37 protein-coding genes, 3 tRNA genes and 1 riboswitch are annotated in these 42,204 nt (G+C 51.1%); of the genes, 22 read left to right on the forward strand and 18 right to left on the reverse strand.

The window, feature by feature from the left end; genetic code table 11:
* A partial coding sequence (locus tag E1H14_RS13450; protein ID WP_407670263.1) for a hypothetical protein occupies window positions 1-237 on the reverse strand: 237 nt, incomplete at its 3' end.
* On the opposite strand from E1H14_RS13450, the gene E1H14_RS12385 reads away from it, so the two are divergent.
* The 3 genes from E1H14_RS12385 (at window position 201) to E1H14_RS12395 (ending at window position 1,055) form a co-directional block, all read left to right on the forward strand.
* Entirely contained in the window at window positions 201-707 is a 507-nt protein-coding gene (locus tag E1H14_RS12385) for a zinc ABC transporter substrate-binding protein (protein WP_407670262.1), read from the forward strand. The two genes, E1H14_RS13450 and E1H14_RS12385, sit on opposite strands and share 37 nt — an antisense overlap.
* 121 nt (window positions 708-828) lie before the next feature.
* Window positions 829-915, forward strand: a tRNA-Leu gene (locus E1H14_RS12390).
* 53 nt (window positions 916-968) lie between these two features.
* Window positions 969-1,055, forward strand: a tRNA-Leu gene (locus tag E1H14_RS12395).
* 580 nt (window positions 1,056-1,635) lie between these two features.
* On the opposite strand, the gene trmL is transcribed toward E1H14_RS12395, so the two are convergent.
* The 5 genes from trmL to E1H14_RS12420 form a co-directional block, all read right to left on the reverse strand.
* Entirely contained in the window at window positions 1,636-2,100 is a 465-nt protein-coding gene (trmL, locus tag E1H14_RS12400; RefSeq protein WP_149391801.1) for a tRNA (uridine(34)/cytosine(34)/5-carboxymethylaminomethyluridine(34)-2'-O)-methyltransferase TrmL, read from the reverse strand.
* Window positions 2,093-3,427 (reverse strand): diguanylate cyclase, encoded by a 1,335-nt coding sequence (locus tag E1H14_RS12405; RefSeq protein WP_149391802.1) that lies wholly within the window; start codon window positions 3,425-3,427, stop codon window positions 2,093-2,095. Before E1H14_RS12405 ends, trmL begins: the two co-directional genes overlap by 8 nt.
* A gap of 48 nt (window positions 3,428-3,475) precedes the next feature.
* A complete protein-coding gene (locus E1H14_RS12410) occupies window positions 3,476-4,144 on the reverse strand; it encodes an alpha/beta hydrolase (protein WP_149391803.1) in 669 nt (222 codons plus the stop codon).
* A gap of 90 nt (window positions 4,145-4,234) precedes the next feature.
* Complete coding sequence (locus E1H14_RS12415; protein WP_149391804.1) at window positions 4,235-5,620, reverse strand: GGDEF domain-containing protein; 1,386 nt, start codon at window positions 5,618-5,620, stop codon at window positions 4,235-4,237.
* Window positions 5,621-5,633: 13 nt separating this feature from the next.
* Window positions 5,634-5,966 (reverse strand): diguanylate cyclase domain-containing protein, encoded by a 333-nt coding sequence (locus tag E1H14_RS12420; protein ID WP_149391805.1) that lies wholly within the window; start codon window positions 5,964-5,966, stop codon window positions 5,634-5,636.
* Window positions 5,967-6,250: 284 nt separating this feature from the next.
* On the opposite strand from E1H14_RS12420, the gene cls reads away from it, so the two are divergent.
* A complete protein-coding gene (gene cls / locus E1H14_RS12425; RefSeq protein ID WP_235017459.1) occupies window positions 6,251-7,708 on the forward strand; it encodes a cardiolipin synthase in 1,458 nt (485 codons plus the stop codon).
* A gap of 162 nt (window positions 7,709-7,870) precedes the next feature.
* Here cls and E1H14_RS12430 read toward each other — a convergent pair.
* From E1H14_RS12430 to E1H14_RS12445, 4 genes are all read right to left on the reverse strand, one after another.
* Window positions 7,871-7,946, reverse strand: a tRNA-Phe gene (locus E1H14_RS12430).
* Between the two features lie 81 nt (window positions 7,947-8,027).
* Window positions 8,028-9,140: an agmatine deiminase gene (aguA, locus tag E1H14_RS12435; protein WP_149391806.1), complete on the reverse strand. Its 1,113-nt coding sequence runs from the start codon at window positions 9,138-9,140 to the stop codon at window positions 8,028-8,030.
* On the reverse strand, window positions 9,140-10,012 hold the full coding sequence (aguB, locus tag E1H14_RS12440) for an N-carbamoylputrescine amidase (RefSeq protein WP_149391807.1): 873 nt from the start codon (window positions 10,010-10,012) through the stop codon (window positions 9,140-9,142). Before aguB ends, aguA begins: the two co-directional genes overlap by 1 nt.
* Window positions 10,013-10,024: 12 nt before the next feature.
* A complete protein-coding gene (locus E1H14_RS12445) occupies window positions 10,025-11,308 on the reverse strand; it encodes an NAD(P)/FAD-dependent oxidoreductase (protein WP_149391808.1) in 1,284 nt (427 codons plus the stop codon).
* 149 nt (window positions 11,309-11,457) lie between these two features.
* On the opposite strand from E1H14_RS12445, the gene E1H14_RS12450 reads away from it, so the two are divergent.
* Window positions 11,458-12,957, forward strand: a complete 1,500-nt coding sequence (locus tag E1H14_RS12450) for an aldehyde dehydrogenase (RefSeq protein WP_149391809.1) — start codon at window positions 11,458-11,460, stop codon at window positions 12,955-12,957.
* A 30-nt stretch (window positions 12,958-12,987) separates the two neighbouring features.
* On the opposite strand, the gene E1H14_RS12455 is transcribed toward E1H14_RS12450, so the two are convergent.
* Window positions 12,988-14,310, reverse strand: coding sequence for an NAD(P)/FAD-dependent oxidoreductase (locus E1H14_RS12455; protein ID WP_149391810.1), 1,323 nt, complete (start codon window positions 14,308-14,310; stop codon window positions 12,988-12,990).
* A gap of 6 nt (window positions 14,311-14,316) precedes the next feature.
* Window positions 14,317-15,681 (reverse strand): glutamine synthetase family protein, encoded by a 1,365-nt coding sequence (locus tag E1H14_RS12460; protein ID WP_149391811.1) that lies wholly within the window; start codon window positions 15,679-15,681, stop codon window positions 14,317-14,319.
* A gap of 276 nt (window positions 15,682-15,957) precedes the next feature.
* On the opposite strand from E1H14_RS12460, the gene E1H14_RS12465 reads away from it, so the two are divergent.
* From E1H14_RS12465 to E1H14_RS12490, 6 genes are all read left to right on the forward strand, one after another.
* Window positions 15,958-16,776 (forward strand): gamma-glutamyl-gamma-aminobutyrate hydrolase family protein, encoded by an 819-nt coding sequence (locus E1H14_RS12465; protein ID WP_149391812.1) that lies wholly within the window; start codon window positions 15,958-15,960, stop codon window positions 16,774-16,776.
* Between the two features lie 28 nt (window positions 16,777-16,804).
* Window positions 16,805-18,151, forward strand: a complete 1,347-nt coding sequence (locus E1H14_RS12470) for a glutamine synthetase family protein (protein ID WP_149391813.1) — start codon at window positions 16,805-16,807, stop codon at window positions 18,149-18,151.
* Window positions 18,152-18,276: 125 nt separating this feature from the next.
* Complete coding sequence (locus E1H14_RS12475) at window positions 18,277-19,380, forward strand: polyamine ABC transporter substrate-binding protein (RefSeq protein ID WP_149391814.1); 1,104 nt, start codon at window positions 18,277-18,279, stop codon at window positions 19,378-19,380.
* Between the two features lie 80 nt (window positions 19,381-19,460).
* Window positions 19,461-20,600 carry a polyamine ABC transporter ATP-binding protein gene (gene potA / locus E1H14_RS12480; RefSeq protein WP_200834107.1) on the forward strand — a complete coding sequence of 380 codons (1,140 nt, stop codon included), beginning with the start codon at window positions 19,461-19,463 and terminating at the stop codon, window positions 20,598-20,600.
* Window positions 20,601-20,616: 16 nt separating this feature from the next.
* Window positions 20,617-21,531 (forward strand): ABC transporter permease subunit, encoded by a 915-nt coding sequence (locus tag E1H14_RS12485; RefSeq protein ID WP_200834108.1) that lies wholly within the window; start codon window positions 20,617-20,619, stop codon window positions 21,529-21,531.
* Window positions 21,524-22,348, forward strand: a complete 825-nt coding sequence (locus tag E1H14_RS12490) for an ABC transporter permease subunit (RefSeq protein ID WP_149391815.1) — start codon at window positions 21,524-21,526, stop codon at window positions 22,346-22,348. Before E1H14_RS12485 ends, E1H14_RS12490 begins: the two co-directional genes overlap by 8 nt.
* A 5-nt stretch (window positions 22,349-22,353) precedes the next feature.
* On the opposite strand, the gene E1H14_RS12495 is transcribed toward E1H14_RS12490, so the two are convergent.
* From E1H14_RS12495 to E1H14_RS12505, 3 genes are read right to left on the reverse strand one after another with little or no spacing between them, the layout of a single operon-like run.
* Window positions 22,354-22,644, reverse strand: a complete 291-nt coding sequence (locus tag E1H14_RS12495; RefSeq protein ID WP_149391816.1) for an oxidative damage protection protein — start codon at window positions 22,642-22,644, stop codon at window positions 22,354-22,356.
* A complete protein-coding gene (mutY, locus tag E1H14_RS12500) occupies window positions 22,641-23,684 on the reverse strand; it encodes an A/G-specific adenine glycosylase (RefSeq protein WP_149391817.1) in 1,044 nt (347 codons plus the stop codon). The genes E1H14_RS12495 and mutY overlap by 4 nt, the downstream gene beginning before the upstream one ends.
* On the reverse strand, window positions 23,685-25,850 hold the full coding sequence (locus E1H14_RS12505; protein ID WP_149391818.1) for an AsmA family protein: 2,166 nt from the start codon (window positions 25,848-25,850) through the stop codon (window positions 23,685-23,687).
* Window positions 25,851-26,021: 171 nt separating this feature from the next.
* Between E1H14_RS12505 and hisB the strand changes: the two genes are divergently transcribed.
* From hisB to E1H14_RS12535, 6 genes are read left to right on the forward strand one after another with little or no spacing between them, the layout of a single operon-like run.
* A complete protein-coding gene (gene hisB / locus E1H14_RS12510; protein WP_149391819.1) occupies window positions 26,022-26,615 on the forward strand; it encodes an imidazoleglycerol-phosphate dehydratase HisB in 594 nt (197 codons plus the stop codon).
* Between the two features lie 2 nt (window positions 26,616-26,617).
* Window positions 26,618-27,268, forward strand: coding sequence for an imidazole glycerol phosphate synthase subunit HisH (gene hisH, locus E1H14_RS12515; protein WP_149391820.1), 651 nt, complete (start codon window positions 26,618-26,620; stop codon window positions 27,266-27,268).
* A 33-nt stretch (window positions 27,269-27,301) separates the two neighbouring features.
* Window positions 27,302-28,042: a 1-(5-phosphoribosyl)-5-[(5-phosphoribosylamino)methylideneamino]imidazole-4-carboxamide isomerase gene (hisA, locus tag E1H14_RS12520; protein WP_149391821.1), complete on the forward strand. Its 741-nt coding sequence runs from the start codon at window positions 27,302-27,304 to the stop codon at window positions 28,040-28,042.
* 9 nt (window positions 28,043-28,051) lie between these two features.
* On the forward strand, window positions 28,052-28,825 hold the full coding sequence (hisF, locus tag E1H14_RS12525; protein ID WP_149391822.1) for an imidazole glycerol phosphate synthase subunit HisF: 774 nt from the start codon (window positions 28,052-28,054) through the stop codon (window positions 28,823-28,825).
* A 30-nt stretch (window positions 28,826-28,855) separates the two neighbouring features.
* Window positions 28,856-29,608 (forward strand): transporter substrate-binding domain-containing protein, encoded by a 753-nt coding sequence (locus E1H14_RS12530; RefSeq protein WP_149391823.1) that lies wholly within the window; start codon window positions 28,856-28,858, stop codon window positions 29,606-29,608.
* Window positions 29,609-29,652: 44 nt separating this feature from the next.
* Window positions 29,653-31,149 (forward strand): GGDEF domain-containing protein, encoded by a 1,497-nt coding sequence (locus E1H14_RS12535; protein WP_149391824.1) that lies wholly within the window; start codon window positions 29,653-29,655, stop codon window positions 31,147-31,149.
* Window positions 31,150-31,215: 66 nt separating this feature from the next.
* On the opposite strand, the gene thiC is transcribed toward E1H14_RS12535, so the two are convergent.
* Complete coding sequence (gene thiC / locus E1H14_RS12540; protein ID WP_149391825.1) at window positions 31,216-33,084, reverse strand: phosphomethylpyrimidine synthase ThiC; 1,869 nt, start codon at window positions 33,082-33,084, stop codon at window positions 31,216-31,218.
* Window positions 33,081-33,962 carry a bifunctional hydroxymethylpyrimidine kinase/phosphomethylpyrimidine kinase gene (gene thiD / locus E1H14_RS12545; RefSeq protein ID WP_149391826.1) on the reverse strand — a complete coding sequence of 294 codons (882 nt, stop codon included), beginning with the start codon at window positions 33,960-33,962 and terminating at the stop codon, window positions 33,081-33,083. The genes thiC and thiD overlap by 4 nt, the downstream gene beginning before the upstream one ends.
* 81 nt (window positions 33,963-34,043) lie before the next feature.
* Window positions 34,044-34,135, reverse strand: a riboswitch (TPP riboswitch).
* Window positions 34,136-34,251: 116 nt separating this feature from the next.
* On the opposite strand from thiD, the gene E1H14_RS12550 reads away from it, so the two are divergent.
* Window positions 34,252-34,893, forward strand: coding sequence for an MBL fold metallo-hydrolase (locus E1H14_RS12550; protein WP_149391827.1), 642 nt, complete (start codon window positions 34,252-34,254; stop codon window positions 34,891-34,893).
* 24 nt (window positions 34,894-34,917) lie between these two features.
* On the opposite strand, the gene pfkA is transcribed toward E1H14_RS12550, so the two are convergent.
* Window positions 34,918-35,922, reverse strand: coding sequence for a 6-phosphofructokinase (pfkA, locus tag E1H14_RS12555; RefSeq protein WP_235017460.1), 1,005 nt, complete (start codon window positions 35,920-35,922; stop codon window positions 34,918-34,920).
* A 103-nt stretch (window positions 35,923-36,025) separates the two neighbouring features.
* On the opposite strand from pfkA, the gene aceK reads away from it, so the two are divergent.
* The 4 genes from aceK to E1H14_RS12575 all read left to right on the forward strand — a co-directional run bounded on the left by aceK (window position 36,026) and on the right by E1H14_RS12575 (window position 42,006).
* Window positions 36,026-37,753: a bifunctional isocitrate dehydrogenase kinase/phosphatase gene (gene aceK, locus E1H14_RS12560; protein ID WP_149391828.1), complete on the forward strand. Its 1,728-nt coding sequence runs from the start codon at window positions 36,026-36,028 to the stop codon at window positions 37,751-37,753.
* 136 nt (window positions 37,754-37,889) lie between these two features.
* Window positions 37,890-38,873 carry a TAXI family TRAP transporter solute-binding subunit gene (locus E1H14_RS12565; RefSeq protein ID WP_200834109.1) on the forward strand — a complete coding sequence of 328 codons (984 nt, stop codon included), beginning with the start codon at window positions 37,890-37,892 and terminating at the stop codon, window positions 38,871-38,873.
* 112 nt (window positions 38,874-38,985) lie between these two features.
* The gene (locus tag E1H14_RS12570) at window positions 38,986-41,565 is read left to right on the forward strand and encodes a TRAP transporter permease (protein WP_235017461.1); all 2,580 of its coding nucleotides are present in this window, start codon (window positions 38,986-38,988) and stop codon (window positions 41,563-41,565) included.
* Between the two features lie 12 nt (window positions 41,566-41,577).
* Entirely contained in the window at window positions 41,578-42,006 is a 429-nt protein-coding gene (locus tag E1H14_RS12575; RefSeq protein WP_149391830.1) for a universal stress protein, read from the forward strand.
* Window positions 42,007-42,204: the final 198 nt, after the last annotated feature.

Below are 42,204 nucleotides of genomic sequence, written 5' to 3' on the forward strand. Positions count from 1 at the left end.
ATCATAGCGATCATAGCGATCATAGCGATCATAGCGATCATAGCGATCATAGCGATCATAGCGATCATAGCGATCATAGCGATCATAGCGATCATAGCGATCATAGCGATCATAGCGATCATAGCGACCACGACCACGACCACGACCACGACCACGACCACGACCACGACCACGACCACGACCACGACCATGATGCGCATATTTGGCTGGATCCCGTAAATGCGTTAGAGATTGCACGTGTGATGGCGCAGAGTCTAACGGAGATCTATCCACAACATCAGGCTCGTGTACAGGAAAATCTACAAGCCTTCGAAACGCAGATACAGGCTTTGGATCAAAAGATTGCCGAGCAGCTCGCACCGGTGCAGACAAAAGGCTTCTTTGTTTTTCATGACGCTTATGGCCACTTTGTCAGCCATTATGGCTTGAATCAGTTGGGTTACTTTACGCTCGACCCGGCTCGTCAACCGGGTGCGCGTCATCTGGCGGCTATCCGTAAACAGTTGGAAGACGCTCAGGCGGTGTGTGTGTTTTCGGAGCCTCAGTTCACACCGGCTGTGGTTGAATCAGTCAGTCGCGGCACCACGGTGCGTAAAGGCGAGTTAGATCCTCTGGCGCGTGATATCCCCACGCAGCCGGGTGCTTATGCTCTCTTTTTACAGGATCTGTCCCAGCGCTTTTTAGACTGTTTGCAGGATGAAATCTAAACATCGCACGTGACCGAGGCTACCTGCCCTGACATGTCTGGGGCAGATAAAAAATAAAAATAGTCAGCTGCCATACTTCACAAGCGTACAAGGGGTGGATATAATGCGCCCCACTTTTGACGCAGATGTGGTGGAATTGGTAGACACGCTAGCTTCAGGTGCTAGTGCCTTCACGGGCGTGGGAGTTCGAGTCTCCCCATCTGCACCATTCAAACACTACCAGGTTGAATGGTGCCGGAACAAGCCGTTAAAAGTCGTTATGCAGATGTGGTGGAATTGGTAGACACGCTAGCTTCAGGTGCTAGTGCCTTCACGGGCGTGGGAGTTCGAGTCTCCCCATCTGCACCATCTACTTAGATGGTCGCATTTCAGATTACCCTCCTTGCTACTCTCTTTATTCAGACTGTTCTTAGTTCTCAGTCTTTTTCAGAATTATTTCCTATTTCCTTTGCGTCTGTTCTTAGGCTTGAATTTCAGGCAAAAAAATTCCGAAGTCCGTTTAAATGAACTTCGGAGGCTGCAAACTCTTTGCTTTTGGGGACAGCTAATTGGGAGGGTGATAGGAGCAAATCAAGATCAGGAAGCTAAGACGGCCACCTGAACCACAAGCGGTAGAATGGCCACTACAAAACTCACCACAATCAAAAGAGTTGAAGGTAGAACACCGAGGTTTTCATAATCCTGTGCATGGCTCATCTGAGTATCCTCATCTTGGATGATTCGGTTGCTGAAATCGGGTATCAATCCCGATTCAGTCAATAGGCAGACTTTCCTGACTACTCAGATATAGCAAGCACAATGCCAAGATCTATAATTCATCATAACTAACTGATAAATATTGGATTTTTGGCTTCAAAGAGAAATAGGTGGGGGTTGAGGGGAGTTAAGATTGACAAAAATGACAAATCCGTCTGTCATAAATGTCTAGTTACTGTCCGCCTGCAAAACCCAGTTGTCGCCAAGCTTCATAGACGACTATAGCAACAGTGTTAGACAGATTCAGGCTGCGGCTTTTGGCCTGCATCGGCAGTCTAAGCTTGTATTGCGCTTCCAGGCTCTCCAGTAGCGAGCTGGGTAAACCACGAGTTTCCGGGCCGAATAAACAATAATCCCCTGTTTGAAATTCGATCTCTGTGTAGGGCTTCTGAGCCTTAGTGGTTAACGCAAACAGGCGCTGAGGCTGGGCTTCTTGCAGAAAGGTCGCAAAGTCAGGCCAGACTTTCACTGCGGCAAACTCATGATAATCCAGTCCGGCTCGACGTAAGGCTTTTTCCTCCATCTTAAAACCTAGAGGCTCGATCAGATGCAGTTGGCAGCCTGTGTTGGCACATAAGCGGATGATATTACCGGTATTGGGTGGGATTTCAGGCTCAAACAGAACAACATTAAGCATGGGTATCTTCGTCCTCGTCACTCTCTTCCCAGAGAATAGAAAGGTTGCGTCCGGCATGTTTGGCTCGGTATAGAGCTTGATCGGCACGGCCAATCAGTTCTTCCGGGGTTGTTTCATTTGATTGGGTGCTGGCGACTCCAATGCTGACCGTGACCCAGATGGAGTCTTTGTGCAATGTGTAGGGATGGTCACTAGAGCTTTTGCGTAAGCGTTCAGCGATCTCCATGGCATCCTGAGCATCGGTGGCGGGTAACAAAATCAGAAACTCTTCACCGCCATATCGACCTAAACAGTCACTCTGGCGCAGGCTCTGCTGCATACGGGCAACAAATTGCATCAGAATGCTATCCCCTGCTTCATGGCCGTAACGGTCATTGATCTTTTTGAAGTGGTCGATATCGAGCATGAGCAAGGCAAATTGTGATTCGCCCTCGGCACTGAGTTGTTTCAGTTGTTGCAGAATCCAGCGACGGTTTTTAGTGCGCGTTAACTCATCGTGATGGGCTAAATAATGCAGCTTGTCTTGAGATTTCTTGCGTCGATCGATTTCTTGATGCAGATCGGCTGTGCGCTCCTCAATAATCGTCTCACGCTCAATTCTCTCCTGCTGTAGGCTGCGAATCAGGCGCTGCAGACCGATCAGAGAAAGCATGCCGGTTAGGCTCAAGGCGATATAAACAATAAAATGAGTGAAAAAACTCTGTCGGTACAGATGTGTTGTAATCTCATCAATCTGATCCACCGGGAAGCTGACGCTTAACCCGCCTCGGAAATCGCCAATCTCATAGCTGGTATGGCACTTTTGACATCCGGGTTCGATAAACAAGGGGGCCATGTAACGAAAGCGTTCGCCGACCACCTGGACAAACTCTGCTTTGCCTTCATCACGTAATTGACGAATCGCCTCCTCTTCCCACGCATCGGGGCGATTTTTCGGATTCATGAGACGATCACTGGTTAGATGGATTTCCAGCTTGCCACCACGCAATAACTCCGCCAGTTGGCGCGTCATATAGGCGGGGTTCAGCATGGTCATGGCGCGTCCACTAGGCGTGATAAAGTCCTTTTCCTCCACCTGTAGATAGGGGTTAGAAGGCGTTTCTGGGGTTTCAGCGGCATAGACCCCGCCATGGCGAGTATTCCAGTAGCGCATGGTTTGCACCAGGTGAAAAACCACTTCACCACGCTGGCGCGCCATTTCATAACTGGCTTCTTGCAGGGTTTTTGTATTGGCGAAATACACCAAGCCAATCACCAGTGCCCAAAATGGAAAGGGCAACCAGGGAGTCCAGGGCGATGCCAGGCATTTAAGAAGGGCTTGGTGCACAGTCAGAGTGCCTCACATGTAAAATATAGCCAGTTCGATGATTCTACCTTAAGGAGTACAGGAATCGAGCTTTTTCATCAGCCAGTGTCCGATGGCTTTCACCTGTGCTAAACACAGGCTGTGCTCCATCGCATAGGTTTGATACTCGGGGGTCAATCCCTGGGCTTGCAGGACGCTGAGCGCCTTTTGTCCGAGCTGCTCGGGTACCACATCATCCTGTAAACCGTGTTGAATCAGAATGTTGAGTGCTTGATTCGCGGGGTGAAAGGCTTGTTGTTCTGCGCTGGCAAAATAGGTTGAGAGGGCTAACAGACCGCCCAGAGGGTGTGGATAACTCAGTGCCGCTTGATAGGCTACGGCCCCCCCTTGTGAAAAACCGGCCAAAAAAATATGTTCGCTGTGGATACCCTGCTGAATCTGATCATCGATTAAGCGTTGCACATAATCTGCAGATTCCTGTAGCTCGGCCAGATCGATTTTGCGTTCAAGATTCATCTCTAAGATGTCATACCAGGCCGGCATCGCATATCCCGCATTGATGGTCACCGGGCGAATCGGCGCATGTGGAAAAATACAGCGCAGGGGCAAGTCGACTGGTAGGCCGAGTTCTGGAATGACCGGCTCAAAATCATAACCATCCGCGCCCAGACCATGTAACCAGATCAGGCAAGCTTTTGCGGGGGTTTTGGGTTCTAAGATCAAAGGATCGGCAAACATGGCGTGCCTCATGCTCAGGAAGGAAAAAGGCTACCAATATACGGTCTTCAGTCAACGAGCGCCATGCATAACCCTCGCAGCATCAGCGGATCAGCTGAAAGCTGGAATTAAGTGTGGAAGGCTGCTTTGGCAGTTGTTACGCCCTTTTGATTTCGCTTCATAGAGCGCCCGATCAGCTTCTTTCAGTAGGTGCTCTATATCGTCTTCTGGCATCATCAGGTGACTGAGGCCGATACTCGTGGTGATGTGTTCACGGCTCATCGGAATCATCACCTCTTCAATCGATAAGCGCAGACGTTCGGCCACAATCATCGCCTGTTCGGGTGTGGCATCGTCTAATAATAAGACGAACTCTTCGCCGCCCAAGCGCCCTTGAATATCGGTTTGACGACAGACTTTGCGGCAGCACTCCGCCACTTTCATTAAGACTTGATCTCCAGCATGGTGACCAAAGGTATCGTTGATGCGCTTAAAATGATCAAGATCGATCATTAACAGTGCTAAATCACGTTGCTGGCGTTTACAGCGTTCCAACAACTCCTTGGCTTGCTGAAAGAAAGCACGACGGTTGAGCATCTGTGTTAAAGGATCGTGTGCCGCATCGAATAACGCCAGCTTACGCTCCTCTAACGAGGCGCCCAGGAGCATTGCCATCGCCAGTGTGACGGTGAACAGGGTTTGCAACTCCAGCGCTGGGTAGCTGCTCAGTTCCATCAGGATATAGGTACCGACTGCAGAAAAATTCACACTGATGGCGGCTAAAAGCGCAAAACGCATACCATAAAAACCAGCGGCCCAGGCAACCGGCAGCAGGATCAGGTAACCAAAACGGCTGACATCATCTTCCAAGCCGGTTAAGACAAAAAACACAGAGGTAACAAACACTAATAGACAGAGAAGCAATATTGGGCGAGCGAAGCCGTTATCAAAAACATCGTCATCATAGCTTTTCTTTTCATCGTAAAAATCGACAAAGAGGCTGGCGGCGGCCATAAACATGAGTACTCCGGCCAGATCCCCTATCCAGAAGGACAGAAAGGTTTCTTGCATGACAGCGGTGGGAAGATTGGCGAAGTGTCGTAATAAAAACAGGGCGATTGCAGCGGAAATCAGGGTGGCGATAAGCGTGCTGAGCAGCAAAATACCAACATCACGCAGCCGCAAAATGGGCAGATTGAAGTTGGACACTCGTCTCAAGAACAGGCCACATAGGCTGTAAATCGCTAACTGCCTGAGTGACATGCTGATTTGTGTGGCTTCCCAGTACCAAAATGTATCGATGGGCAGGGAGCCAAGTAGGATGGCTAAGGCTGCCGCAGGAATATAAGCCGCACCATAACGATAGATAAAAAAGAGGATGACACCCGCTGCCGGATAAAAGGCACTGACAAGCGGTGTCAAAGCAAAGAGGCTGGCGAAGTGCCAAAAAACAAAGTAAAGCAGAATCAGAACTAGGGAGCGCGAGAAGTATTCCATACAAAAGCCCTAGCTAACTGCAATTGAATGCGGTATGACCCTTCGACACGGCATAAAATGCGTAACGATTTTTGCCCGACGTTTTGGCAGTATACATGGCTAGATCGACTTGTCTAAGGAGTTCATGATCCGTGGCATGAGAGGTCGGCATATTAAAGCTGATGCTGATACTGGCAGAAGCCTGTACCTGGATGCCATTCAAGCGATAGGGCGATGCAGCAACCGCTAGGAGGCGTTGAATAATCGAACAAAGGCATTGTTTAGTCTCGATCTCTTCTAGCAGCACCACAAATTCATCACCGCCAATACGGGCCAGGGTATCGTGCTCACGCAGTTCGGATTTCATCTGAGTGCCAAAGCATAACCTGAGGTCAGGAAAAAGAGCGTCGCACACAGCTGTTTCGTGAACCTCTGAAATCCTTGCGTTGTGCCTTCCGTTCCATCGAGTCGGGGCATAGTCAGCGATCTATTTATAGCGATCTATTTATAATAATACTTTGAATCTAATACGTCGGTGTGAAAAAAACAATCAATCCACCAAGGCGCGATCAACGCGCCTTGTGTGTCAGATTTGAGTTTCCCAGGCGATTGGGCCTATAACTGGACATGGGCAGAAAGAAAGGATCTAGGATGGTGTTCCGATACGGTGGTCAAAAGGTATCGCGTGTCTTACCACGTTGGTGGTTATGGGTCGTGTTTGCGCATGCTTTGGGTCTCATGTCTTCCTTCGATGCCATGATGTCGACTCGGACGGCTCCCGGTGCGGTGGCTTGGATCGTCTCTCTGAATGCGGTGCCCTATGCCGCTGTCCCTGCTTACTGGGTGTTTGGGCGCACTCGCTTCCAAGGCTATGTGCTGTCACGACGTGATGATGACACGATGCTTGCGGAAAAGCTCTCCAGCAAGTTGGCCGAGTTGCATTCACGGCGTTACAGCCGAGATCCCAGTGATCGTCATCTATCAGGCATTGAGAAGTTGGCGAAATTACCCATTCTGGCCGGTAATCATGTGCAGCTGTTGGTGGATGGTGAAGAGGCCTTTGGCAGTATCTTTGCCGGTATCGACGCCGCAAAACGTTACGTTTTAGTACAGAGTTATATCATCGTATCCGACATGATAGGTCTGAAATTACAAGAAGCATTAACGCGTAAGGTGGCAGAAGGGGTCGAGGTCTATCTTCTGTATGACGAGATCGGTAGCTATGAACTGAGTGCCCAGTATTTGGATCACTTGCGTGCTGCCGGTGTCAAAGTGCACCACTTCCATTCTAACCGAGGCCCGGGAAATCGCTTCCAATTGAACTTTCGCAATCATCGTAAAATAGTGGTAGTCGATGGCCAATATGGCTGGGTGGGTGGCTTTAATATGGGTGAAGAATATCTGAATGGACATCCCAGTTTAGGCCATTGGCGTGATACCCATATGGCCTTAGAGGGCCCTGCGGCGTTAGCGCTTCAATTAGTATTTGCGGAGGATTGGCATTGGGCTACTGAAGAGGTGCTGGATCTACCCTGGTATCCGAGTGCCCACAGTGGACATGCGGCACCGGTCTTGATTCTACCTTCTGGGCCTGCGGATCGTTTTGAGACGGCCAGCCTGATGATACAGCAGGCCATTCATTCCGCACATCAGCGGATCTGGATCTCCAGTCCCTACTTTGTGCCTGATGAAGGGGTGCAAACCATGCTGAAGTTGGCCGCGCTCAATGGAGTGGATGTCAGAGTGCTGATTCCAGAGCGGCCAGATAATGTTCTGACTTACTGGGCCGCCTATGCCTTTTTAGGTACCTTGCTGGAAGCGGGGGTTAAGGTCTATCGCTATCAGGACGGTTTTCTACATGGGAAAACCTTTTTGGTGGATAACAGCATGGCGGCTGTTGGCACCGTCAACTTGGATAATCGTTCTTTCCGTTTAAATTTTGAAGTCACAGCCTTAGTCTTGGATGAGGCCTTTGCAAACGCTGTTGAAGCGATGTTTGAAGAAGATTTTACGCGCTCCAGAGCCATGCACTTGGATGAACTTAATCAACTTTCTTTCTGGCATAAGGCGCGATCACGGGCGGCCTATTTATTTGCGCCGGTATTATGATGCAGGTTAGCCAATTCAAATAAGAGATTAGAGTTGTTCAGAAAATCAATGGATTAAGATATGAAGTTGCACTGGCACTAAGTAGTGCTTGAACGAAGGATTTTGGAATTTTTTGCGAGGTGTGTAGGTTAGCGCCATCACTTGTGAATCTTGGTCAAGAGATGGTGCCCGGAGGCGGAATCGAACCACCGACACGAGGATTTTCAATCCTCTGCTCTACCGACTGAGCTATCCGGGCTAACCGAGGCGCGTATTAAATAAAATCTGAGCCTTGTCGTCAACACCTTTTTTCAAAAAAATCTATTTTTTTATCAAGCGGTTATTTTTTGATCGGTTGTTGTTGGGTGATGCAGTGAATGTTGCCCCCTCCTAGAAGAATTTCACGTCCAGGGACCTGGATGACTTCACGATCAGGACAGAGTTGGCGCAAGTGTTCGACGGCAACGGCATCCATCGGATCATCAAAGCTGGGCAAGATCAAAGCGCCATTACAGAACACAAAGTTGATATAGCTGGCAGCGAGGCGTTGTCCCGCTTGGCGCGGCTGAGTGCCAGGCAGTGCCACAACACCTGCCGCCTCCTCTTCACGAATATACTGAGGTTGTGGCAAGGGCAGTTTATGAATCTTGAGTTGACGACCCTGTGCATCGGTCGCGGTGGATAAGTAGGTATAAGCCGCTTGTGAATAGGCATATTGGGGGTCCTGGGGATTGTCTGTCCAGGCGAGCAACACTTCACCCGGACGGATAAAACAGGCCATATTGTCGATGTGCTCATCCGTTTCATCTTCATAGATGCCATTGGGCAACCACAGCACCTTCTGGATGCCTAAATACTGTCGCAAGTTCTCTTCAATTTCGGCCCGTGTCAGATGAGGGTTGCGATTTGGATTCAGTAAACAGGCTTCTGTGGTTAACAAGGTACCTTCGCCATCGACATGAATCGCACCACCTTCCAGAACAAAATCTGCAACATAGCGACTCACACCTTCAATTTGTAATACTTTTCGAGCGACTTGATTGTCGAGATCCCAGGGAGAATATAAGCCTCCCTGCTCACCGCCCCAGGCGTTAAAGATCCAGTCGATGCCGCGCACCTCACCGGCGGCATTGCGGACAAAGGTCGGGCCGGTGTCGCGCATCCAGGCATCGTTGTTGGCGATTTCGACCAGGCGTACGCCATAACCGGGGGTGTCTGCTAAGCGGGCGTAAGCCTCTAGATAGGCATCTGCGGATACTCCCACCGTCACCGGTTGAAAACGTGCGATAGCCTGAATCACCGCACAAAACGCGGTGTGCGCGGGCTGGGCATTTAACCGCCAGTTATCCGGCCTTTCGGGCCAAATCATCCACATCTGTTGTTGCGGCTCCCACTCGGCCGGCATATAAAAACCGTCAGCCAGGGGGGTGCTGGAAAGGGTTAAGCTGGCCATTAACGCGTGGCTCCATCTTTAGTCAGTAAGGGGGAATAGAGATCAGGACGACGGTCACGGAATATCCCCCAGTTGCGCCTTTGTTGTGCCAGAGCATCGAGATCAAAGGTGTGGGTGCAAACGCCTTCGTTTTGACGATCCAATTCAGCGACCTTGGCACCCGTAGCATCGGTGATAAACGAGGAGCCATAAAATAGGATGCTGGAGTGGTCCTGAATTTCCCGGCCAATCCGGTTACTGGCAATGACGGGGATCAGGTTAGCGGCAGCATGCCCTGCCTGGGCTCTTTGCCAATGGTCTTTCGAGTCTAACTGCTCATCTTGAGGCTCGCTGCCAATTGCGGTGGGATAAAACAGAAGTTCCGCGCCCATCAGCGCCATCGCCCGAGCGGTTTCCGGGAACCACTGATCCCAACAAATGCCTACACCGATGCGGCCATAAGCCGTATCCCAGACTTTAAAACCTGTATCGCCAGGGCTGAAATAAAACTTCTCGGCATAACCCGGTCCATCGGGGATGTGGCTTTTACGATAGAGGCCTAGACAGTGGCCATCCGCATCCAGCAGGGCGACAGAGTTATAAGTGACTTGATGGCAGCGCTCATAAAAGCTAATGGGTAAAACCACCTTGAGTTCAGCGGCTAGAGTACGGAAATGCTGAATAGCCGGATTTTCTAACCAGGAAGTGGCACGATTCAGGTGGGCATAATCTTGGGTTTGGCAAAAATAAGGGGTTTCAAATAACTCTTGCAGAAGAATAATCTGAGCACCTTGAGCATGGGCTTGGCGTACTAACTTTTCCGCCCTGATCAAGTTTTCGCTGACGCAGTGACCTGAGGCCATTTGTGTGGCGGCAACTGTTACCCAACGCATCTTTGTTTCCTCCTAGATCCCGAGTTGATCACGTAGGTTGTAATACCAAGCCCCCAGTGCGCTGAAAGGCACTTGCAACAGACGTCCACCAGGGAAGGGGTAATGCGGCAGACTAGCAAAGGCATCAAAACGTTCAGCCTGACCCTGAATGGCCAAAGCGAGGGCTTTGCCCGCAACATGAGTGAAGGTCACACCGTGCCCTGAACATCCTTGGGAGTAGAGAATGGTCCCTGAGAGGCGGCCCACCTGGGGCAGGCGTGAAAGGGTCAGGAGGAAATTGCCGGTCCAGGTGTAATCGATCTTAATCTGGGCCAGTTCGGGAAAGGTTTTCAGCATTTTGGGACGAATCAGGCGTTCGATATTCTCAGGATCACGCGCTCCATAGACCACACCGCCACCATAGATCAGGCGCTTGTCGGCAGACAGGCGATAATAATCCAACAGGTAATTACAGTCCTCGACACACTGGTCTCCTGGTAACAGACGGGCAGCCAGTGCTTCGGAGAGGGGTTCAGTGGCCAGCACCTGTGTACCGCAAGGCATAGATTTCGAACTGAGCTCAGGCACGAGATTGCCTAGATAAGCATTGCCTGCCACCACCACATACTGTGCTTTGACCTCTCCCCGAGCGGTTTGTACCCGGTTAGGTGTGCCGGGGAGCAGGTGTGTGACGGCAGAGTGTTCAAAAATCTGACCGCCCAAAGACTCGAACGCGGCCGCTTCACCTAAAGCCAAATTTAAGGGGTGGATATGCCCCCCGGTATGATCCAAGGCACCGCCTAGATAACGTTCTGATCCGACATAACGGCGGATGCCGTCGTGATCCAAGAGCTCCAGCTGTTCATATCCATGAGCGCGCCACAATGCCTGTTGTGCCTCTAGGTGATGCAGATGCTTGCGGGTGATTGCGGCAAAAATGCCACCTTCTTTGAGATCGCAGGGAATTTGATACTGAGCAACACGCTGGCGAATAATCTGCGCACCTTCAAACGCCATGCGTGACAATAAAGCGAGATGGGGTGCTGAGGTTTGTTTGGCAATGCTGTCGAGATCGCGGCTAAAGCTGTTTACGATCTGGCCGCCGTTACGTCCCGAGGCCCCCCAGCCGACACTGGCGGCTTCCAGAACCGCGACTCGATAGCCCGCCTCGGCCAAAAACAAAGCCGTCGATAGCCCGGTATACCCTGCACCAATGACACAAACATCCACTTCCAAATCCTGTTCAAGGCTGGGGCGAGTCGGGCAAGGTGTGGCAGAGGCAGCATAATAAGATGGCACAGGTGCAAATTGGCTCATGGCGATCCTCACTTGGCGCATTAGTCCTTCAGTCTAAGTCAGCCCTGTCAGGGATGAAAGAGCTGGGCGCAGGAATCCCTGCTTGATTCCCTGGCGAGGCTCGGTAAGTATTAGAAGCAGATGAATTCTTGCCTGTCAAAGGAGGCCCTATGTCGATACCCTCAAGTCGTGAAGCCTGGGAGGCGCTGGCCGCTGATTTGGTTTTGGAAGGCCGTGCTTATATAAATGGCCAGTACCAAGCGGCGCAGTCGGGCAATACTTTTGCCAACATCAGTCCGATCGATGGACGTGTGCTTAACCAGGTGGCCAGTTGTGATGCGGCGGATGCCGATTTAGCCGTGGCCGCGGCACAACGTAGCTTTCAACAGGGTGTCTGGCGTGATTTGGCCCCTGTGGCACGTAAAGCAGTGTTGCTCAAGTTTGCACAGCTGATCGAAGCCCATCAGCAGGAGTTGGCGCTGTTGGAAACCCTGGATATGGGTAAACCTATCAAGCTTTCCCTGAAAGGCGATCTCCCGGCGACGGTACGCGCTATCCAATGGACAGCGGAAGCGATCGATAAGGTCTATGACGAAGTGGCGCCCACACCGGCTCATGAACTGGGCTTGGTCACGCGTGAGCCCATCGGTGTGGTCGCAGCCATTGTGCCCTGGAATTTCCCTTTGATTATGGCGGCTTGGAAATTGGCACCGGCCTTGGCCACGGGCAACTCGGTGATTTTAAAGCCATCGGAGAAATCGCCTCTGACGGCGATACGTTTAGCCGCTTTGGCGACTGCAGCGGGCATTCCTCCTGGCGTGTTTAATGTGTTACCGGGTTATGGGCATCGCGTAGGTCAGGCTTTAGCGCTGCATCCAGGTGTCGAGTGCTTAGTGTTTACCGGCTCAACCGGTGTGGCCAAGCAGCTGATGATCTATGCTGGGCAGTCCAATATGAAACGGGTTTGGCTGGAGGCAGGCGGAAAAAGTCCGAATATCGTCTTTGCGGATGCCCCCGATTTGCAGCAGGCGGCGGTTGAGGCGGCTTCAGCCATTGCCTATAACCAAGGCGAAGTATGTACCGCCGGAACACGCTTGCTGCTTGAGGAGTCGATAGCGGAAACTTTTGTGGCGGCTGTGGTGCAAGAGTTGGCGAAATGGCAGCCGGGCCACCCCCTTGATCCGAAAACACGTTTTGGCGCGATGGTGGATCAAGTCCAGATGGAACGCGTGTTGGGTTATATCGAATCCGGCCAAGCTGAGGGTGCCAAGCTGGTCTGCGGTGGCGCACGCTGCTTAGAGGAGACCGGAGGTTTTTATCTAGAGCCCACGGTGTTTACTCAGGTGCAAAATCGTATGTGTATTGCCCAAGAGGAGATCTTTGGTCCAGTCCTGTCGGTGCTGACCTTCCGTAGCGAAGAGGAAGCGCTGGCGCTGGCGAATGATAGTGAGTTTGGCTTAGCGGCCGCCGTTTGGACTGCCAATCTTGGGCGGGCGCATCGTATGGCAAAGGGTTTGCGTGCTGGAAGTGTGTGGATCAATCAGTATGATGGTGGAGATATGACGGCACCTTTTGGCGGCTTTAAACAGTCAGGCAATGGGCGTGATAAATCATTGCATGCCTTTGATAAATACACTGAGTTAAAGGCCACCTGGATACGCCTGAGCTAGATAAAAGTGTTGAGATTGCGCTTTGATCACCTACAGGCTGCGTAAGCGATCGATCAGCTGATACCAGAGCATGCCCCCGGCGAGTAAGGGGGCACGCAGATAACGCCCACCGGGAAAGCGCAGATGCTCGATTTTTGCAAAGAGAGCAAAATCCGTTTCATCACCTCGGATGGCTTGAGCCAGGGTGCGAGCGGCCAGATGGGTGGCGTTTAGACCATGTCCTGCATAGGCCTGTGCGTAATAGATATTCGGGGCATCGGGTAAACGGCCAATTTGTGGTAAGCGATTGGCACCGATACCCAACATGCCGCCCCATTGATACTCAATGGTTAAATCTTGCAGTTGTGGAAACACTTGACGAATATGCGGGCGCAGAGCCGCCGCGATATCCTTCGGATCACGGCCAGAATAAGTACAGAGACCGCCAAAGATCAGGCGATGATCGGCACTGATGCGATAATAGTCTAAGGCGGTACGCATATCCGCAACGGCTTTACGCCCTGGCATTAACTGCTGGCAAAGGGCTTCAGGTAGGGGGGAGCTGGCAATCAGATAGCTGCCCGCTGGCAGAATTCGGCTCCCTAACCAGGGTTCTAACTCCGCATCCAGATAGCCATTGGCGGCGATGACGAGCAGGTCACATTCCAGTTGCCCCTGAGCGGTAAACAGTTTGGGCTTGTCGCCCTTTTCGATGCGCAAGACTTGGGATTGCTCGAAGAGTGTGACACCGAGTTGTTCGGCCAGATCGGCCTCGCCCAGTAGCAAGTTTAAGGGATGCAGATGGCCGCTGCCCTCATCGATTAATGCCGCGGGATAAAAGGCGGAATCGACCACCTGCTCGCGCACTTCAGCCCCGCGAACTAGGCGCATGGCGTGTGGATAACCCAGATCCGCCATCTCCTGTTGCTCGGTCTCTAAATCTTCGATATGGCGGCTGCAGGTCGCCAGATCGGCATAGCCCAGATGCAGATCACAGGGGATTTGATGCGCTTGAATGCGTTTTTTGACCAGATCCACGGCTTCCAGTCCCAGCTGCTTCAGGCGCTTTACCCCTTCATCACCTAGACTGGGCTGAAACTGATCGAGGTGATGCCCGATTCCGCGAATCAGCTCCCCTCCATTGCGTCCCGAAGCCCCCCAGCCGAGACGATGAGCCTCCAGTAAGGTAACTTGATAGCCCTCTTGTGCCAGTTCGATGGCGGTATTGATGCCAGTAAAGCCCCCCCCAATAATCGCGATCTGACATTGGATTTGACCCTCTAGGCGAGGCCAGGTGCGCTGATGCACACGGGTCGCCGCATACCAAGAGGGGGTATGTTCTTGCGCGGGGGTGGGGGCCGCAGCTCGTGTCATGCTTGATTACACCGTATGCAGATACCAGAGGTATTCTAAGTCAGAAATCGTATGCTCAAACTCGTTGAGTTCATGCTCCTTACAGGCCACAAAGATATTCAGGAAGCGATTACCGAGGTATTCCCGCATCACCGGCGAATCTTCAAGCTCGCGCAAGGCATCACGTAAGTTGTTTACTAAAGAGGTTTCATGCTGTTCGTGCGCATTCCCTGTGGTCATCGCTGGGGGTTCGATCTGATGGGTAATGCCAAAATGGATACCGGCCAGAATTGCGGCCATCAACAGATAAGGATTGGCATCGGCGCCAGCGATGCGGTGTTCGATACGCAGGGCATCGGGATCACCACCGGGCAAACGCACGGCGGTGGTACGATTATCCACGCCCCAGGTGGGAGCGCTGGCAACATAGTATTCCGGGCTGAAGCGACGATAGGAGTTAATGTTGGGGCAAAAGAGTGCCATCGCATCATTCAACGTGGTGAGTAGGCCACCGACAGCCCAGCGCAGCAACTCTCCCGGCGCTTCCGGATCACCGCCAAACACATTCACACCGTCCTTGTTGACTAGGCTGACATGCAGATGCATGCCACTGCCGGATTGATCATGATAGGGCTTGGCCATGAAGGTGGTGTCCATTTCATGGTCATAGGCCATATTTTTGATCAAGCGTTTCAGCAAAGTGGCGTGATCACAGGCTTTAACCGGATCATCTACATGATGGAGATTGACCTCAAACTGCCCGGGAGCCGATTCAGCGACGAGCGCATCAGCAGGAATGCCCTGCTCGTGTGCGGCATCCAGAATATCGGCTAGAAAATCGGCGTATTCATCCAGATCATCAATCGAGTAGACCTGTACGCTGGCGGGGCGCTTGCCGGAGATGGGAGATTTCGGTGGCTGAGGACGACCGGAAATATTTTCCTGATCGATCAGGTAGAACTCCAGCTCAAAGGCGGTGACGGGGGTCAGCTCCAATTCTTTAAAGCGTTCTACAACCCGTTGCAGCACCACGCGCGGATCGGCAAAGAAAGGAGTTTGGCGATCCAATTCATACATGCTCATCAGCATCTGAGCGGTGGGGCGCTTTTGCCAAGGCTCCATGCTCAGGGTGTCGGCAATCGGTAAGCAGATGCGATCTGCTTCACCTATATCCAAGCCTAAACCCGTTTCCTCCACGGTAGTGCCTTGAATATTCAGGGCAAAAATAGAGGCTGGCAGGGCGATGCCCTTATCAAACACCTTATGCAGGGCGCTGGGATCAACACGCTTACCGCGCACAATACCATTGATATCTGCAATCAGCAGATCGACAAATTGAAGTTCGGGGTGTGCCTCCAGAAAGGCATCCGCCGTATCGATGAGGGTACTCATGAGGAAACCTTAGGTCGCAGAAAAAGGGCTGAATCCGTGTGGAGTTCAGGTATAAGCCCAGAATCGAGTTAATTCCATAAAATCTTTTCTGTCAACCGCAGGCTTAAACAACGGTTTTTCTTAGCGAAATAAACGCTCTTGTGCGCTACAGCCGATTTGTCATAAAAACTCAGCAGGAAGACACGATAATGCTTGATTCACCCGAGCAGGGCAGCTAAAAGTGACAAGAGCAGCTTTTAACCCACCTAAGATGTATGCCTGAGGTTTGAGACAAGAATGTCAGTCACGACGCCAATTCCAGATACCCTACCCCTTGTGGGCGTGAACGCTTGCAGCCAGCAGTTACCCGGGCGCCACCCTTTTTTTATTGCGGGTGAAAAGTATGTACGTGCGGTGGCCGAGGGTGCCGGTGCCTTGCCCTTGGTGATTCCTGCTTTGGGCGAGCATCTGCCGATGGCGCAGATGCTGCCCTTGCTGGACGGTATTTTGCTGACAGGTTCACCGTCGAATATTGAGCCGCATCACTATCAAGGTGACCCGAGTGATCCAGACTCGGAGCATGATCCTAAGCGTGATGCCACCACCCTGCCCCTTGTCCGTGCAGCGGTGGCAGCGGGTGTCCCGATTTTGGGCATCTGCCGTGGCTTTCAGGAGATGAATGTGGCTTTAGGGGGGCGGTTGTATCAAAAGGTGCATGAAGTGGGACACTTTCTTGATCATCGTGAGGATAAGAATGCCAGTATCGATGTTCAGTACAACACCCTCGCGCACAGGATTCAGATTCAGGCGGGAGGGTGTTTAGCCCAGCTTTGGCCGCAAGATCAGGAGGTGATGGTCAATTCTTTGCATGGGCAAGGTATAGAGACCCTAGCTCCCGGCTTGCGTATTGAAGCGGTTGCGGAAGATGGTTTGATCGAGGCTTTTTCTGTCATGGGAGCCAAAAGCTTTGCCCTGGCTGTTCAGTGGCACCCAGAATGGCAGTGGCATCCCAGCGATCAAGTCGGCGACTTCCCTTTTTATCGCGCTATATTTAAAGCCTTCGGTGATGCTTGCCGTGCGCGTCATGCACAGCGTTTAGCAAGCCTTCATCCTTAATTGACGCAAATAGCCCCATGGGTAATGTATGAAAGATCTCGAAAGCTGGTTAACCGAACATAATATTACCGAAATTGAGTGTGTGGTCAGTGATATCAATGGTATCGCGCGTGGCAAGATTGCCCCAGTATCGAAGTTTATAGCAGAAAAAGGCATGCGTTTGCCGGAAAGTATTCTACTGCAAACGGTGACCGGTGATTATGTCGATGATGACGTGTATTACTCGCTGCTCGACCCCGCCGATATCGATATGATCTGCCACCCCGATCCCGATGCCATTTTCTTGATTCCCTGGGCGCAGGAACCGACCGCGCAGGTGATCCACGATTGTTATGATCGAGTGGGCAACCCGATCGATTTATCGCCACGCAATTTATTGAAAAAAGTGCTGCGCTTGTATGAAGAGCAGGGCTGGCAACCTATTGTTTCGCCGGAAATGGAGTTTTATCTCACGCGCCGTTGTGAAGATCCGGATCTGCCCTTGCAACCGCCGGTGGGGCGTTCGGGCCGCCAAGAGACGGGCCGTCAATCCTTCTCGATTGATGCCGCAAACGAGTTTGATCCTTTGTTTGAGGATATGTATGACTGGTGCGAAGCTCAGGGATTAGACATTGACACCCTGATCCATGAGGAAGGCACGGCGCAGATGGAGATTAACTTCCGGCACGGTGATCCTCTGCATCTGGCCGATCAAGTGTTTCTCTTTAAACGTACCATGCGTGAGGCAGCGCTCAAGCACAATGTAGCAGCGACGTTTATGGCAAAACCTATCACCAATGAACCGGGTAGTGCCATGCATCTGCATCAGAGTGTGGTGGATCGTGTGACTGGCAAGTCGGTGTTTTCCAACCCAGATGGCAGCATGAGCCAACTCTTCCTGCACCATATCGGTGGATTACAAAAGTATATTCCAGAAGTCTTGCCGCTGTTTGCGCCGAATGTGAACTCCTTCCGCCGTTTCTTGCCTGACACCTCAGCGCCGGTAAACGTTGAGTGGGGGTTGGAAAATCGCACCTGTGGTTTACGCGTGCCGGATTCGGATGCACAGAACCGCCGTATTGAAAACCGCCTGCCCGGTGCAGATGCCAATGCCTATCTAGCGATTGCAGCCAGCCTGCTCTGCGGTTATCTCGGAATGATGCGCAAAATTAATCCCTCGGCACCGGTGCAAGGGCGCGCCTATGAACGCCGTAATCTGCGTTTGCCTTTGACATTGGAAGCGGCTCTGGAGCGTATGGAAAGCTGCAAGATCGTTGAAGAGTATCTGGGCAGTTATTTTGTCCAGGGTTATGTGGCCGTTAAGCGTGTGGAGCATGAAAACTTCAAGCAGGTCATTAGCTCCTGGGAACGCGAGTTTTTGTTATTAACTGTTTAAAAATGAAGCGCTCTTTGTGGTTAAAAAATTAACCAATTTTTTAACGCAAACTATTTAAAAACCGCTAAAAAGCGATGAAAATGCGTCGCCTTTTTGGCCTCGATATCACGAATGAGGGGTACTGCATGAAACAGATGTTTAAACCTGCACTTTTGGCAAGTGGTGTTGCCCTGGCGTTAGGTGCGGCTTCGGTTCAGGCGAAGGAAGTTCGCGTTTATAACTGGTCGGACTATATCGCTGAAGATACCATTGCCAAGTTCGAGGCCGAGACCGGAATTAAAGTCATTTATGACGTGTACGACAGCAATGAAGTCTTGGAAAGTAAGCTCCTGTCAGGCCGCTCCGGTTACGACTTGGCGATGCCCTCCAATCATTATGTGACCAAGTATATTAAGGCCGAAGCGATCCAGAAGCTTGATCACGCGCAATTGCCGAACCGTGAGCTGCTCAATCCTGAGTTGATGGAGCAGTTGGAAGCGGTCGATCCTGGTAGCCAGTACTCCATGCCTTATCTCTGGGGTACGAATGGTTATGGCTATAACGTGGATCGTGTGAACGCCATTCTGGGTGAAGACGCGCCGACCGACTCTTGGGCGTTGCTGTTTGATCCTGAGATCACTGCTAAGCTGGCGGCAGGAGGCTGTGGTATTTCACTCATGGATTCCGGTGAAGAGATGTTGCCCGCAGCCTTGTCTTACTTGGGCATAGATCCGAAGAGCAATGATTCGGCGGATATCGCTAAAGCGGCGGAGGTCATCACGGCCGTGCAGCCGCACATCACCTATTTCCATTCATCGCGTTATATCTCCGATCTGGCGAATGGAGAGATTTGTGTTGCGGCGGGGTATTCCGGTGACATTCTGCAGGCCGCTGACCGTGCGGTGGAAGCAGATAATGGTATTGAAATCGCTTATGTGATTCCCAAAGAAGGTGCTGCACTTTGGTTTGATATGATGGTCATCCCCAAGGGTGCGCCTAACTATGACAACGCTCACACTCTAATGAACTTCCTGATGAAGCCGGAAATCATCGCTGATATCACGAACTACGTTTGGTACCCGAATGCAGTGGATGCGGCTGATGAGTTTGTTGATCCTGAAATCCTGGAAGATGAATCCATCTATCCGACAGATGAGATGATGGAGAAGCTGTTTGTTGCTAAAGAGCGTCCTCTGGATGTTCAGCGTGTGATTACGCGTACTTGGAACCGTGTAAAATCCGGTCGTTAAACGCCGCATTTTAGATGGATGAGTGACCGGGCAAAGTGATTTGCCCGGTCTGTTTTCGACCTGGATTTGGGAGAGCGTCTATGTCCGGCCCTGTGGGTGCATACAAAAAAGTAATGACAGGTGCGGATCAGGCGGAAGTGCTGCTGTCGATACAAGGTGTGAGCAAGTATTTTGATGATGTGCTTGCGGTGGATAACGTCAGCGTAGAGATACGCAAAGGCGAAATCTTTGCTCTACTCGGTGGCTCAGGCTCCGGTAAATCAACGCTTCTGCGTATGCTCGCGGGTTTCGAGAAACCAACCGAGGGTCGAATTATTCTGGATGGTAAGGATATTACCGATCTCCCTCCCTATGAGCGTCCTATCAATATGATGTTTCAGTCCTATGCGCTGTTTCCGCATATGACAGTGGAGCAAAATATAGCCTTTGGTTTGAAGCAAGATCGCATCCCGAAAGCGGAAATCCAACAGCGAGTCGCCGAGATGTTGCGGCTGGTAAAAATGGAAAAGTACGCCAAGCGCAAACCTGCTCAGTTGTCGGGTGGACAGCGCCAGCGTGTTGCACTCGCACGCTCTTTGGCCAAGCGTCCTAAGCTGCTGTTGCTGGATGAACCTATGGGGGCTTTGGATAAAAAACTGCGGACCGAAATGCAGTTGGAAGTCGTTGATATTCTTGAGAAAGTGGGTGTAACCTGTGTGTTGGTCACTCATGATCAGGAAGAAGCCATGACGATGGCTAGCCGCATAGCCATCATGTCAGAGGGCTGGATTGCCCAGGTGGGCTCTCCTGTGGATATCTATGAAAGCCCAAACAGTCGCATGATCGCTGAGTTCATCGGCTCGGTGAATATTTTTGAAGCGGCCATCGTTGAAGATGAAGCCGATAGCCTGACACTCGCGTGTGCCGATTTTGATACCCCGGTATTCATCGACCGCGGTGTGACCACACAAGCGGAAAGTATGCAGGCCCTAGTGGCGCTGCGTCCGGAAAAAACCTTGGTGGATTGGGAAAAGCCCGAGCAAACCCATAACTGGGCGGCGGGCACAGTGCATGACATCGCCTATCTGGGGGGAATGTCGGTGTACTATGTCAAACTGCCGAGCGGCAAGATTGTACAGGCGAGCATGACCAACACTGAGCGTCGTGGCGAAAGACCAACTTGGGATGATGCCGTCTACGTGCATTGGGATGCCTCCAGTCCAGTGGTGCTCTGGAACTAAACGCGAGGAGGTGGATATGTCGACTTGGATAAAGCTTCTGCGCGATAAACTGCCGCAGGGTCGCACGCTGGTATTTGGTATCCCTTTTTTCTGGTTGTTACTATTTTTTTTACTGCCGTTTGCCTTGGTCTTGAAGATCAGCTTCTCGGCCGCGATCATTGCCGTCCCCCCTTATCAGCCGGTATTCAGCTATGTAAATGATACCTTCAACATCATACTGAATTTTGGTAACTATCTGTTTTTATTCAGTGATAGCCTCTATGTGGCGGCGTATTGGGGCTCCATCAAAATCGCTTTTATCTCCACCCTAGTCTGTTTATTGATTGGATATCCTATGGCGTACGCCATGGCCAAAGCGCCGTTGCAACTACAGCTCGTGCTGTTATTGCTGATCATGCTGCCTTCTTGGACCTCTTTTTTGATCCGTGTGTATGCTTGGATGGGCATTCTCAGTAACCAAGGCTTACTCAATCAGTTTTTGCTCTGGCTGGGTGTGATTAAAGAGCCTTTGCGCTTGATGAACACCAATTTTGCGGTGGTATTGGGGATTGTTTATGCCTATCTGCCGTTTATGATCCTGCCCTTGTATGCCAATTTGGTAAAGCTGGATCGCACGCTGTTGGAAGCGGCTTCGGATCTGGGTTCGCGCCAGATCAATACCTTCTGGACGGTGACCTTGCCACTGTCGAAAGGCGGCATTATTGCGGGCTCTATGTTGGTGTTTATTCCGGCCGTGGGTGAGTTTGTGATCCCTGAGTTGCTCGGTGGGCCTGATACACTGATGATCGGTAAGGTGCTTTGGGAGGAGTTCTTTAATAACCGTGATTGGCCGGTCGCTTCGGCCCTCGCCATCATCATGCTGGCGCTGTTGATTATTCCGATTACGCTATTCCACCGTTATCAAGCAAAGGAGCTGGAAAAAAATGGCTAGGTTTAAGGTCAGCTTTTCAACTCTGATGCTGATACTGGGGTTGTTGTTTCTCTATATCCCCATGGCGATCCTGATTTTTTACTCCTTTAACGCTTCGCGCCTAGTCACCGTTTGGGCAGGATTCTCGACCCATTGGTATGTTGAACTTTTCCGTGATCAGCAGCTGTTATCCGCGGTGTGGATGAGTCTACGTATCGCTTTTTATTCGGCAACGATGGCGGTGTGTATCGGTACTTTGGCAGCCTTTGTGATGACACGCTTCCGACGTTTCCGGGGGCGTACGGTACTGTCCAGTATGATCACCGCGCCTTTGGTGATGCCTGAGGTGATCACCGGTTTGTCGCTCTTGCTGCTGTTTGTTCACATGGCGCAGATTATTGGCTGGCCAGCGGATCGTGGCATGATGACCATCTGGATTGCCCATACCACCTTCTGTAGCGCGTATGTTGCAGTGGTGGTGTCAACCCGCTTACGCGAAGTGGATCTGTCGATTGAAGAGGCGGCGATGGATTTGGGAGCAACCCCGTTTAAAACCTTCTTTTTGATCACGATTCCAGTGATCACTCCTGCGCTGATTTCTGGCTGGTTGTTGGCCTTTACCCTATCTTTGGATGATTTGGTGATTGCCAGCTTTGTGTCGGGGCCGGGCGCAACGACCCTGCCGATGGTGGTGTTTTCATCTGTGCGGTTGGGCGTTTCACCAAAGATAAACGCCCTCGCCACTTTGATTATTTTAGCGGTTTCACTGATCGCGTTTATAGCTTGGTATCTGATGCGCCGCGCGGAGGAGAAGCGGCGCCAGATGATCCAAGAATAATAAGCTTAGTCTGAGGTGCCGACTGCGGCAGAGGGTGGGACATAACCCTCTGCTTTGTCATACTCTTCACCGGCAAAAAACTTTTCCATTTCCTGCTGTAAATAACGCCGATTTTCCGCATCCATCATGTTGAGATGTTTTTCGTTGATCAACATGGTTTGGTGGGCTGTCCACTCTTCCCAAGCTTTTTTCGAGATGCTGTCAAAAATCTTCTGCCCCATCGGGCCGGGATAGGGTGGGCGTGCTAAGCCTTCGAGCTCCTGTTGATATTTGCGACAGAATACGTTGCGTGTCATGCCATGACTCCGTTAACTGACTGAAGGTGAATGAGCAGTTTTTTGACTGGTGCGGGCAGACCTATGTCTGGCGCTTGTGAGTGCACGTTATACCAGAGGCTGGGACGCTCTTCCATGATCCTTGTGTCAGGGTCTGCTGGATGAGGGATGAGCCAGGGTGTCATCTCGAGATGATAGTGGCTAAAACTGTGGGCAATGGGTGCCAAGGCTTGGGCTTTAAGTCGAGTGGGAGGCGCCATCTCCTCTTCGGGTAGACTCCAAAGCCCGCCCCAGATACCGCTGGGTGGGCGCTGTTGTAAGAGTATTTCACCGGCTGAGTTTTGCCAGAGCCAAAGATGGAGATGGCGTGTCGGACGCTCCTTCTTGGGACGTGGCACGGGCAAATGCTGAGCCAGTCCTTGCTTGAAGGCCGCACAGCCCGCTTGTAAAGGACAGAGTAAGCACGCCGGACGGCTCCGCTTACAGAGTGTGGCGCCCAAATCCATAATGGCTTGTGTGTAATCCCCAACGCGCGTGTGGGGTGTCAGGCGTTCGGCTTTTGTCCACAGAGCCTGTTCTGTTTGGCGCTCACCTGTCCAACTTTGGATGGCGTAAAAGCGTGCTAATACACGCTTGACGTTACCATCAAGAATGGGAGCACGTTGGCCACAGGCGATGGAAAGGATAGCCCCTGCTGTGGAGCGGCCAATTCCTGGCAGCGCTTGCATCGCGTCCAGTGTTTGTGGAAATTGTCCCTGATAATCGTGATGAATCATCTGCGCGGTTTTATGCAGATTACGTGCACGGGCGTAGTAACCTAGGCCGGTCCAGAGATGTAAGACTTCATCAAGATCGGCTGCAGCTAAAACCTGTATATTAGGAAAACGTTCGACAAAACGCTGGAAATAAGGAATCACGCTGCTGACTTGTGTTTGCTGCAGCATGATCTCAGAGATCCAGGTGAAATAAGGAGATTTATCTGCCTGCCAGGGTAGATCATGGCGCCCGTGCTGATCAAACCATTGCAGCAAACGGGCGCTGAACTCTTGTTCTGAAAACACTTAACGAATTAAACCTCTGATTAGATTGCGTGTACCTTCATCACTACGGATACGCTCCTGTAGTTGCTCTTCGATCTTACCGCCGAGTTTTTCCTCTACCTTACGTTGAACTTCCTGACGGAGCAGGCGAGAAAATACGCTGGTATCCGGTCGGCACATCTGTGCAGGTGGGGTATCAAAGTGTCCTTGGCACAGAATGGGTAGCTCTAAACCTTCCAAGCGGTTGTTGACTGAGCAAGACTGCTTGAATAGGTTTTCAACGATGGTAAAACCTAAACGCAGATCGATTTGAGTTTGTGGTAGATCGATCTGCCCTCTGCCTGTAAGGCTCATAGCATCCAGATCCGCTTGCAGATCTTCCGTACGGATGACGCCTTGGCGAATGATAAAGCTTCCCCCCATCGCCGCAAATGGAGTCGAGCGATCCACCTGGGTAGGATTGATACCTAGGGCTAGAGTGGTTTGTATACCCTGGCAAAGCGTCTGCGCCATATCTATGCCTTTCAGAACACCATCGGTGATTCGGACTTGGGCGCGACCATTTAAGCTGTGAATCAAAGCATGCACCGAGTTGCCTTGGGCTTGAATCTGGGTGTCTAAAGTCAAATTGCCGGTGAAGAGATCACTCTCGGCAAAACGTGTCAGAACGGGGCCTAAGGCAAGATTGCGTACCTGACCCTGGATATTCCATTGCGGTTGGGCAGAACGCAGATCCAGTTTTAACGTTTTTTGTAGCTGACCTGAGTAGGCCTGAGCTTGCAAACGTGAAACCTCAATTAAGCCCTCGGCGGCCTGTACACTCAGGCCGAATTTCTCTAAGTTTTCCCCTTGCAGTTGTAACTGCTCGAGATCGAGTTGCAGTTGCAAGTTAAGGCCTTGCAAGCTCTCGATCGGGAAGAGCTCCTGCTTCGACCAGCGTACCTCGGCAGGGATGGGGCCGGTCGCGCCGCCGGCTGCACTTTGCGCCGGTGCCGGTGAGGCATCTGGTGGGGGGAGATAAGCATCGGCATTAAGGCGATCACCGGCCAGTTGCAGATGGAGTCCCCCCTGTTTGAGGCCGAACGCACCTTGAAAACGAGTGTCATCGAGCAATAGAGTCAGTGCTTGCAGTTCAGGATTTTGCAGATCACCTGCCAGAGTGCCTTGCCAAGATACGGCGCTGAGGGCTTGCGCCGAGGCAGTGGTCGGACTTTCTTGCCCAACTTGGCTTAAAAGCGTTTTAAGATTAAAGGGTTCAGCGCGCAGCTCGCCTTGCAGTTTCTGCTGCGTCCATGAATCGAGTGCCAACTGACCCGACAGAGCAAGGTTGGCTAAATTCAGTTTCAGATTGTCCAGTTGCAACTGGGGTGTCTGGGGTTGCAGCTTAAGATCTGCCGCTAGGCGCAGGGGGATCGGACTCGGCCCAGTCTCGGGTGTGACTAGGTCTAGGTTTAATTTGTTTTGTGTCAGCGTCAGAAGCAGAGGGCTCAGACTGATTTTGACCTCGGTTGTCCAATCCATTGCCAGGCTGAGCAGAGGTTGTTCCTGCTCAAACAGATCTAGGGCCGTTTGTAGCTGTAAACGGAAGCTGTCTTCAGGACGAATACGGCCTGTCTCTAGGTTAAACCCGGTTAAGCGCGCGCTTTGTCCACTGAGTGCATCTTGGTAGAGGATCTGCGCATTACGGATCATGACCGCTTCGATATCCAGTTCATTTAACACGCCCCCCAAAGCTTCACTCAAATTACGTGCCTGTCCTGAGTCTGATCTGTCGGAGGTGCGAGTGGTTTCGCTCGCTGCTGTCTGGCTCCAGTTATTTTGGCCGGTTTTCGTTTGTTGCAGTGTAAGGGTGAGATCCTGTAGTACTAGGCTGCGCATCTCGAGTTGTTTACGCAGCAGGGCGGGAAGTTTTACGGAGACTTCTGCAGCCCCTATTTGCACAAGACTGGGTTGATCAGGATAGGCCAATGCGATGTCTGCAACCGAGACACCAAGCCAGGGGAAAAACGACCAGCCCAGCTCGCCTTGGATCTTGAGTTCCAGCCCTGCTTTCTCCAAAGCCAGTTTTTCGATCTGGGGTTTGTAGTCGTTGGGATCTATGACGCGGGTGATATAAAAACCCACGGCGAGAAGCAGTAGCAAAAGGCCTGAAAAAAAGATCGCAAAGAGCTTGAGCAGGTTTTTCATGGTAAATGTCCTTGTCTAGAGCCAAAGTCCAGCTAAAGTCTCTGATCAGTATAGCCTTGCGAGAGACACAGCAATCAACAGATTCAATCAGACTCAACTGAGTCTGAACTGCCGTTACGTCGGAGATCACTGTATAATAGCACCTCGATAAAATTGATTGTGGAGAAAACTATGGCGCAGCGTCAGGCCCAGGTGACACGAAACACACTGGAAACTCAGATTACGGTGGCCGTGAATCTGGATGGCACAGGTCAGCTGGAAAGTGATACAGGTGTTCCCTTCTTAGATCACATGCTGGATCAGATAGCGCGTCATGGATTGATCGATCTGGAAGTCCATGCCGTCGGTGATCTACATATCGATGATCATCACACGGTTGAAGATATCGGCATTACGCTTGGTCAGGCCTTTAAACAGGCGGTGGGTGATAAAAAGGGTATCCGCCGTTACGGTCATGCCTATGTGCCGCTCGATGAGGCCTTGTCACGGGTCGTGATCGACTTTTCAGGTCGTCCAGGTCTGGATATGCAGGTCGAGTTCACGCGTGGACGCATTGGCAGTTTTGATGTGGATCTGTTTAGTGAGTTCTTCCACGGTTTTGTCAATCACGCTCAGGTCACGCTGCATATCGACAACCTGAAAGGCAAAAATAGCCACCATCAGGCCGAAACGATTTTTAAAGCCTTTGGACGTGCATTGCGTATGGCGCTGGAACTGGACCCACGTGCTGAAGGCATTATGCCCTCCACCAAAGGATGCCTGTAAGCATGGCCAGTGTAGCGGTTATCGATTATGGCATGGGTAACCTGCATTCGGTTGCCAAAGCCCTGGAACATGTCAGCCCAGAAACTGAAGTCTGGGTCACGGCCGATCCTGAACAAGTGCGTGCCGCTGACCGTGTGCTTTTACCCGGTGTCGGTGCCATCCGTGATTGTATGGCTGAAATCCGCCGCTTAGGAGTCGATGCCGAAGTGGCGGAAGCCATCGCGTCAGGTAAACCCTTCCTCGGTATCTGTGTCGGTTTTCAGGCATTAATGGATTTCTCGGAAGAGAACGGAGGCGTGGATTGCTTAGGGGCTTTCCCGGGACGTGTGTGTTTCTTTGGCGATGATTTGCGTGATCCGCACACCCAGCAAACGCTCAAGGTTCCCCATATGGGTTGGAACTGTGTTCAGCAGACGCTGGATCATCCGCTGTGGCAAGGGATTGAACAGAATAGCCGCTTCTATTTTGTGCACAGCTACTATGTACAGTTACAGAATGCGAACCAGGTCGCGGCACGTTGTGAGTACGGTGTCGGTTTTGATGTCGCGCTGGCGCAGGATAATGTCTTTGCTGTGCAGTTCCATCCCGAGAAGAGCCAGAAAGCCGGCTTACAACTTTTACAGAATTTCTTGCACTGGGATGGTCGTCCCTGACCTGCAAACAGTCATCACGAATTGGAAAACACCATGCTGATTATTCCCGCAATAGATTTAAAAGATGGTCAATGTGTACGCTTGCGCCAAGGGCGGATGGATGATTCCACGATCTTTTCTGATCATCCCGTTGAAATGGCGGCTAAATGGGTGGAAGCCGGTTGCCGCCGTTTGCATCTGGTTGACTTGAACGGCGCTTTTGCGGGCACTCCCGTGAATGGTGAAATTGTCAAAGCCATAGCCGAAGCCTTCCCCAAATTGCCGATTCAGATAGGGGGGGGGATCCGCACGGCACAGACGATCGAAGCCTATCTTAAAGCCGGTGTTGAGTATGTGATTATTGGTACTAAAGCGGTGAAAGAGCCTGCATTTGTGACGGAGATGTGTCGTGCCTTCCCCGGCCATATTATTGTCGGCCTCGATGCTCAGGACGGTTTTGTGGCGACGGATGGTTGGGCAGAAGTATCGGAAGTCAAAGCGACTGAGTTGGCTAAGCGTTTCCGCGATGATGGTGTCTCCTCCATTGTTTATACCGACATCAGCCGTGATGGCATGATGCAGGGTGTCAATGTTGAAGCGACGGTGGCGCTAGCACAGGATTCGGGTTTGCCCGTGATCGCGTCCGGTGGTGTGACCGATATCGAAGATATCCGTCGTCTTGCGGCCGTAGCGGATCAGGGCATTCTGGGTGCGATTACCGGTCGTGCGATTTATGAAGGCACCCTAAATGTGGCTGAGGCTCAGGCACTTAGCGATCAGCTGTGTCAGGCGTAAGGTTGGATTATGGGCTTAGCTAAACGCATTATCCCTTGTTTGGATGTCGAAAACGGCCGTGTCGTTAAGGGCGTGAAGTTTCTGGATATCCGTGATGCCGGTGATCCGGTTGAAATTGCACGCCGCTACGAGCAGCAGGGTGCGGATGAAATCACCTTTTTGGATATTACGGCCAGCCACGAAGGACGTGAAACGACAGTCCACACCGTCGAGCGTATGGCATCTGAGGTTTTTATCCCGCTTACGGTGGGCGGGGGGATTCGTGCCTGTGAAGATATCCGTCGGATGTTGAATGCGGGCGCGGATAAGGTGTCGATTAACACAGCGGCCGTCTTCAACCCTGATTTTGTTAAAGAAGCGGCAGAGCGTTTTGGTTCTCAGTGCATTGTTGTTGCAATAGATGCAAAAAAAGTCTCTGGCCCTGATGAACCCGAGCGTTGGGAAATCTTTACCCATGGCGGTCGTAAACCGACGGGTTTGGATGCCGTGGACTGGGCGCGGAAGATGGTCAGCTACGGTGCTGGTGAGATACTGCTCACGTCTATGGATCAAGATGGGATGAAATCAGGTTTTGATCTTGGGGTAACACGCGCGATTAGTGAAGCCGTGCACGTCCCTGTCATCGCATCTGGGGGGGTTGGAACCCTGGATCATCTGGTTGAGGGAGTGTTATTGGGTAAAGCGGATGCTGTCTTAGCTGCCTCCATCTTCCATTTTAATGAGTACACCATTCCTGAAGCCAAAGCTTATATGGCAGCACGTGGTATAGAGATGCGTCTCTAAACCCTTAGGCTTCATCAAGGAGGAGAGCAGATGATAAAAATAATATTAAGTCTGTTGCTTGGGCTGAGTGTGTCGTGGAATGTGGCCCTCGCACAGCCTTTGCGTATTGCGACGGAAGGTGCTTACCCTCCTTTTAGTTACTGGAATGATCAAGGTCAGCTCGCCGGATTTGATATCGAGATCGCTCAGGTCTTATGCCAGGCGATGCAGCGTGAATGTCAGATTCAAGCGGTGGAGTGGTCGCATATCATCGAAGGGCTGGAGCAGGACCAGTATGATCTGGTGATTGCCAGCATGGCCAAAACACCCGAGCGAGAGCGTCGGGTCGATTTCACTGACTACTACTATCGCTCTCATTCCATCTTTGTAGGTGATCCTTCACGCTTTCAGGAGGTCAGCGCCGAAGCCTTGCAGGGCGTGCGGATTGCGACCGGACGTGACACGATTATGTCGGATTATCTGCAAGCGACCTATCCACTCAGTGAGCTGCATCTCACGGAGGATTTCGAAAAGGCACTGGATCTGTTGGTTAAAGGTGAGGTGGATCTGGTTTTATCCGATACGATCAATATACTGGACTTCTTACAAAGCGATGCCGGTGCCCGCTTTGATTATTTAGGTGATCCATTAATTTCGGATCTTTTGCATGCTAAAGCGCATATTGCGGTGCGCAAAGGACAAGATCAATTACGGGATGCGGTGAATGCTGCGATACTGCAGATTCGCTTAGACGGCACCTATGATCTGATCAATCGGCATTATTTCCCTTTTAGTATTTATTAGATTTTCATATCGATGAGTCGGTGGCTGATTCGCAGGAGATAAAGTTGTCGTCCAAGAGTAGACGCTTTCAGGTTCACCTCGCGACCAGCTTATTTGGTGTTCTGGCTCTGGTCGTTTTTCTTTTTATTATCGCGTTGCTGGTTTCTGTCCCGCTCTTGCAGGGCATTTCCGACAAATCGGAAGTGACCCGTAAACAGCTGCTACCGGAGCTGGTCAGCGCGCAACGTAATGCTTTAAAGACAGAAAAAATCTACGCCTATTTACAGGCGATCTATCGTGCACAAAACGCCTTAGATGAGCGTAATCTGCGTTTAGAAGCGCAGGTCCTGACGCAGAGTTTTGCGTTTGAATCGGATCAAGTCCTGTTAGAAGAAACCACCGCGCTTTTGGCTTCGATGCGTGAAATGATCCGCCTACGCCAAGAGCAGCGTCAGCTTAAACACTTAAGTGAAAACCTGTTTCCTGAGCCTCTAAGCCGCGCTGAGTTGGCCACCCAGTTGCTCTTTAGTCAGTTGCAGGCCTATCCCATCAGTGAGGTGCGTTCTGAGCGCCTACATCAGTTATTTAGCACCGAGCTGCGTCAATCGAGTCCTCTATGGCCAGAGATTTCAGACTATGTGCAGCAAATCGCCGCCTTGAACGATCAAGTGGATCAGATTTATCGCGAGGCGTTACAGCGCCAGGAACAGTTAGCCAGTTATCTGAGCTCAGATGCGGCACTGAAAACGCAAGAGTTAGCCCTAGAGATACGCAATGACGTCGAGCGCCTGGGTCGTTATATCGTGTATTTCATTCTGATTGCTGCCTGTGTTGCGGGTGTCCTCTTGCTGGTATTTCGTCATGCGGTGCAGTTTCCCATTGAGACGCTGGTGCGCGGTTTAAAAGCCATTCGACCAGACAGTCCAGTGGGTGTTGAACTACAACCCGTTTTCTTTAAAGAGTTGGACACCATTCGCCATGCCATTGAAGATTATTCTCAGATGACACGCGATCTACACCAACTCAATGCACAACTGCATGCGTTATCACAACAGGATGGTTTGACGGGGTTGGCCAATCGCCGTTGTTTTGATACCACCCTGGCTGAGGAGTTTCATCGTGCTTTGCGCCATGGGCAGACCTTGTCACTCTTGCTCATTGATATAGATCACTTCAAACAACTGAATGATACCTATGGACATCTGATCGGTGATCTCTGCTTGAAACGTTTAGCCGAGGTCTTACAGCACTATACACAGCGCGCCGGTGAGTTAGCCGCCCGTTTCGGAGGCGAGGAATTTACTCTCATCTTGCCACAGATGGGTTTGCAGCAGGTGTTAGAGATGGCAGAGCGTATTCGACTCGAGGTGAGTGAGTTGAACTTTGATGAGGTGAATCGTGCCTATCCGGATTTGCCGCCTTTAGAGATGCAGGTCAGCATAGGTGTGGCTCACTATCTACCTGGTGATCATCTGGATCAAGAAAGCTTTTTTATTCAGGCCGATAAGGCTCTATACCGCGCGAAAGCCGAAGGGCGTAACCGGGTGTGTGAAGGGGTTTGAACTCGAGTGCTTAAAGTCGCTGGGAGAGGCGTATAGCCGCGACTCCCAGCGAGATTGCGCTAAGGCTTAGGCCTTGTGGTAGATTTCAGCACCGGTGGCGCGGAACTCTTCCGATTTTTCCTGCATACCCTGCTGCATTGCTTCGATTTGATCAGCATCCAGTGCACGAACTTCCTGAGAAATCTTCATCGAGCAGAATTTAGGACCACACATAGAGCAGAAATGAGCGACCTTAGCCGATTCTTTCGGTAGGGTTTCATCATGGAAAGCGCGTGCGGTATCGGGATCTAAACCGATATTAAATTGATCTTCCCAGCGGAACTCAAAGCGCGCTTTAGACATGGCGTTATCGCGGATCTGTGCACCGGGATGACCTTTGGCCAGATCAGCCGCATGCGCGGCAATCTTGTAGGTAATAATACCCGTTTTCACATCATCTCTGTTCGGCAGGCCTAAATGCTCTTTAGGGGTGACATAACACAGCATGGCACAGCCATACCAGCCGATCATCGCCGCACCAATTCCGGAGGTGATGTGATCATAACCGGGTGCAATATCTGTAGTCAGTGGGCCGAGTGTATAGAAAGGCGCTTCATCACAGTATTCAAGCTGTTTATCCATATTCTCTTTAATCATGTGCATAGGCACATGGCCAGGACCTTCAATCATCACCTGAACATCGTGCTTCCAGGCAATTTTAGTCAGTTCACCCAGGGTTTCTAATTCAGCAAACTGAGCTTCATCGTTGGCGTCATAGACAGAGCCTGGACGCAGACCATCACCGAGGGAGAAGGAAACGTCATAGGCTTTACAGATCTCACAGATCTCTTCGAAATGGGTATAGAGGAAGTTCTCTTGGTGGTGTGCTAAGCACCACTTCGCCATAATCGAACCGCCACGCGAAACGATACCGGTCATACGCTTTGCCGTCATCGGCACATAACGCAGCAACACACCGGCATGAATGGTGAAATAATCGACGCCCTGCTCTGCTTGTTCGATCAAGGTGTCACGGAAAACCTCCCAGTTGAGATCTTCTGCGACGCCGTTTACCTTCTCTAGTGCCTGATAAATCGGCACGGTGCCGATGGGTACGGGTGAGTTGCGCAGAATCCACTCGCGTGTTTCATGGATGTTTTTGCCGGTAGATAGATCCATGATGGTGTCGGCACCCCAACGAGTGCCCCAGGTCATCTTCTCAACTTCTTCTTCAATCGAAGAGGTTAGCGCCGAGTTACCGATATTGCCGTTAATTTTCACCAGGAAATTACGGCCAATAATCATTGGCTCGAGTTCAGGATGGTTGATGTTGCAAGGAATGATGGCGCGACCGGCCGCGACTTCGCTGCGTACAAATTCAGGTGTGATCTCTTCGGGTAAACGTGCACCAAAGCTATGGCCTGGGTGCTGTTGGTTAATCACATTGCCCTGAGCTTGCTCTTTAGCCATGCGCATGTTTTCACGGATCGCGATGAACTCCATTTCCGGAGTGATAATGCCTTGGCGTGCATAGTACAACTGTGTGACATTCTTGCCGGCCTTGGCGCGACGCGGTTTACGTTGCAGCTGGAATCTTAATTCGTCTAGACGTAAATCGGCTTCACGCAAACGGCCATATTCTGAGCTGAGTTGATCCAGGACTTCGGTATCGCCACGTGCATCGATCCAGCTCTGGCGTAATGCAGGTAAGCCTTTACGTATATCAATATTCACTTCGGGGTCGGTATAAGGGCCTGAGGTGTCATACACATAAAGTGGCGCATTTTTCTCACTGCCAAAGGCCGTGGGAGTGTCGGCCAGTGTAATCTCACGCATCGGCACACGAATATCCGGCTGTGAGCCTTGGATATAGACCTTGCGCGAGTTTGGAAAGGGTTGAACGGAATCCTGCTCAAGGCGAGCACGTTCACTAAGTGCTGAGTGTTTAGAGTTCATGGATGAAGATCCTGTTTAACAGAGAGTGGCGGAGTTTGGGGAGTTTGGGTCAATTTTGGCCAACTGGCATAAAAGTGATGCACGGGACCATGGCCTTGACCGATAGACAGTTGATCTGCTGCTGCAATAGCTTGGCTGATGTAGTCTTTAGCGGCAGCAACAGCATCGGGCAGTGCCCAGCCTTTGGCTAAGCCGGCGGCGATGGCGGAAGCGAGAGTGCATCCTGTGCCATGAGTATTGCCGGTGGTGAAACGAGGTGAAGTCAGTTCGTAGGTTTGGCCTTGCCAGCGTAGAAGGTCATAACAGATGTCGGATGAATCGAGATGGCCACCTTTTAATAACACCCCTTCGGCACCCAATTGGCTGAGGCTGTCTAAAAGACGGTACATATCACTTAAGGATTCAGGATGCGGCTGCTGGCAGAGTCTAGCGGCTTCCGGCAAGTTAGGTGTAATCAGGGTGGCGCGAGGGATGAGCGCTTCACGCAGCGCGGTGATCGCATCGGCTTGTAACAGGCTATCGCCACTCTTGGCGATCATGACGGGGTCCACGACCCAAGGAATCGTGTTGGCTTGCGGACTCAGCGCATCGACGACGGTATAAATGAGTTCAGCCGTGCCGAGCATACCCGTTTTAATCGCGGTCACCGCTAAATCATCCAGCACTGTGGCGATTTGTATCTTTAGAAAATCCAGAGGTGGATAGTGGATCGCACGTACTTCACGGGTGTTCTGTGCGGTCAGTGCGGTGATGACGGACGCGCCATACACACCTAAGGCAGAAAAGGTTTTTAGATCGGCTTGAATGCCCGCTCCACCACCTGAGTCAGAACCTGCCAGGGTTAAAGCGATGGGCGTTGCAGGTTTAGCGGCTGACATTAAAAGACTCTCCTGATAAAGACACACCGGGTAAAAAGTGACTGGCGGGTGCCTCGATACAGAGAGGTATGTAAGTGTGCATACACATCTATCTCGATTTCCTACGCCGGTATCAACCGGATCAGGTTCAGCGGGTATTATCTCAGCCCAACAGGGCACCCCGACCAAGATCAATCTCTCTAGTCTACGCTGAGAGTTGTCTAGGGATCAACCAACTGCGTTGGCTTTGGCGGCGCAATTCGCAATAATGCATGGATTATTTTGATGGCTCATTATTTCTGGAGAGGTTATGCAGTATCGCATCATCCCGGTTACCCCTTTTCAGCAGAACTGCACCCTTTTCTGGTGCGAAAGAACCCGCCAGGCCTTAGTCATCGATCCCGGTGGTGATGCCGATAAGATCGCTGCGGTACTTGAGGCGGAAGGCCTCACACCGGCCTATATTCTGCTGACACATGGCCATTTAGATCACGTCGGTGCTGCGGGCGTGTTGGCGAGCCGTTGGCAGGTACCGATTTGGGGGCCGCATAAAGACGATGCTTTTTGGATCGATGGACTCAGCGAGCAAAGTCGTATGTTTGGTTTTCCTCAGGTTCAGGCATTCCAGCCGGATCGTTGGTTGGAGGAAGGTGAGCAAATTCAGTGTGGTGATCTGGTGTTAGAGATACTGCATTGCCCTGGACATACGCCCGGTCATCTTGTTTTCTATCATGCCGACTCTAAGTTAGCGCAGGTGGGAGATGTGTTGTTTAATGGTTCGATTGGCCGGACCGATTTTCCACGCGGGGATCATGCCGCCCTGATTCACTCTATTCGAAAAAAACTCTTCCCTTTAGGTGATGAAGTCTCCTTCATTCCTGGCCATGGGCCGATGTCGACCTTTGGCCAGGAAAAGCGTAGTAATCCCTTTGTCTCCGACCGCCGTGGTTGATTGAGCGCGGTTGAGAAAAGGGTGTCAGCGGTGGAGCTGTAGGGCGATCCTGAGTAGCTCAGGGTCTAAACCCTTGCGATAGCGTAAAAGGTTGTCGAGAGGAATATCAGTGACTTCGCCCTGCTGCACACCCACTAAGATATCGCTGTAACCGGCTAACAAATACTCCACAGAAACGGCGCCTAAGCAGGATGCCAGGACACGGTCATGACCACTGGGAATACCCCCGCGCTGAATATGCCCAAGGATACAGACATGAGGGGATTGGCCGTGTTGTTTGAGTTGTTCCGCCAAGCGATAGGTCAGCCCCGCTTCGTTGCCTTCAGCGACCACAATAATGCCACTTGAGCCTTGCCCTGAATTGCGATTCAGTGCTAACTGCTCGGAGAGTGCGGCGATATCCACAGGATGCTCGGGTACGATAATCATTTCGGCACCTGCGGCAATACCCACATGGGTCGCCAGAAAGCCTGAGTTACGCCCCATGACTTCAACTAAAAAATGACGCTCATGTGAATCGGCAGTGTCACGGATTTTATCGATAGCATCTAAGGCAGTGTTGACGGCGGTATCAAAACCTATGGTGTCATCCGTTCCAAAAATGTCATTGTCGATAGTACCGGGTAGGCCTATGACGGGAATTCCAGTTTCAGCTTCAAATAGATGTGCTCCGCTTAAGGAGCCATCCCCTCCGATGACGAATAAGGCTTCAATGCCACGTTCTGCCAATTGTTCAGCGGCTTTCTGGCGAAACTCTGCCTGACGAAACTCCAGACTGCGAGCACTTTTTAACAGTGTCCCACCTCGTTGGACTATATTAGAAACGGAGGCGGAGGTGAGCAGCTCAAGATCATTCTGAATTAACCCGGCAAACCCTCGTTGTACCCCATAGACCTGAATACCACGATTGAGGGCACTGCGCACGATGCCACGAATGGCGGGGTTCATGCCGGGCGAATCACCACCGCTGGTCAGTACGGCAATGGCACGGATATCGCGAATCGGTTCTAGTTTCGGCAGGCTGTACATGTAAGTCTCCTGAGACAGACGAACTTGCTGATAAGCGTATGTTGTCACTATAGCAAGCCTCTATGAATAGGGTATAACAATAATAAAAACAGGAGGATGGACTGTGCATCTACGACATCCCGCAGAGCGTGCCAGCCGTCTCATCTATCAAGCTTTCGGTGCTTATCGTGCTGATTTTCGGCATTTAACGCTCAGTGCGGCGGATCTTTTTGAGACGGCGGATTGGCGCGAGTTACAAAAACTCAGTGCCCAGCGCATTGATCTCTATGATGCTTATATTCATCAGGCGAATCAGTCTTTGCAGCAGAGACTGACCGAAGAGGTTTTGAGTCAAACACAATTTTGGCAGCTGACGGCTGAGCGTTATCAGGTGCGCATTGAGTCACGGATGGATCGTGAGTTGGCGGCGACTTTTTTTAATTCTGTTCTTTGGCGGCAAAAAGATCGGTTATCGGGCTCGGTCAATGCATCGGCACTGGATCTTTCATTCAGTTCAGGCCGCCTGGTTGCGCCTCAGGCATATTGTCGAACCTATACAACAGAAGAGGGATTGGTGAAATTACTCCAGCGCCTATTCCGCGACTTCAGTTTTGCTATTCCTTGGGAAAATGCGCGGCGTGATCTGCGCAATATCATTCGTTATCTGCGCACACACCTGCCGGAGGATGGTCAATTAGCTCAGGTTGATGTCATCAGATCTGTGTTTTATCGTAATAAAGCGGCGTATTTGGTCGGACGTATTTCCAGTCGGTATTGGCACAAGCCTTTTGTGTTGGCCGTACTGAATAATGATGCGGGAGCGGTTTATGTTGATACCTTGGTCACAGACGAAGATGATGTTTCGGTGATTTTTAGTTTCACCCGCTCTTATTTCCTTGTTGATGTCCCCGTTCCTTCTGCTTTTATCGACTTCCTGCACAGCTTAATCCCGATGAAATCTACGGCAGAACTTTATACCTCTCTTGGCTTTTATAAGCAGGGGAAAGCCGAGTTTTATCGTGACTTTAGCGCCCATTTAATGGCTGCAGAGGATTTGCTGCAGCAGGCACCGGGTGTGCCGGGTATGGTGATGATGGTGTTCACCCTGCCCTCTTTTCCTGTGGTGTTTAAGGTGATCAAGGATCGTTTTTCGTCCTCGAAAAAAATTACGGCCGCGCGAGTCAATCAATGTTATCAGCTGGTGAAGCGCCATGACCGTGTCGGGCGTATGGCTGATACCTTTGAGTTTCGTGAGCTGTCTCTGCCGCAAGAGAAATTTGAACCGGAGTTTTTGCAGCAACTTCTGGCCTTGGCATCACGCACAGTGACCTTGCAGGGTGACAAGGTGCTCTTCTCCCAGGTCTGGGCTGAAAGGCGCATGACTCCCTTGAACCTCTATCTTGAACAGGCGATGGCGCGCAATGATGAGGGCGCGATTTTTCATGCCATCAATGAATATGGTAAAGCGATACGTCAGTTAGCGGTGGCTAATATTTTTGCAGGAGATATGTTGTTTAAGAATTTTGGGATCACCCGGCACGGGCGCGTGGTGTTTTATGATTATGATGAGATTCAATATCTTACGGACTGCAACTTTCGTGAAATTCCCGAACCCCTCTACCCGGAGCAGGAGTTGGCCGGTGAGCCTTGGTATGACATAGGCCCGAACGATGTTTTTCCCGAAGAGTTCACCTTGCTAACCGCATGTGATACACGGATTCGACGCATCTTTAATCAACAACATGGGGATTTATTAGAGGCTCACACCTGGCGGGAAATGCAGGAGCAAGTGCGCCGAGGCGAGGTCGTTGATGTCTTTCCTTACCGGCAGCATCAGCGTTTTTTACGCTAAGTCGGCGGTAAAGTTTTGGTGGCTGGGATAAAAAGGTCTAGTCTTAAGAACAAGCCAGTTAGGCCAACTCGCATTTGGCGCTAACGAGGATCTTCGCGATTCTAGACAGGTTAATCAACCTTAAGAGGGTTTTAGGATGCAAATGAAAAAGGTGTTGTTATCCGCCGTGACGGCGGCAGGATTAGGGCTCAGTACACTGCTCACACCGGCCGTGGCCAGTGCTGAAACCTTCATCAAAATCGGCACGGGGGGGGTAACCGGTGTTTATTATCCAACAGGCGGTGCCATCTGTCGCTTAGTGAATCGTGACCGTGCTCGCCATGGTATTCGCTGCTCAGTCGAAGCCACGGGTGGTTCGGTTTACAACCTCAATACACTGCGTGCCGGTGAGTTAGACATGGCTGTTGCTCAGTCTGACTGGCAGTATCACGCTTATCATGGCACGTCTGCTGAGTTTGAAAATCAAGGACCGAATCCTGATCTGCGAGCGGTCTTCTCATTACATCCAGAACCGTTTACCGTTTTGGCGCGAGCGGACGCCAATATCCGCAATTTTGATGATCTAAAAGGTAAACGGGTGAATGTGGGCAATCCTGGCTCCGGGCAGAGGGGCACGATTGAAGTCTTGATGAATGCGAAAGGCTGGACGATGCGTGACTTCTCCCTCGCTTCAGAGCTTGGCGCCGTTGAACAGGCCAGTGCCCTGTGTGATAACCGTATCGATGCGATGGTTTATGTCGTAGGGCATCCCAGTGGAGCGATACAGGAAGCAACCACCACCTGTGATAGCCGTTTAGTGAACGTTAATGATGACACGGTGAAAGCCTTGGTGGAGGAGTATAGCTATTACCGTATGGTTGACCTACCAGGTGGAATGTATCGTGGAAATGATCAGGGTGCTGAAACCTTTGGTGTTGCGGCGACCTTTGTATCTTCCACGGCGGTTCCAGAAGAGGTGATCTACGAGCTGGTGAAAGCGGTGTTTGATAACTTTGAAACTTTCCAGCGTTTACATCCAGCTTTCCAGGCCTTGACAAAAGAGTCTATGGTCAAAGAAGCCTTGAGTGCGCCTTTGCATCCAGGTGCTGAACGTTATTACCGCGAAACGGGTTTGTTGTAACAATAAGAGGCCTGGGTCTAAAAGAGGCCTGAGTCTAATGCCCAGGCCGCAACGATTGATCTTGCAGGTGTTGAGTAACCCCTGCATCTGCGGCGCGAGTAAAGGAGCGAAGGTGAATCAAAACCCATCCAACCGATCCTCCGCTGAAGAGGAGATTCAAGCGCTGCTAGCACAGTCCGACAGTGGGTCCCGCAATCCAGCGGGGTTAACTGGACGCTTTTTGTGGTTAGTTGCTCTGAGTTGGGCTTTGTTTCAGCTTTGGTATGCTTCGCCCCTGCCCTTCGTTTTTAATTTTGGGGTATTTAATGATACCCAGGCGCGTGCGATTCATTTATCTTTTGCGCTGTTTTTAGCCTTTACCGCCTACCCGGCTTTTCGGCGCTCTCCCCGACTTTATATTCCTTGGCATGATTGGATTTTTGCCCTGCTTGGTGCCCTGAGTGCCGCTTATCTGTTAATTTTTGAATCTGAACTGGCACGTCGTTCCGGTGCACCCACGCAGATGGATTTGATCGCCGCCGTTACCGGCATGCTCTTACTCTTGGAAGCGACGCGTCGAGCGCTCGGTCCTCCTCTGATGATTGTTGCTCTGGTTTTCCTTGTGTATACCTTTGGCGGCCCTTATATGCCGGATGTGATCGCGCATGCAGGGGCCAGCCTGAATAAAACCATGTCACATCAATGGCTAACCAGTGGTGGTGTCTTTGGGATTGCCTTAGGTGTATCCACCAGTTTTGTTTTTCTCTTTGTGCTCTTTGGTGCGCTTTTGGAAAAGGCGGGAGCTGGCAACTATTTCACCAAGGTTTCTTTTTCCCTTTTAGGCCACATGCGCGGTGGACCGGCGAAAGCCGCAGTGGTCTCATCAGGATTGAGTGGCCTGATTTCCGGTTCATCCATCGCCAATGTTGTCACCACAGGCACGTTTACCATTCCGTTAATGAAGCGTGTGGGTTTCCCTGCGCATAAAGCCGGTGCGGTCGAGGTGGCGTCCTCAACGAATGGTCAGCTGACACCGCCGATCATGGGTGCAGCAGCATTTTTGATGGTGGAATATGTCGGCATTCCTTATATAGAAGTGATACAGCATGCCATCTTACCGGCCCTTATCTCTTATATAGCGCTCATTTATATCGTACATCTAGAGGCGCTCAAGGCGGGAATGCAGGGCCTGCCACGCCGACATACACCTACGCTTGCCCAGGCTTTGCTTTCATGGGCAAGTATCTTGATTGGCTTTAGCCTTTTCTCATTAGCGGTCTACTATCTATTCGGCTGGACTAAAGAGGTGCTTGGTCAGGGTTCATACTGGTTGATGAGTCTATTGGTGGCCTTGGGTTATCTGCTCCTCGTGCGCCATGCTGCCACTTACCCTGATTTGAAAATGGATGATCCCAACTCACCTGTTGTTGAGTTGCCCGAAGTAGCCCCTACGGTGAAGTCAGGACTCTACTATCTGCTGCCTGTATTCGTATTGGTCTGGTGTCTAACTGTCGAACGCTTTAGTCCAGGACTATCCGCCTTTTGGGCTTCGGCGTTCATGATTGGCATTGTTTTAACGCATAAGCCTTTAAAGGCTTTTTTTCGTCAATCAGCAACGCTCACGAGCGCCTCGCGCGAAGGTGTCACCGATCTTTTCGAAGGATTAGTGACGGGTGCACGCAATATGATTGGAATAGGGGTGGCGACCGCAGCAGCAGGGATTGTCGTTGGGACTGTGACCTTGACAGGTGTCGGGCTGGTGATGACAGAGTTCGTGGAATTTCTGTCCGGTGGCAATATCATGTTGATGCTGATTTTTACCGCGGCTATCAGCTTAATTCTGGGTATGGGCTTGCCCACCACCGCTAATTATATTGTGGTATCAACACTCATGGCGCCTGTCATTGTGACGATCGGCGCACAAAACGGCTTGATCGTGCCTTTGGTCGCCGTTCATCTCTTTGTCTTTTACTTTGGTATTTTGGCGGATGATACGCCACCGGTGGGGCTTGCCGCGTTTGCCGCCGCGGCTATTGCGCGCTCGGATCCGATACGTACCGGTGTGCAGGGTTTTGCCTATGATATACGTACAGCGGTGCTGCCCTTTATGTTTATCTTCAATACAGAGCTTCTATTGATCGGCATCGAAAGTTGGATGCATCTGTTCATCACGGTTGTATCGGCTACCCTCGCGATCTTGATTTTTGCAGCCGCAACACAAGGCTATTGGTTGGTGAAGTTGCGTGGATACGAGATAGGCGTTTTGTTAGTGATTGCTTTTTCCTTGTTCCGCCCTGGGTTTTGGTGGGATCAAATCTATCCACCGGATGAGCATCTGCCGTCAAATCAGATTGAGCGGCTGGCTGCAACAGAAACGGATGCGCTGCGCTTATGGGTAGAGGGCGAAACTCTAGATGGAACTCAGGTGCGTAAATTGGTTGTCTTGCCTTTGGCACCAGGACATGATGGCGCGCAGCGTTTAGCCGATGCGGGTTTGATGCTGAGCGAATTAGATGATCGTATGCGTGTGGATATGGTGGGTTTTGGTAGTGCTGCACAAAGGGCGGGTTTGGACTTTGATTGGGAAATAACGGAGATTCTGGTTGAGCTGGATAGGCCAGCTAAACACTGGGTATTTATTCCAGCGTTATTATTACTTCTGATGATGTATCTGCTGCAAAGATCACGTGCACGAGTCTTAAGCAAAGCGTGATAAGGAATTGACATGTTTAAAAAAATACTTTTACCCATCGATATGCAAGATAAAGAAACGGCTGTGAAAGCGCTCAATTTCGCCGCAGAGTATCTAACGCAACCGGACGCTGAATTACACCTACTGACGGTTTTACCAGGATACAGCATGCCGGTTGTTGCCAGTTATTTTCCAAAAAACGCGATCGACAGTGCGTTGCAAGTACTCAAAGAGGAGCTTACCCTGGTTGTAAATGAAACTTTGCCGAACCTTGTGAGCTATCAAGTTCATGTTGCAGAGGGTGCCGCACACAAAGAAATTATCAAAGCCGCTAAAAAATATGAAGTGGATCTCATTATGATGCCAAGTCATAACTACTCGCGTATGGAAAATATCTTGATTGGATCCGTTACCTCACGAGTAGTTGAGCGCGCTAAATGCTCCGTATTGGTTATTCGTTAACCAGTTGAAAACAAAAACCTATTATTATTAATTTTTTCAAAAAAAGCTGTTGACAGGGCGCCGTCCTGATGTAGAATACGCACCTCGCTTGAGACGACACCTCGCTGAGGAAGTTGGCCGAGCCGCTCTTTAACAATCGATCAGGTAATGCGTGTGGGCGCTTGTTGAGATTGAGCATACAGCTTAATCAGGACAAGC

The sequence above is a fragment of the Nitrincola tapanii genome (assembly GCF_008368715.1).
In the GTDB taxonomy this organism is placed as follows: Bacteria; Pseudomonadota; Gammaproteobacteria; order Pseudomonadales; family Balneatricaceae; genus Nitrincola; species Nitrincola tapanii.

Bases quoted from the DNA above. Each gene is read 5' to 3' on its own strand.
- trmL (WP_149391801.1), bottom strand. From the start codon at position 2,100: ATGCTTAATGTTGTTCTGTTTGAGCCTGAAATCCCACCCAATACCGGT.
- E1H14_RS12410 (WP_149391803.1), bottom strand. From the start codon at position 4,144: ATGTTTGCCGATCCTTTGATCTTAGAACCCAAAACCCCCGCAAAAGCT.
- E1H14_RS12415 (WP_149391804.1), bottom strand. From the start codon at position 5,620: ATGGAATACTTCTCGCGCTCCCTAGTTCTGATTCTGCTTTACTTTGTT.
- E1H14_RS12420 (WP_149391805.1), bottom strand. From the start codon at position 5,966: ATGAAATCCGAACTGCGTGAGCACGATACCCTGGCCCGTATTGGCGGT.
- cls (WP_235017459.1), top strand. From the start codon at position 6,251: ATGGTGTTCCGATACGGTGGTCAAAAGGTATCGCGTGTCTTACCACGT.
- aguA (WP_149391806.1), bottom strand. From the start codon at position 9,140: ATGGCCAGCTTAACCCTTTCCAGCACCCCCCTGGCTGACGGTTTTTAT.
- aguB (WP_149391807.1), bottom strand. From the start codon at position 10,012: ATGCGTTGGGTAACAGTTGCCGCCACACAAATGGCCTCAGGTCACTGC.
- E1H14_RS12445 (WP_149391808.1), bottom strand. From the start codon at position 11,308: ATGAGCCAATTTGCACCTGTGCCATCTTATTATGCTGCCTCTGCCACA.
- E1H14_RS12450 (WP_149391809.1), top strand. From the start codon at position 11,458: ATGTCGATACCCTCAAGTCGTGAAGCCTGGGAGGCGCTGGCCGCTGAT.
- E1H14_RS12455 (WP_149391810.1), bottom strand. From the start codon at position 14,310: ATGACACGAGCTGCGGCCCCCACCCCCGCGCAAGAACATACCCCCTCT.
- E1H14_RS12460 (WP_149391811.1), bottom strand. From the start codon at position 15,681: ATGAGTACCCTCATCGATACGGCGGATGCCTTTCTGGAGGCACACCCC.
- E1H14_RS12465 (WP_149391812.1), top strand. From the start codon at position 15,958: ATGTCAGTCACGACGCCAATTCCAGATACCCTACCCCTTGTGGGCGTG.
- E1H14_RS12470 (WP_149391813.1), top strand. From the start codon at position 16,805: ATGAAAGATCTCGAAAGCTGGTTAACCGAACATAATATTACCGAAATT.
- E1H14_RS12475 (WP_149391814.1), top strand. From the start codon at position 18,277: ATGAAACAGATGTTTAAACCTGCACTTTTGGCAAGTGGTGTTGCCCTG.
- potA (WP_200834107.1), top strand. From the start codon at position 19,461: ATGTCCGGCCCTGTGGGTGCATACAAAAAAGTAATGACAGGTGCGGAT.
- E1H14_RS12485 (WP_200834108.1), top strand. From the start codon at position 20,617: ATGTCGACTTGGATAAAGCTTCTGCGCGATAAACTGCCGCAGGGTCGC.
- E1H14_RS12490 (WP_149391815.1), top strand. From the start codon at position 21,524: ATGGCTAGGTTTAAGGTCAGCTTTTCAACTCTGATGCTGATACTGGGG.
- E1H14_RS12495 (WP_149391816.1), bottom strand. From the start codon at position 22,644: ATGACACGCAACGTATTCTGTCGCAAATATCAACAGGAGCTCGAAGGC.
- E1H14_RS12505 (WP_149391818.1), bottom strand. From the start codon at position 25,850: ATGAAAAACCTGCTCAAGCTCTTTGCGATCTTTTTTTCAGGCCTTTTG.
- hisB (WP_149391819.1), top strand. From the start codon at position 26,022: ATGGCGCAGCGTCAGGCCCAGGTGACACGAAACACACTGGAAACTCAG.
- hisH (WP_149391820.1), top strand. From the start codon at position 26,618: ATGGCCAGTGTAGCGGTTATCGATTATGGCATGGGTAACCTGCATTCG.
- hisA (WP_149391821.1), top strand. From the start codon at position 27,302: ATGCTGATTATTCCCGCAATAGATTTAAAAGATGGTCAATGTGTACGC.
- hisF (WP_149391822.1), top strand. From the start codon at position 28,052: ATGGGCTTAGCTAAACGCATTATCCCTTGTTTGGATGTCGAAAACGGC.
- E1H14_RS12530 (WP_149391823.1), top strand. From the start codon at position 28,856: ATGATAAAAATAATATTAAGTCTGTTGCTTGGGCTGAGTGTGTCGTGG.
- thiC (WP_149391825.1), bottom strand. From the start codon at position 33,084: ATGAACTCTAAACACTCAGCACTTAGTGAACGTGCTCGCCTTGAGCAG.
- thiD (WP_149391826.1), bottom strand. From the start codon at position 33,962: ATGTCAGCCGCTAAACCTGCAACGCCCATCGCTTTAACCCTGGCAGGT.
- E1H14_RS12550 (WP_149391827.1), top strand. From the start codon at position 34,252: ATGCAGTATCGCATCATCCCGGTTACCCCTTTTCAGCAGAACTGCACC.
- pfkA (WP_235017460.1), bottom strand. From the start codon at position 35,922: ATGTACAGCCTGCCGAAACTAGAACCGATTCGCGATATCCGTGCCATT.
- E1H14_RS12565 (WP_200834109.1), top strand. From the start codon at position 37,890: ATGCAAATGAAAAAGGTGTTGTTATCCGCCGTGACGGCGGCAGGATTA.
- E1H14_RS12575 (WP_149391830.1), top strand. From the start codon at position 41,578: ATGTTTAAAAAAATACTTTTACCCATCGATATGCAAGATAAAGAAACG.